General features: G+C 46.5%; 54 protein-coding genes, 1 tRNA gene, 1 other RNA gene and 1 pseudogene (1 of these 57 cut by a window edge). 42 read left to right on the forward strand and 15 right to left on the reverse strand.

The features are described 5' to 3' along the window. The 9 genes from CZ379_RS00710 to CZ379_RS00750 form a co-directional block, all read left to right on the forward strand. On the forward strand, positions 1-1,425 hold the 3' portion of the coding sequence (locus CZ379_RS00710) for an extracellular solute-binding protein (RefSeq protein WP_234404760.1). The gene continues 1,527 nt to the left of window position 1, outside the view; 1,425 of the gene's 2,952 nt are visible here — the last part of the coding sequence; the start codon falls outside the window, past its left edge; its stop codon occupies positions 1,423-1,425. A 115-nt stretch (positions 1,426-1,540) separates the two neighbouring features. Further along, positions 1,541-2,407, forward strand: a complete 867-nt coding sequence (locus CZ379_RS00715; RefSeq protein ID WP_234404805.1) for a carbohydrate ABC transporter permease — start codon at positions 1,541-1,543, stop codon at positions 2,405-2,407. Between the two features lie 2 nt (positions 2,408-2,409). After that, entirely contained in the window at positions 2,410-3,288 is an 879-nt protein-coding gene (locus CZ379_RS00720) for a carbohydrate ABC transporter permease (protein WP_110929845.1), read from the forward strand. 4 nt (positions 3,289-3,292) lie between these two features. Continuing rightward, a complete protein-coding gene (locus CZ379_RS00725) occupies positions 3,293-4,759 on the forward strand; it encodes an NHL repeat-containing protein (RefSeq protein WP_110929846.1) in 1,467 nt (488 codons plus the stop codon). Next, the gene (locus tag CZ379_RS00730) at positions 4,756-5,376 is read left to right on the forward strand and encodes a Yip1 family protein (RefSeq protein WP_110929847.1); all 621 of its coding nucleotides are present in this window, start codon (positions 4,756-4,758) and stop codon (positions 5,374-5,376) included. Before CZ379_RS00725 ends, CZ379_RS00730 begins: the two co-directional genes overlap by 4 nt. 15 nt (positions 5,377-5,391) lie before the next feature. Beyond that, positions 5,392-7,998 carry a DUF5696 domain-containing protein gene (locus tag CZ379_RS00735; RefSeq protein WP_110929848.1) on the forward strand — a complete coding sequence of 869 codons (2,607 nt, stop codon included), beginning with the start codon at positions 5,392-5,394 and terminating at the stop codon, positions 7,996-7,998. After that, the gene (locus tag CZ379_RS00740; RefSeq protein WP_110929849.1) at positions 7,995-8,894 is read left to right on the forward strand and encodes a carbohydrate ABC transporter permease; all 900 of its coding nucleotides are present in this window, start codon (positions 7,995-7,997) and stop codon (positions 8,892-8,894) included. The genes CZ379_RS00735 and CZ379_RS00740 overlap by 4 nt, the downstream gene beginning before the upstream one ends. 26 nt (positions 8,895-8,920) lie before the next feature. After that, complete coding sequence (locus CZ379_RS00745; RefSeq protein ID WP_110929850.1) at positions 8,921-9,931, forward strand: carbohydrate ABC transporter permease; 1,011 nt, start codon at positions 8,921-8,923, stop codon at positions 9,929-9,931. 58 nt (positions 9,932-9,989) lie between these two features. Beyond that, entirely contained in the window at positions 9,990-10,202 is a 213-nt protein-coding gene (locus tag CZ379_RS00750) for a hypothetical protein (RefSeq protein ID WP_110929851.1), read from the forward strand. A gap of 425 nt (positions 10,203-10,627) precedes the next feature. Here the strand turns inward: CZ379_RS00750 and CZ379_RS00755 are convergent, their stop codons facing one another. The 4 genes from CZ379_RS00755 to CZ379_RS00770 form a co-directional block, all read right to left on the reverse strand. Beyond that, positions 10,628-11,362, reverse strand: coding sequence for a DsbA family oxidoreductase (locus CZ379_RS00755; protein ID WP_110929852.1), 735 nt, complete (start codon positions 11,360-11,362; stop codon positions 10,628-10,630). 77 nt (positions 11,363-11,439) lie between these two features. Next, on the reverse strand, positions 11,440-13,239 hold the full coding sequence (gene ade / locus CZ379_RS00760; protein WP_110929853.1) for an adenine deaminase: 1,800 nt from the start codon (positions 13,237-13,239) through the stop codon (positions 11,440-11,442). A 91-nt stretch (positions 13,240-13,330) separates the two neighbouring features. Further along, the gene (clpP, locus tag CZ379_RS00765) at positions 13,331-13,927 is read right to left on the reverse strand and encodes an ATP-dependent Clp endopeptidase proteolytic subunit ClpP (RefSeq protein ID WP_055105503.1); all 597 of its coding nucleotides are present in this window, start codon (positions 13,925-13,927) and stop codon (positions 13,331-13,333) included. 313 nt (positions 13,928-14,240) lie between these two features. Then, positions 14,241-14,315, reverse strand: a tRNA-Arg gene (locus tag CZ379_RS00770). A gap of 883 nt (positions 14,316-15,198) precedes the next feature. On the opposite strand from CZ379_RS00770, the gene CZ379_RS00775 reads away from it, so the two are divergent. From CZ379_RS00775 to eno, 6 genes are all read left to right on the forward strand, one after another. Next, a complete protein-coding gene (locus tag CZ379_RS00775) occupies positions 15,199-16,260 on the forward strand; it encodes a sugar-binding transcriptional regulator (RefSeq protein ID WP_110929854.1) in 1,062 nt (353 codons plus the stop codon). Positions 16,261-16,343: 83 nt separating this feature from the next. Further along, complete coding sequence (gene gap / locus CZ379_RS00780) at positions 16,344-17,354, forward strand: type I glyceraldehyde-3-phosphate dehydrogenase (protein WP_110929855.1); 1,011 nt, start codon at positions 16,344-16,346, stop codon at positions 17,352-17,354. 247 nt (positions 17,355-17,601) lie between these two features. Next, a complete protein-coding gene (locus CZ379_RS00785; RefSeq protein ID WP_110929856.1) occupies positions 17,602-18,783 on the forward strand; it encodes a phosphoglycerate kinase in 1,182 nt (393 codons plus the stop codon). Between the two features lie 31 nt (positions 18,784-18,814). Next, positions 18,815-19,567 (forward strand): triose-phosphate isomerase, encoded by a 753-nt coding sequence (tpiA, locus tag CZ379_RS00790; RefSeq protein ID WP_110929857.1) that lies wholly within the window; start codon positions 18,815-18,817, stop codon positions 19,565-19,567. Further along, positions 19,568-21,115, forward strand: a complete 1,548-nt coding sequence (gpmI, locus tag CZ379_RS00795) for a 2,3-bisphosphoglycerate-independent phosphoglycerate mutase (RefSeq protein WP_110929858.1) — start codon at positions 19,568-19,570, stop codon at positions 21,113-21,115. Positions 21,116-21,207: 92 nt separating this feature from the next. Beyond that, positions 21,208-22,494, forward strand: coding sequence for a phosphopyruvate hydratase (gene eno / locus CZ379_RS00800; RefSeq protein WP_110929859.1), 1,287 nt, complete (start codon positions 21,208-21,210; stop codon positions 22,492-22,494). Between the two features lie 108 nt (positions 22,495-22,602). On the opposite strand, the gene CZ379_RS00805 is transcribed toward eno, so the two are convergent. Then, a complete protein-coding gene (locus tag CZ379_RS00805) occupies positions 22,603-22,896 on the reverse strand; it encodes a hypothetical protein (protein WP_110929860.1) in 294 nt (97 codons plus the stop codon). Positions 22,897-23,112: 216 nt separating this feature from the next. Here CZ379_RS00805 and CZ379_RS00810 point away from each other — a divergent pair, with 216 nt between their 5' ends. The 9 genes from CZ379_RS00810 to smpB all read left to right on the forward strand — a co-directional run bounded on the left by CZ379_RS00810 (position 23,113) and on the right by smpB (position 30,859). Continuing rightward, positions 23,113-23,352, forward strand: a complete 240-nt coding sequence (locus tag CZ379_RS00810) for a TM2 domain-containing protein (protein WP_110929861.1) — start codon at positions 23,113-23,115, stop codon at positions 23,350-23,352. 10 nt (positions 23,353-23,362) lie between these two features. Next, a complete protein-coding gene (locus CZ379_RS00815; protein ID WP_110929862.1) occupies positions 23,363-23,878 on the forward strand; it encodes a stage II sporulation protein M in 516 nt (171 codons plus the stop codon). 34 nt (positions 23,879-23,912) lie between these two features. After that, positions 23,913-24,431, forward strand: coding sequence for a tubby C-terminal domain-like protein (locus CZ379_RS00820; RefSeq protein ID WP_110929863.1), 519 nt, complete (start codon positions 23,913-23,915; stop codon positions 24,429-24,431). 38 nt (positions 24,432-24,469) lie between these two features. After that, entirely contained in the window at positions 24,470-24,799 is a 330-nt protein-coding gene (locus CZ379_RS00825; protein ID WP_110929864.1) for a LytTR family DNA-binding domain-containing protein, read from the forward strand. Positions 24,800-24,825: 26 nt separating this feature from the next. Further along, on the forward strand, positions 24,826-25,743 hold the full coding sequence (locus CZ379_RS00830) for an ABC transporter ATP-binding protein (protein ID WP_199925383.1): 918 nt from the start codon (positions 24,826-24,828) through the stop codon (positions 25,741-25,743). Beyond that, positions 25,740-26,690: an ABC transporter permease subunit gene (locus tag CZ379_RS00835; protein WP_110929866.1), complete on the forward strand. Its 951-nt coding sequence runs from the start codon at positions 25,740-25,742 to the stop codon at positions 26,688-26,690. Before CZ379_RS00830 ends, CZ379_RS00835 begins: the two co-directional genes overlap by 4 nt. A gap of 410 nt (positions 26,691-27,100) precedes the next feature. Next, positions 27,101-27,334: a preprotein translocase subunit SecG gene (gene secG, locus CZ379_RS00845; protein WP_110929868.1), complete on the forward strand. Its 234-nt coding sequence runs from the start codon at positions 27,101-27,103 to the stop codon at positions 27,332-27,334. Between the two features lie 272 nt (positions 27,335-27,606). Then, positions 27,607-30,213 carry a ribonuclease R gene (gene rnr, locus CZ379_RS00850; RefSeq protein WP_110929869.1) on the forward strand — a complete coding sequence of 869 codons (2,607 nt, stop codon included), beginning with the start codon at positions 27,607-27,609 and terminating at the stop codon, positions 30,211-30,213. A gap of 166 nt (positions 30,214-30,379) precedes the next feature. Further along, the gene (gene smpB / locus CZ379_RS00855; RefSeq protein WP_110929870.1) at positions 30,380-30,859 is read left to right on the forward strand and encodes an SsrA-binding protein SmpB; all 480 of its coding nucleotides are present in this window, start codon (positions 30,380-30,382) and stop codon (positions 30,857-30,859) included. A 100-nt stretch (positions 30,860-30,959) separates the two neighbouring features. On the opposite strand, the gene CZ379_RS00860 is transcribed toward smpB, so the two are convergent. Continuing rightward, on the reverse strand, positions 30,960-32,003 hold the full coding sequence (locus CZ379_RS00860; RefSeq protein WP_234404761.1) for a DUF2167 domain-containing protein: 1,044 nt from the start codon (positions 32,001-32,003) through the stop codon (positions 30,960-30,962). A 342-nt stretch (positions 32,004-32,345) separates the two neighbouring features. On the opposite strand from CZ379_RS00860, the gene ssrA reads away from it, so the two are divergent. Beyond that, positions 32,346-32,749, forward strand: a transfer-messenger RNA (tmRNA) gene (gene ssrA, locus CZ379_RS00865). A gap of 184 nt (positions 32,750-32,933) precedes the next feature. On the opposite strand, the gene CZ379_RS00870 is transcribed toward ssrA, so the two are convergent. Genes CZ379_RS00870 through CZ379_RS00880 form a run of 3 tightly spaced genes read right to left on the reverse strand, consistent with a single transcriptional unit; the run spans position 32,934 to position 34,972 of the window. Then, positions 32,934-33,800, reverse strand: coding sequence for a hypothetical protein (locus tag CZ379_RS00870; protein ID WP_110929871.1), 867 nt, complete (start codon positions 33,798-33,800; stop codon positions 32,934-32,936). A 4-nt stretch (positions 33,801-33,804) separates the two neighbouring features. Next, entirely contained in the window at positions 33,805-34,242 is a 438-nt protein-coding gene (locus CZ379_RS27260; protein WP_110929872.1) for a DUF7669 domain-containing protein, read from the reverse strand. Further along, entirely contained in the window at positions 34,217-34,972 is a 756-nt protein-coding gene (locus CZ379_RS00880) for a PDDEXK family nuclease (protein WP_234404762.1), read from the reverse strand. Before CZ379_RS00880 ends, CZ379_RS27260 begins: the two co-directional genes overlap by 26 nt. Before the next feature lie 229 nt (positions 34,973-35,201). On the opposite strand from CZ379_RS00880, the gene CZ379_RS00885 reads away from it, so the two are divergent. The 4 genes from CZ379_RS00885 to CZ379_RS00900 all read left to right on the forward strand — a co-directional run bounded on the left by CZ379_RS00885 (position 35,202) and on the right by CZ379_RS00900 (position 40,559). Continuing rightward, on the forward strand, positions 35,202-35,648 hold the full coding sequence (locus CZ379_RS00885; RefSeq protein ID WP_110929874.1) for a hypothetical protein: 447 nt from the start codon (positions 35,202-35,204) through the stop codon (positions 35,646-35,648). A gap of 390 nt (positions 35,649-36,038) precedes the next feature. Beyond that, positions 36,039-37,292, forward strand: a complete 1,254-nt coding sequence (locus CZ379_RS00890; protein WP_110929875.1) for a mechanosensitive ion channel family protein — start codon at positions 36,039-36,041, stop codon at positions 37,290-37,292. A 311-nt stretch (positions 37,293-37,603) separates the two neighbouring features. After that, positions 37,604-38,764: a cobalamin-independent methionine synthase II family protein gene (locus CZ379_RS00895; RefSeq protein WP_110929876.1), complete on the forward strand. Its 1,161-nt coding sequence runs from the start codon at positions 37,604-37,606 to the stop codon at positions 38,762-38,764. A gap of 874 nt (positions 38,765-39,638) precedes the next feature. Then, the gene (locus CZ379_RS00900; RefSeq protein WP_110929877.1) at positions 39,639-40,559 is read left to right on the forward strand and encodes a VOC family protein; all 921 of its coding nucleotides are present in this window, start codon (positions 39,639-39,641) and stop codon (positions 40,557-40,559) included. 58 nt (positions 40,560-40,617) lie between these two features. Here the strand turns inward: CZ379_RS00900 and CZ379_RS00905 are convergent, their stop codons facing one another. Then, the gene (locus CZ379_RS00905) at positions 40,618-41,361 is read right to left on the reverse strand and encodes a nitroreductase family protein (protein WP_110929878.1); all 744 of its coding nucleotides are present in this window, start codon (positions 41,359-41,361) and stop codon (positions 40,618-40,620) included. A 162-nt stretch (positions 41,362-41,523) separates the two neighbouring features. On the opposite strand from CZ379_RS00905, the gene CZ379_RS00910 reads away from it, so the two are divergent. Next, positions 41,524-42,012: a MarR family transcriptional regulator gene (locus tag CZ379_RS00910; RefSeq protein ID WP_110929879.1), complete on the forward strand. Its 489-nt coding sequence runs from the start codon at positions 41,524-41,526 to the stop codon at positions 42,010-42,012. 302 nt (positions 42,013-42,314) lie between these two features. Here the strand turns inward: CZ379_RS00910 and rnhA are convergent, their stop codons facing one another. After that, positions 42,315-42,962, reverse strand: a complete 648-nt coding sequence (rnhA, locus tag CZ379_RS00915; protein WP_110929880.1) for a ribonuclease H — start codon at positions 42,960-42,962, stop codon at positions 42,315-42,317. A gap of 172 nt (positions 42,963-43,134) precedes the next feature. On the opposite strand from rnhA, the gene CZ379_RS00920 reads away from it, so the two are divergent. Continuing rightward, entirely contained in the window at positions 43,135-43,809 is a 675-nt protein-coding gene (locus CZ379_RS00920; RefSeq protein ID WP_110929881.1) for a uracil-DNA glycosylase, read from the forward strand. 133 nt (positions 43,810-43,942) lie between these two features. After that, entirely contained in the window at positions 43,943-44,944 is a 1,002-nt protein-coding gene (locus tag CZ379_RS00925) for a hypothetical protein (protein WP_110929882.1), read from the forward strand. A 78-nt stretch (positions 44,945-45,022) separates the two neighbouring features. Here CZ379_RS00925 and tatC read toward each other — a convergent pair whose 3' ends face one another. Genes tatC through CZ379_RS00940 form a run of 3 tightly spaced genes read right to left on the reverse strand, consistent with a single transcriptional unit; the run spans position 45,023 to position 47,704 of the window. Further along, positions 45,023-45,748 (reverse strand): twin-arginine translocase subunit TatC, encoded by a 726-nt coding sequence (gene tatC / locus CZ379_RS00930; protein ID WP_110929883.1) that lies wholly within the window; start codon positions 45,746-45,748, stop codon positions 45,023-45,025. 10 nt (positions 45,749-45,758) lie between these two features. Continuing rightward, positions 45,759-46,001 carry a twin-arginine translocase TatA/TatE family subunit gene (gene tatA / locus CZ379_RS00935; RefSeq protein ID WP_110929884.1) on the reverse strand — a complete coding sequence of 81 codons (243 nt, stop codon included), beginning with the start codon at positions 45,999-46,001 and terminating at the stop codon, positions 45,759-45,761. A gap of 26 nt (positions 46,002-46,027) precedes the next feature. Further along, positions 46,028-47,704: a PhoX family protein gene (locus tag CZ379_RS00940; RefSeq protein WP_234404763.1), complete on the reverse strand. Its 1,677-nt coding sequence runs from the start codon at positions 47,702-47,704 to the stop codon at positions 46,028-46,030. A gap of 169 nt (positions 47,705-47,873) precedes the next feature. On the opposite strand from CZ379_RS00940, the gene CZ379_RS00945 reads away from it, so the two are divergent. The 10 genes from CZ379_RS00945 (at position 47,874) to CZ379_RS00990 (ending at position 56,916) form a co-directional block, all read left to right on the forward strand. After that, entirely contained in the window at positions 47,874-48,680 is an 807-nt protein-coding gene (locus CZ379_RS00945) for an SDR family oxidoreductase (protein ID WP_110929885.1), read from the forward strand. 111 nt (positions 48,681-48,791) lie between these two features. Beyond that, the gene (locus CZ379_RS00950; protein ID WP_110929886.1) at positions 48,792-49,730 is read left to right on the forward strand and encodes an aldo/keto reductase family protein; all 939 of its coding nucleotides are present in this window, start codon (positions 48,792-48,794) and stop codon (positions 49,728-49,730) included. A 294-nt stretch (positions 49,731-50,024) separates the two neighbouring features. Continuing rightward, positions 50,025-50,189 carry a hypothetical protein gene (locus tag CZ379_RS25830; protein ID WP_199925386.1) on the forward strand — a complete coding sequence of 55 codons (165 nt, stop codon included), beginning with the start codon at positions 50,025-50,027 and terminating at the stop codon, positions 50,187-50,189. A 109-nt stretch (positions 50,190-50,298) separates the two neighbouring features. Further along, positions 50,299-50,868: a TetR/AcrR family transcriptional regulator gene (locus CZ379_RS00955; RefSeq protein WP_110929887.1), complete on the forward strand. Its 570-nt coding sequence runs from the start codon at positions 50,299-50,301 to the stop codon at positions 50,866-50,868. Between the two features lie 78 nt (positions 50,869-50,946). Next, complete coding sequence (locus CZ379_RS00960) at positions 50,947-51,405, forward strand: hypothetical protein (protein WP_110929888.1); 459 nt, start codon at positions 50,947-50,949, stop codon at positions 51,403-51,405. A 540-nt stretch (positions 51,406-51,945) separates the two neighbouring features. After that, positions 51,946-52,365 carry a DUF1259 domain-containing protein gene (locus CZ379_RS00970; protein ID WP_110929889.1) on the forward strand — a complete coding sequence of 140 codons (420 nt, stop codon included), beginning with the start codon at positions 51,946-51,948 and terminating at the stop codon, positions 52,363-52,365. Positions 52,366-52,417: 52 nt separating this feature from the next. Then, positions 52,418-52,840 carry a DUF1259 domain-containing protein gene (locus tag CZ379_RS00975; RefSeq protein WP_110929890.1) on the forward strand — a complete coding sequence of 141 codons (423 nt, stop codon included), beginning with the start codon at positions 52,418-52,420 and terminating at the stop codon, positions 52,838-52,840. 284 nt (positions 52,841-53,124) lie between these two features. After that, on the forward strand, positions 53,125-53,760 hold the full coding sequence (locus tag CZ379_RS00980) for a TetR/AcrR family transcriptional regulator (RefSeq protein WP_110929891.1): 636 nt from the start codon (positions 53,125-53,127) through the stop codon (positions 53,758-53,760). Between the two features lie 74 nt (positions 53,761-53,834). After that, a complete protein-coding gene (locus CZ379_RS00985; protein WP_110929892.1) occupies positions 53,835-56,153 on the forward strand; it encodes an ABC transporter permease in 2,319 nt (772 codons plus the stop codon). Between the two features lie 4 nt (positions 56,154-56,157). Then, a complete protein-coding gene (locus CZ379_RS00990) occupies positions 56,158-56,916 on the forward strand; it encodes an ABC transporter ATP-binding protein (RefSeq protein WP_110929893.1) in 759 nt (252 codons plus the stop codon). 65 nt (positions 56,917-56,981) lie between these two features. On the opposite strand, the pseudogene CZ379_RS00995 reads toward CZ379_RS00990, so the two are convergent. Further along, positions 56,982-57,146: pseudogene (locus tag CZ379_RS00995) on the reverse strand (VOC family protein); the annotation flags it as partial. Between the last annotated feature and the right edge of the window lie 525 nt (positions 57,147-57,671).

Below are 57,671 nucleotides of genomic sequence, written 5' to 3' on the forward strand. Positions count from 1 at the left end.
GGCTTAGGCACCTGGATGTTGAAGGCCAGGGAGCAGCCACTGCAATTGGATGCCCTATATATTCTGTCGCCGGATGAGAAGTTTCCTGATACGGGCCGCTCCTGGGCCGCTAAGGCTGTCCATGAACTATCTACGTTTTTCAGCTCCTTCTTCATCGATTACAACAAGATTGGCGATGTCACCGTCGGCAAAGATGCGCGTTCGATCACCGTCTGGATGGGAGCAGGGCGTGATCAGGCCAATACGCTAAAGGCGATGATTGATGAATTGTTTACTCCGGAATCCGGGATTCAGGTCAATGTTGAGCTGGTTCCTATGCATACGCTGCTTCAGGCGACTCTAGCGGGTCAAGGGCCGGATATTGCGATGGGTGTCAGCAATGACATTCCTGTCAACTATGCGATGCGCAATGCAGTCAAGGATCTCACGCAATTCGGTGATTTCAAGCAGACAGCAGAGCGATTCCGAGCCAGCGCGATGCTCCCCTATCAGTATGAGCAGGGCGTATATGCCCTGCCGGAGCAGCAGACCTTCAGCATGCTGTTCTATCGCAAGGACATTATGGAGGAATTGAAGCTTGCGGTACCGCAGACATGGGATGAGGTCTACAGCATGCTGTCGGTTCTTAGCAAGGGGCATATGCAATTCGGGCTGCCGCTTACGCTGCAGCCGCAATACGCGGGCCAGAACATTCCGCCCAATCCGGTCTATGGCTCTCTGTTGTTCCAGAATGGCGGTGAATTCTATCGCTATGGCGGGGCGGAATCCGATCTGGATTCCAAGATCGGTATTGAAGCCTTCAAGACTTGGACGGAGTTTTACAGCGATTACAAACTGGATAAGGAGTTCGACTTCGCGAACAGATTCCGTACCGGGGAAATGCCGATCGGCATTGCTGACTACACCATGTATAACCAGCTGTCTGTATTTGCGCCTGAAATCAATGGATTGTGGGAGTTCACGACGATCCCCGGCGTGTTGGGGGAGGACGGGGTCGTTCACCGGGATACACCCGCTAGCGGCACGGGCCTGATCATGCTCAAAGGGATCAGGGATGATGAAGCGGGTTGGGAATTCATGAAATGGTGGACCAGCGAGGAGATCCAGACTCGCTTTGGGCGCGAGATGGAAGGACTTATGGGGGCCGCGGCACGTTATCCGACGGCGAATATGGCCGCGCTGGAGCAGCTTCCTTGGCCGATTCAGGACTACCGGAGCTTGTCGGCCCAGCTGGATTTTGTGCGAGGCGTACCCGAGGTGCCGGGGGGATACTTTACGGGAAGGCATTTGGTGAACGCCTTCTATCAGGCGGTCAATGAGGATACGCCTGCCCGTGAAGCCATTATGGATTATGTGGAATACATTCAGGATGAGATTGCCTTGAAGCGCAAGGAATTCGGGCTGTCTAATTCCCGGGATAGATAATGGGGGGATATCTGTGGCACATTCACCGCAATTGAATCGGCCCGAAGGAGAGCTTCGCCATTCTTCCAAAGAGCCTCAGGCCAGCCTTGGCTTCAGATTCAAACGTGCGCTCGTCATGCATCGCCATTCGTATATTTTAATTGCGCCCTATGCGATTTTATTTACCTTATTCACCGTACTGCCGGTGATCATGTCCATTCTGATCAGCTTTACACACTTTAATATGCTGGAGTTTCCGCGGTTCATCGGCTGGCAAAATTACACCCGCCTATTTCTGGAGGACGACATTTTCTTGATCGCCGTGAAAAATACGCTCCTATTGGCGACAATTACCGGGCCTGTCAGCTACATTGCTTGTTTTCTGTTCGCCTGGCTGATTAACGAGCTGTCTCCCAAGGTGCGGGCGTTTATGACACTGGTGTTCTATGCGCCGTCTATTTCCGGGAACATCTTCTTCATATGGCAAATTATGTTCTCGGGTGATCGCTACGGAATCATTAATGGCTTGTTGATGAAATTAGGCGTTATCATCGAGCCTATTCTATGGCTGAAGACGGAAGCTTACATCATGCCGATTATTATCATCGTACAGTTGTGGCTGAGTCTTGGGACAGGATTTCTTGCTTTTATCGCGGGTTTGCAAACGGTAGACAAGACTTTGTTCGAGGCGGGGGCCGTAGATGGCATCCGCAACCGCTGGCAGGAGCTGTGGTTCATTACCTTGCCTTCCATGCGCCCACAGTTGATGTTCGGTGCGGTCATTCAACTGACAACGGCTTTCGCTGTTTCGGACGTATCGATTCACCTGGCGGGATTCCCTAGCGTGAATTATGCCGGGGAGACCGTGGTTACCCACTTGATCGATTTCGGTACGATCCGGTTTGAGATGGGCTTTGCCTCGGCGATCGCAACCGTCCTATTTATCATGATGCTTGGTACGAATCTGGGCGTGCAGAAATTGCTGCGGAAGGTGGGTGAATAGACATGGAACTGCCAGTCAAGCTCAGGCTGCCGCAACGTAAGAGGCGGATTAACCGTTCTTGGGGCGGAAATATGGCGTTGTTCGGCTTCCTTGCCTTGGTAGGTGCATTTATGGCCCTGCCCTTGGTGTATGCCATTAATAATGCATTTAAGCCGCTTGATGAAATCTTTCTTTTTCCGCCAAGGCTATTTGTGCGGAATCCAACGATGGATAACTTCTCGGATCTCTTTCACTTACTGGGGGATTCATGGGTTCCGTTCAGCAGATATATTTTTAATACCGTGTTCGTGACTGGGATGGGGATCATCGGGCATGTGCTGCTGGCTTCGGCGGCTGCTTATCCGCTCGCCAAACATAAATTTCCCGGCAGAGGCCCCATGTTCCATATTGTCGTCTTATCGCTGATGTTTACGCCTGCGGTTACGGCAATTCCCAACTATATGATCATGTCTTGGTTGGGGCTGGTTAACACGTATTGGGCGATTATTATCCCTGCCTTTGCCTATTCGCTCGGGCTGTATTTGATGAAGCAATTTATGGAGCAAATTCCCGATGCGCTGCTAGAGGCTGCCAAGATCGATGGAGCTAGCGAATACCGGATTTTCTGGTCGATTGTTATGCCTAATGTCAAGCCGGCTTGGATGACATTGATTATTCTGCTGTTTCAGATGTTGTGGGGAGCTGATACAAGCGGGTTCATCTACAGCGAGCAGCTGAAGTCGCTGAATTATGCGGCAAATCAAATTGTGCTGGGCGGTATCGCCCGGGCCGGCGTGGGAGCTGCTGTGGCTTTATTGCTGATGAGCGTGCCGATCACGGTATTCGTTTTTTCGCAAAGCCAGATTCTTGAGACGATGGCTACGTCAGGAATGAAGGAGTAGGCGAATGAAGTCTATACATGTAAAAATAACGACAATCGTGCTGCTGGCCACTGTTCTGCTTGGCATATCTGCGATCCCGGTGTCGGCGTATGCGCCTTATGATAGCTATAACTATAACTACTGGGAGGAGCCTACCCCTTCTCCTGCCGCTTATTTACCGGAGGACATCCTATCTGGCCGCAGTCTAGGTATTGGCGATTTCAAGGAGCCGAGCGATTTGTACGTCGATTCGTCCGGGGCCGTCTACGTGCTGGATAGCGGAAATAATCGGCTTGTGATCCTCGACCATACAGGCGAAGTTTCCCGGGTGATTTCTTCCTTCCAGCATGATGGAGCGGAGGATCATTTCAACAAGCCCGAGGGATTGTATGTTACCGATGATGGATTTATCTATGTGGCCGATACGGAAAATAAACGGATAGTTGTCTTGTCGCCGCAAGGCGAGCTGAAGCAGATTATTCGTGATCCCGAGTCAGATCTATTCGCTTCGAACTTCACCTTTTATCCTACCAAGCTGGCCGTGGACAAAGCCGACCGGGTATATGTCGTTGCCCGGGGCGTCTATGAAGGGATCGTCCAATTTGACGATCAGGGCGGCTTTATTGGTTATATCGGCACCATCAAGGTGAACCCCAGCGCTGCGGATTATATCTGGAAGCTGATTTCGACCCAAGCTCAGCGGGAGCAGATGGCCTTGTTTGTGCCCACCGAATTTTCGAATCTAGATATAGATAGCCAAGGCTTTCTATATGCAACCAATATCGATGTCGACTCCAAGGAACCGATCAAGCGGCTCAGTCCGTCGGGGCATGATGTATTGAAGCGTTACGGGTACTTTGATGTGAAGGGCGATATTAACTTTTTTCGATTAGCAGGCGCAGGTATTGAAAGCGGGCCTTCCAAAATCGTGGATGTTAAGATCCGAGAGGGCGGCAAGTTCAGTATGATTGATTCTTTGCGGGGACGGGTGTTCACCTATGATGCCGAGGGCAATTTACTATACATTTTTGGCGGAAAAGGAAGCCAGGTTGGAACATTCAAATCTGTGGCGGCGATTGAGGAATGGAAGGATCGGTTGTTGGTTCTGGATCGGGGAACTGGTCGAATCACGATATTCCGCCCTACTGAATTTGGGGCCAAGGTGAACCAGGCTGTGGCGTTCCATGCGGCGGGTGAAGAACAGCAAGCTGTAGCGGTTTGGAAAGAGGTGCTGCGGCTTAACAGCAACTATGACACGGCGTATATCGGGATCGGCAAGGCTCTGCTGGTGAATAGGCAGAACAAGGAAGCGATGAATTTCTTCAAGCTGGGGATGGATCACCAGTACTACTCCGTAGCTTTCAAACGATACCGGAAAGAGGTTATGCAAGGCTCCTTTAGCACGGTTATGACCATAGCTTTAGCACTAGCGGTAGCGGGGATAGGCTGGTCGATCTATCGAAAAAGAAAATCAAGGGGGATTCAAGCGTGAAAAAGGAGGATTTCTCTTTTCCCCTGCATGTCATAGTGCATCCGTTTGACGGCTTCTGGGATATGAAATATGAGCAAAGAGGCAAGCTGAGAATGGTTGCCCTGATTCTGATCCTGGTCATCGGAGCGCTCATTTTTCAGAAGCAATATGCGGGATTCCTGGTCAACCGGATTGATCCGCGGACGCTGAACAGCCTGGATGACGTCATCCAAATTCTGTTTGCGTTTTTCCTATGGAGCATTTCCAACTGGGCGGTATGTACTTTAATGGATGGGGAAGGTCGATTCAAGGATATTATGATGGCTACGGCCTATTCGTTGGTACCTCTCATTCTGATCTACTACCCGACTACATTCATTAGTAATTTCCTTACGCAGGAAGAGGCAGCTTTCTATTATTTACTGAACACGATGGCTTTGATATGGTGCGCGGGTCTGCTTATTGCGGGAACGATGACCGTGCATCAATTTACGATGGGCAAAACGCTGGTGACCATGCTGCTGACCCTCATTATGGCGGCCATTGTCATCTTCCTCATGCTGCTGCTGTACTCCTTGTTCCAGCAAATGATTGATTTTGTGTACAGCATTTATACCGAGTTGATCTTCCGGAAGTAGAAGGAGTGAGCCAGAATGAAGAACAAGAAAGTGTTATGGAGCCTAGCCATGGCAATTCTGCTTGGCGTCGTGATCGTCGTCTTGACGCTGACGTATTCCGGAGCCCCTGTCTCTCCGGTGCTGGCGGAGGGTGCACAGGAGCAAGCTGAATTTGAAGAGGGGAGGGAACTCGTTTTCTTGCAGGACAGCGGGGCGCCTGTAGAAGGTATGAAGCTTGTCGCCCAACAAGGCGAATACTCTCTTTACTACAATCCTGAGACCGCTGAGGTGGCGGTAAACGATACGGGGAGCGGTCACAGCTGGTATTCCAACCCGGTGGACGCTTCGGAGGATGCCTTGGCTTCGCCCTATGAGAAGGAGTCTCTGGCTTCCCAGTTCAGCCTGGAATTCCGGGACGAGAAAACCAATTTGCTCAAATTCCGCAGTTATCCGGATAGCGTACAGCGGGGGCAGTTTGCAGCCGAAGGGCTCAAAGATGGACTGAGGGTCATTTATACCTTGGGGGACAATTCCAAAGGAATTGATTTGCTCCCTAAATATATTTCGGCAGACCGCTTGGAGGAGGCCGTGCTGAGCAAGCTGGATGAGGCTACAGCCAAGTATGTCGCATTGCGGTATTACAAGGTGAAGGATCGTCCTGGCCTGCTGGAGAGGCTGGATGATCAGGTAGGCAAGGAGCTGGTGCTCAAGAAGATGCTTACGGCTTTCGAGCAGGCCGGGTACGATGAGAGCCAACTGGCCATCGACAATGAAGCGAACGGTGTAAGCGGAAGCTCCGTGACGGAGAAGCCGCAATTTGTCGTACCTCTGGAATACCGTTTAACTCCGGAGGGGTTGAAGGTCACTATCCCGATGAGCCAAGTAGAGGAAAATCCGAATTACCCGCTGCACAAAATTGAATTCATGGAATATTTCGGAGCGGCGGGAGCCGATGCCGAAGGATATATGTTTGTTCCTGACGGATCGGGGGCACTTATCCATCTCAACAACGGCAAAATCAACGATGACCGGTATTCTCAGGAGCTCTATGGAGGCGATAAAAATCAGAGCAGCCGCAATCGCCTTCAGGTGACGCAAAGCGCAAGGCTGCCTGTATTCGGGTTAAAAGAAGGAACACGCGCTTGGTATGCCATGATCACGGAGGGCGATGGGATTGCTAGTGTGAATGCCGACGTAGGCGGCAAGCTGAACAATTACAACCATGTCTATGCCAGCTTTGTGATTCGCAGTGAAGATGAGCTGTTCATGATGTCCGGGAACAAATTAAGCGAAGTGCGCTTAACGACAAAACCGGGCTACAAGGGCGCAATTGGCGTCGAATATAGCTTTCTGCAGGGGGAGTCTGCCAATTATGCCGGTATGGCCCGGAGTTATCAGCAGAAGCTCGTGAAGGACGGCCGGCTGGGTGCGGCTTCGCGGGAATCTTCTGGGTCAGTTGATGATGATGCGAATCCGAATCTTCCGTTTCATGTAGATGTTTTTGGGGCGATTACGAAGCAGACCGCATTTCTGGGTGTGCCCTACAACGCCATCACAGCTTTGACTACGCTGGAGGAAGCCGGTCAGATGGGCCAGGATATGCAGGAGGCAGGGATCTCTAATATTCAAATGCGTCTGGTTGGCTGGTCGAAGGGCGGAGTGAATCATAAACTAGCATCCGCCGCGACCCAGGGCAGAGTGGGAAGCAACAAGCAACTGGCGAATCTGTCCGCCTGGCTTGAGGAGCAAGGAGGCGCATTATATCCCGATGTTGCCTTCCAGCAGGTACATCATGACACGATGAATTTCTCTCCCTCTCAGGATGCCGCAAGATTTATAACCCGAGAGGTTTCCAGCCAGTCTCCCTATCGGAGCGATCTCAATCGGATGAGTCATAGCCTGTACGGGAGTTATTATTTGTTGTCTCCAGCCAAGCTGAGCCACTACGTTGATGATTTTATCAAGGGTTATCAAAAGTTAGGTGTTCCAGACGTATCCCTTCGTGATTTGGGCGATGTGTTATATGGGGATTATCGTGCGAGCCGTGTTGTCCATCGGCAGCAGGCTAAAGATGTTGTGGAAGCCGAGCTTGCCAAGCTGAATGAAAAGCAGGGGAAGATGCTGATCGTCGGCGGCAATGGATATGCGCTCGCTTATGCGGATTATGTCATTGATGCGCCGAATAGCTCCAGCCGCTTTAATATCGTGGATATAGAGGTGCCGTTCTATCAAATGGTGCTGCATGGATACGTCGGCTATGCCGGTGAAGCCGTGAATTTGTCGCCGGATCAAGATCTGGAGCGAGCGCTACTGAAGATGATTGAATATGGCGCTGCTCCCCATTTTGCCTTCACGAATTCCTCCTCCTCCGAGGTAAAGTTTACGAACTTTGATGCTCTGTACTCCACCTACTATATGGATTGGCTGCAGGAAGCTGCCGATTTGTATGCCAAGGCGAATACGGTGCTGGGGCCGCTGCATAAGGTGCGAATGACGGATCACCGGCTGGTTCAAGAGGGGGTGTATGAGACTGTGTATGAGAATGGGGTTCGTACCTGGGTGAATTATACGGCTCAAGCCGTCTTGGTTGAAGGGCATAAGGTGGAGTCTATGGGCTATGCGATTGGAGGGGGAGCGCGGTGAGGTTTCAGTGGACGTTGACTAGGCGGCGAGCACTGCTGGGCATTGCTTTTATCTCGCCGTGGCTGCTCGGCTTTGTGTTCTTGTTTCTCATCCCGTTGATCCAGTCCGTCTCATTCAGCTTTCACAAGTTGACCATTGTTGAAGGCGGTTATGAGCTGACGGCAGTGGGTTTGAATAATTTCAAGGATGCTCTGCTGGTGAATCCGACTTTTAATCGGATCCTGACGGAATCCGTGATAGATATGATCATTAATGTGCCGCTAATTTTATTCTTCAGCTTGTTTACGGCTACGCTGTTGAATCAGAAGTTCCGGGGGAGGACGGCGGCGCGGGCGATCTTCTTCCTTCCGGTGATTCTGGCTTCCAGTGCTATTACGGCAGCCGAAGCCTCGGGCCTGATTAATTTGATCGGAGATGCCAATGCCATCAATGAGTTGGGCGGCGCGGCCTCCAGTTTTAACGGTGACTACATGATTATGATGCTGCTTGATCTCGGGATTCCAGGCGTGTTCGTTGAATATCTGATGGAGGCCATTCTGCGCATTTACGATATTGTGAGCAGCTCTGGAGTTCAGATTATTATTTTCCTAGCGGCGCTGCAGAGCATACCGGGCTCTATGTACGAGGTTGCCAAAATCGAGGGAGCCACGAGCTATGAGACGTTCTGGAAGATTACCTTTCCCATGGTCAGTCCGCTCATTCTTACTAATGTGATCTATACGATTATCGACTCGTTCTCGAACAGCACGATTACTAGGACTATATATACTACAGCCTTTCAGTCGCTTAATTTTGGACTTAGTGCCGCCATGGCCTGGTTATATACGCTGGTCATCGGCATCATCCTGATCGTGATCGGAGTGAGCGTATCGCGCCGGGTCTTCTACTATGATTAGGACAAAGCTTAAGGGAGGTTAGCAGTATGGAACTGCAAAAGGCGACCGCGCGCACCAAGCGTGCGTGGCTGGGCAATGGGGGACATCGGCTGAGAAGCAAAGCGCAGAACGCCCTGTGGACTTTGTTTCGGTACGGCATCATATCGGGGATTTGCTTTGTCATTATTTATCCGATCATACGGAAGATAGCGGTAGCGATCATGGATAAGCAGGATATATACAACCCGACGATTTTCCTTATTCCGCAAAATTTCACTTTGGATAATATCAAGACAGCGATGAAGGTGCTGAATTATTTCCCTACGCTCGGCAACACGCTTGTATTCGTGACGATCACGATGCTATTTACGACGATATCCTGCGCTTTGGCGGGATATGGGTTTGCCAGGTTTCACTTTCCAGGAAAAAACATTTTGTTCGGCCTGGCGATCCTAACGATTCTGATCCCTGCCAATACGTTGATGGTACCGATGTACCTGCACTTTCGCAGCTTCGATTTTCTTGGCATCATTCATTTGCTGACAGGCAATGAGGGGATTAATCTCATCAATACGTATTGGCCTACCACGATTTCTGCTCTTACAGCCAATGGATTGAAGGCGGGGTTGTTCATCTACATTTTTCGCCAGTTTTTCCGGGGGCTTCCGAAGGAGATTGAAGAATCCGCTTTAATCGATGGAGCGGGGGGCTTTAAGACGTTTTTTCGTATTATGCTGCCGAATGCGGTACCGCCGCTTATTACCGTGCTGCTGTTCTCCTTTGTGTGGCAATACAATGACTCGTTCTATACCTCGTTATATATGAGTGAAATGAATCTGATGCCGACGATGGTTGCCTCGATCGCAGCCAATGCCAATACGGTTGCCCAATCCATGCTCCCGGGCGGGTATGACCCGAATGTGAAGATCGACCCCAACTATATTGCAATGATTGTCGATACCGGAATATTGTTAGTCATTGTTCCGCTGCTCGTGCTGTATTTGTTCGTTCAGCGATATTTCGTGGAGAGTGTGGAGCGAAGCGGTATAGTCGGATGAGATGGGAGAAGGAAACGGTGCTATCGGATAGGACTGAGAAGGAAGCGGGGTGTCGCTAATGCTAAGAAGAATGACGGCACGCCGGCGCAAATTCATGATCGGCCTTGGAATTGGCCTAGGCGGCATGCTCATGGTTGTTGGAATGATTATGGGCGCGTTAGTGATGTTGGGAAATATGGGGGAGGATGGCCATCTAATACTGCAAGTTCCGGCTGATTATAAACATCAGGACATTGCCTTTGTGCTGACGAAACTTCTGAAGGAAGGGTAAGGGAATCAGAGAATATGGAATCATTGAAGAGGTCGAGTCTACGGCTAGTTTGCTGGAGCCGCTAACCCCTGATCATTGGGGGCAGCAGAGCTCCTGTCCTTGGTGTCGATCCAGACGCGGGGCCCTTGGATATCGAGGAGCGTGAGCGCCCTGAATGGCTGGGAATGACGGGTGGTACCGACTTAGCTGTCTTGCTTGGCAATTGTGCGACGACCTTCTTCATATCGGGCTGGAAGTCGTTCACGGGGATCGACCCGGGTGTGCAGGCACGAATTTTTGGCTCGGCCCAGTAGGCATAATTCAATAATCATATAAAAAGCGGAAAAAAGCTCCCCTCTCCGCAGCAGATTTTTACATTCATCTGTTGGCAATAAGGGGAGCATTTCGTTTTGTAGGAAACCTGTTATTCTTGCTATGGCACAATATTAAACGGAACAGGAGCCGTCGGAGCAGGATGGATCTGAGCTTGACCCGGTACCCGAGTTGCCGCTTGTTTTGTTGGTGATGACTTGTAATGGCTGCTGCTGGTCTTCCTGCCATACCTGCTGCAGCACCTCCAGGAATGCCTCGCTCGGCTGTGCGCCGGATACGGCATATTTATTGTTGAACACGAAGAACGGTACTCCGCTGATTCCGAGGCGTGCGCCTTCCTGAAGCTCTTCCGTGACCGTTTGGTCTAAGGAGGCCTCTTCAAGGGCTTTGAGCGCCTCTTGCTCGTTCAGGCCGATCTCAGCGGCTAACCTGGCTAGTGTAGTGTGATCTCCCAGATCGAGCCCTTCGGTGAAATAGGCCTTGAACAGCCTTTCCGCCAGCTCGTTGGCTTTGCCATGCTGCTTGGCGAATTGCGTCAACTGGTGCGCATCATGGGTATTCGTTGGAATGACGCTGTCCATATGGTATGCCAGTCCAACTTCCGCGGCCTGCAAGGTGACTTGGTCGTTCATTTGCTTGGCTTGTTCGTAGGGCATGCCATACTTCTCGGCCAAAATCGTATTCATGTCTTTGCCGGTGTTCTTCTGCGCATCGGGAGCGAGCTCGAAGCTGCGGAAGCCGACCTCAACTTGATCCCGGTGAGCGAATTGCTCCAAAGCTGCTTCGAATTTTCGTTTGCCGATATAGCAGAACGGACAAGCGAAATCTGACCATATATCTACTTTCATGACGTACCTCCTAGGGATTTGGTATTTATAATAATGCCTTCTGGATGCACTGATGCTCTGTCGCTGCTTTACACGATCTACTCTTCGATAAGTTCCACAGGAATCAGCTTGAACTCGGTCACATCGACCAGACCGCGGTTCGAAATCCGGATGTCGGGAATGACGGGCAACGCAATCAGCGAGAAGGTCATGAACGGTGCATTCAGCGGACAGCCAAGCTGCTTCCAGGCAGCAGCCAGTTGCTTCACTTCTTGAGTTACAGTCTCCAACGGCTGATCCGACATTAGGCCAGCGATAACCATCGGTACCGAAGCGAGGATTTGACCATCACAGACCGCGATCATGCCTCCGCCAAGCTTGGCCAGCTCATTGGCAGCGAGGGCCATATCATCTGCATTTGTGCCCATGACAAGCAAATTATGGCTGTCATGAGCTACCGTAGACGCGACGGCTCCTCTTTTCAAATGGAAGCCCTGGGCAAAGGCCAGAGAGATTTGCCCTGTTCCGTGATGGCGCTCAATGCACGCCAGTTGAACGATATCCTGTTCCGGATCGGGCTGAATCATGCCCTTGGCTACGTGCAATGTGGCCGTGGCTTTGGCTGTGCGGGCGCTATTCTCTATCACATGAATTAAGTTTACTTTAGTTTTTGCGTCCTGGCTTCGGCTCGGAAGAAGGAAATCGGCTGCGGTCAGCGGTCTGGCTAAATGAACCGATTGACGAATCTTCTCCGGGTAGACATAGCTTGGGAACTGGGCTAACAGCTTACCTTCATTATAAACTAGCTCTCCGTTCGTAATAACGGCAGAGGGCTCCATTTGACGTAAATCGTCGATAAGCAGCAGGTCAGCGCATTTCCCCGGGGCGATTCCGCCGATATCTCCATCCAGTTTAAAATAGCGAGCCGTGTTGATCGTCCCCATCTGAATGGCAGTGACCGGGTCAACGCCTTCCTCGATAGCTCGGCGGATGACATGATTGAGATGCCCTTTATCGACGAGCGTCTCCGGGTAGACATCGTCGGTAACGAGCATAATGTTATCGGTTCTTACCTGATCCTCGGTAACGACTTTAATGACTTCCTTGACATCATGCCAGGCTGAGCCTTCGCGAATCATCAGGTGCATGCCAAGTCTTAGCTTGGCTAGACCTTGCTCTCGCGTGACGGTCTCATGACAGGAAGTGACTCCTGCGGCGATATAGGCTTGAAGCTGCTGCTCGTCATCGCTTGGGAAATGGCCTGTTACGGCTTTGCCAGCCTGCATGGTAGCTTTGATTTCCCCTGTCATTTTGGGTTCGCCATGAACCACACCGGGAAAGTTCATCACTTCGCCGAGACCGGCAACGCCGTCCCAGCTCATGCCTTCGGCGATATCGGCAACATGAAGCTCGGCACCCGCATCCTCCAAATCAGTTGTGGACGGAACGCAGGAAGGGAATGTGGTGTACACTTTAAGCGGCAAGCCGCGGCCTTCTTCATGCATGAGGCGGACGCCTTCCGTTCCAAATACATTGGCAATTTCATGTGGATCCATAAATATCGCCGTAGTTCCTTTGGCGAGTGCTGCCTTGGAAAATTCGGTCACGGACAGCATCGTGCTCTCTACGTGCATATGGCCATCCAGCAGTCCCGGAGAAATGTATCGTCCCGCGGCATCAATGACTTGCGTATTTTCTCCAATCGTATGGGAAGCTTGGCCTACGTAAGCAATCCGGCCATCCCTAACAGCTACATCCGTGTTTGCCAACAGCTCGCCCGTGTATACGTTAACTAGTGTTCCGTTAGTAATGACCAAATCAGCAGGTTGTGCGCCAATAGCTACCTGACCGAGATTATGGCTGATGTCATATTGTTTGTTCAAATGGTAATTGCTCATTCCATTGTCGCTCCTTTGCTTATAGCACCCTAACTGCAAGAAAGACTGTCCTCCAAGCTATACTTGGAGGACAGTCTTATATAAGTAGTAGTTACACTCCTTCAGGAGTCACTCTCTCGATGACTTTGTCTACGAGGCCGTATTCCATAGCTTCAGCAGCGCTCATGAAGTAATCGCGATCCGTGTCCTTCTCGATCCGCTCCAGCGGCTGGCCAGTACGTTCAGCCAGAATGTGATTCAATTTATCACGCATTTTGAGGATGCGGCGAGCGCGAATCTCGATATCGGTGGCTTGTCCTTCAGCACCGCCAAGCGGCTGATGAATCATGATTTCGCTGTTAGGCAGCGCATAGCGCTTGCCCTTGGTACCGGCATTCAATAGGAATGCGCCCATGGAAGCGGCAAGTCCCACGCAAATTGTCGAGACGTCCGATTTGATAAATTGCATCGTATCATAAATGGCCATGCCTGCCGTAATCGAACCGCCGGGGCTATTAATGTACAAATGAATATCTTTGCCTGGGTCTTCTGCGTCCAGGAACAGCATTTGAGCGATGATGGAGTTGGCAACGACGTCATTCACTCCGCTACCAAGGAAGATAATACGGTCTTTCAGCAGTCTGGAATAAATGTCGTATGCCCGCTCTCCGCGGTTGCTTTGTTCAACGACCATTGGAATATAACTCACCGATAAAACCTCCTTAGATTGGTTCAAGCTATTACATGCATCCCTTGCGTAAAGGTTGGACCGATCGCGAAGTAAGCAGTATAGCTTCCATTGTAATATAAATTTTGGTATCGATTCAATCAATCTCATAATTGACAAAATCGAGAAATATTAACCTCATCATAAACAATTTCAAACAGAAAGTCAAAGATGGTCAAACTGTAGAAAAAACAAAAGCACCCAAGGGTGCCTTTTGAGAAAAGCAAAGAATGTTATGTGAAATAAAAAAAGCCTTCTGTAGAAGGCTTTGTGCGTCAGAGGCTGTAAATTAAGATGGCGCGCCCGCGAGGAATCGAACCTCGATCTCAGGCTCCGGAGGCCTACGTCATATCCATTGGACCACGGGCGCAAATTTAGCGTAACAAAAATGATTATATGGTATTAGAGAATAAAATTCAAGTGGGAATTTTATGTGCGCCTCGGCCCTAAAGGACATTATATTTGTCAAAATCAAACCACTTCATAATTGAAATACAACGCTTCGCTATAAAAGATTGGAGACAGCGCATAGTAGCTGCCATCCTGTCTGACAGAGCTAAGTGGAGTGGTAACAACGGGTGACAGCCCGCCAGTGTTTGCTAAAGATCCAGTAACAGTGGAGCAATTTGTCTCTATTTACCTTGTTCTATTGCTGCTTTATATTGATCCATTCCGTTTATATAAATTACATCCGCTTCCCTAGTTCATGCTATTATCCTCTCCGTCCATATTTTCCGGAATGACATGTAAGCCTGATATGGGGATGGGACTGTTCAAACGCATAACCGTACATGACATAAAACTGCTGTGGAGACGGACAACTAATTTTAAAGTGTGATGGATTTTGTCTCGAAATAAATTTGGCACCCCGAGAGTGTATATATGGATACATGAATCAGCAATAATAGAATGAATTTTTATTTTATTGTCGCAAACAGGGCCTCTAATCCCTATGCTCACATTTCCCCAATACCAATATGCCTCCCCAATGCCTGCTTGTAAATTTGGATGATGGATTTCTATTCCGTTTGAGATTTATGGGAAGATGGATTATACCGCCTTTTTTCGCTGTTTGTAGAAGTTCCTCGAATGTTGTTGTATAAGTGGTGCAAAGATAGAGAATTATAGGGACATATCACTTGCAACAGGAACCAAAATTGGTTAAAATATCAGTGGGACTTAAAAAGTTAACCCGGGACGTTTTAAGACCAGAGGAGAAGGAGAGAAAGACGAAGCTTGCAGGAGTGGAAAGCATGCGGAATATTTTAGAAATGCAAAAGCAGCTTCTTCCAGATCTCATGGAAATTCTCAAGAAAAGGCATACCATACTTCACCAGATCATGTTATCGGATGTGATTGGTCGCAGAACCTTGGCGCTCTCGCTAAACATGACGGAACGTGTACTGCGTGCCGAAACAGATCTCTTGAAGGCTCAAGGCCTGATTGAAATCGAGAATATAGGCATGAGGATTAGCGATTCGGGCAGGAAGCTGCTGGAAGATATGGAGCCGATCGTAAAGGAAATATTCGGCCTCGCTAATTTGGAGGAGAAGATTCGTAAGGCTTTTGGATTGCGTAAAGTCGTGGTCATCCCTGGAGACTGGGAAACCTCTCCGCTAACGAAGCGGGAGCTCGGTCTGGCAGGGGCTAAGGCGCTGCTCGGAGCCATGCGCGGCGGGGACGTCGTAGCGGTCACAGGCGGCACAACGATGGCTGAAATCGCGGAGCAATTGAATCCGCCGGCGAATGCGGCGTTCAAGCAGAACTGGTTCGTGCCAGCGCGCGGAGGGCTCGGAGAGAGCCTGGAGATTCAGGCGAACACGATTGCTTCCGGCATGGCAAAGCGGGTTGGAGCAGGATACCGCCTGCTGCATGTACCTGATTTGCTCGGCAAAGAAGCGTATCAGTCACTGGTAAACGATCCGAACATTCAGGATATCGTGAGCACGATCCGTCAGGCGCGGATTGTTATACACGGTATCGGGGATGCGATGGAAATGGCCCGCCGCCGCAAACTGGATCCCTCGATGATTGAGGAGTTGCAGAAGGAAGGCGCGGTCGCAGAGTCGTTTGGTTATTATTTCGATAAAGAAGGCGTAGTTGTTCACAAAATGCTGACCTTGGGACTCCGTCTGGAAGACATCAGGAAGACGGACACGGTGATCGGAATCGCGGGCGGCAAAAGCAAGGCCAAATCTATATACGCGGTGCTGCAGTTCGGACATGAAGACATACTCGTCACGGACGAAGCCGCGGCAATGGACATCGTGAGCGAACTGGAGCAAAAAGAAAAACAGCAGAACAGCGCAATTTGATCGTTTAACTTATATTTACTCATGACTGTCTTATCAGGATGGTCTTGAATAATAAAAAAAACAAACACTGGGAGGATCTATCAATGAGTGTAAAAGTAGGTATTAACGGTTTTGGACGTATTGGACGTCTTGCTTTCCGTCGTATTCAAGACGTGGAAGGTATCGAAGTAGTAGCAATTAATGACTTGACCGACGCTAAAATGTTGGCTCATTTGTTGAAATATGATACAACTCAAGGCAAATTCGATGGCGAAGTAGAAGTTCATGACGGCTTCTTCAAAGTCAACGGCAAAGAAGTTAAGGTTATGGCTAACCGCAACCCTGAAGAGCTTCCTTGGGGCGAGCTTGGCGTTGATATCGTTCTTGAGTGCACAGGCTTCTTCACAACGAAAGAAAAAGCTGAGCTTCACTTGAAAGGCGGCGCGAAGAAGGTTGTTATCTCCGCTCCAGCTACAGGCGACATGAAAACTGTTGTTTACAACGTTAACCATGAGATCCTTGATGGTTCCGAGACAGTTATCTCCGGTGCTTCCTGTACGACAAACTGCTTGGCTCCAATGGCTAAAGTTCTTCAAGACAAATTTGGTATCATTGAAGGCTTGATGACTACAATTCACGCTTACACAGGCGACCAAAACACACTTGACGCTCCTCACGCGAAAGGCGATTTCCGCCGTGCTCGTGCAGCAGCTGAGAACATCATCCCTAACACGACTGGCGCAGCTAAAGCAATCGGTCTTGTTATTCCTGAATTGCAAGGCAAGCTTGACGGCGCAGCACAACGCGTTCCTGTAGCTACAGGTTCCTTGACTGAGCTGGTAACTGTTCTTGAGAAACAAGTAACTGCTGATGAAGTCAACGCAGCCATGAAAGCTGCTTCCGATCCAGAAACTTACGGATATACTGAAGATGAAATCGTATCTTCCGATATCAAAGGAATCACTTTCGGTTCCTTGTTCGATGCTACACAAACTAAAGTTCTTACAGTTGGCGACAAGCAATTGGTTAAAACTGTGGCTTGGTATGACAACGAAATGTCCTACACTGCACAACTTGTTCGCACACTGGAGTACTTTGCTAAGAAAGCTCAGTAATTCCTTAAATAACATCTATACATCAAAGAGGAGCGACCTGACCGCAGGACTCCTCTTTGGTTCATGATTGAAACCAGAAAACAACGCTTGACGAGTTTCTGGAGATGCTCTTTATGAAGTTATAGAATCGACATTCACACACACAAATATAGAGATAGAAGCACCGCTTAGGAGAGAAATCAATCAAGAGAACCAGGCGTTTAAATGGCGTAAAGCCATAGCCGCAAACCTTAGGAGGAACGTGGAGATGAACAAGAAAAGTGTACGTGATGTGGAAGTAGCCGGCAAACGCGTATTTGTCAGAGTCGATTTTAACGTCCCAGTTCAGGATGGTAAAATCTCCGATGATACTCGTATTCGTGAGACGCTGCCTACCATTAACTATTTGGTTGAAAAAGGCGCTAAAGTTATTCTTGCGAGCCATATGGGCCGTCCGAAAGGTCAAGTGGTCGAGTCCCTTCGTTTGAATCTAGCTGCAGAACGTTTGTCCGAATTGATTGGTAAAAAAGTAGCAAAAGCAGACGAAGCGGTTGGCGAAGCCGTCAAAGCGCAGGTCGATGCTCTGAACAACGGCGATGTTCTTGTACTAGAGAACGTTCGTTTCTACCCGGGTGAAGAGAAGAATGATCCAGAGCTTGCGAAGCAATTCGCGGAGCTGGCTGATCTGTTCGTGAACGATGCGTTTGGCGCGGCTCACCGTGCCCATGCTTCCACGGAAGGTATCGCTCATCATCTGCCAGCGGTATCCGGTTTATTGATGGAGAAGGAGCTTGACGTTCTCGGCAAAGCATTGTCGAATCCTGATCGTCCTTTCACCGCAATTATCGGCGGTTCCAAAGTTAAAGACAAAATCGATGTCATCGACAACTTGCTCAACATTGCTGACAACGTATTGATTGGCGGCGGTCTGACTTATACCTTCTTCAAAGCGCAAGGCCATGAGATCGGCAATTCGTTGCTTGATGACAGCAAGCTTGATGTAGCGCTTGAATTCATCGAGAAGGCGAAAAAGCTTGGCAAGAACTTCGTACTGCCTGTAGACGTCGTTGTAGCTGATGACTTCAGTGCGGATGCCAACAACAAAGTAGTAGACATCGACAGCATGCCTGCTGAGTGGGAAGGTCTTGATATCGGGCCGAAGACTCGTGAGATTTATGCGGACATTATCAAAAAATCGAAATTGGTCGTATGGAACGGACCTATGGGTGTATTTGAAATTGATATTTTCGCAGGTGGAACTCGCGAGGTAGCTGAAGCTTGCGCATCGACAGAAGGCTACACCATTATCGGTGGCGGCGATTCGGCGGCAGCAACGGAGAAATTCAATTTGGCGGATAAAATGGATCACATCTCCACAGGCGGCGGCGCTTCCCTGGAATTCATGGAAGGCAAAGCGCTTCCGGGCGTTGTGGCTCTGAACGACAAGTAATTATTTAGTGATAGATAAAGGAGTGAACCGCATGAGAACACCGATCATTGCAGGGAACTGGAAGATGTTCAAAACCGTTCCTGAAGCAAAAGCTTTCTTCGAGGCGGTAAAAGGCAAAGCGGAAGTAGAAGGCGTAGAGAGCGTAATTTGTGCTCCTTATACGAATCTTCCGGCTTTGGTCGAAGCAGCTAAAGGAACAAAAATCAAAATTGGTGCTCAAAACCTGCATTTTGAAGATGAAGGTGCATTTACCGGTGAAATCAGCGGCGGAATGCTGAAGGATCTGGGCGTGGATTATGTCATTATCGGGCATTCGGAGCGCCGGGCTTACTTCGGAGAGACGGACGAAATCGTGAACAAGAAGGTTCATGCTGCATTCAAGCATGGCTTGACTCCGATTCCTTGTGTTGGCGAGAAGCTGGAAGAGCGTGAAGCTGGCCAAACGAAGGAGGTTGTTAAGGTTCAGACCGAAGCAGCCCTTCAAGGATTGTCTGCGGAGCAGGCAGCACAGGTCGTTATCGCTTATGAACCGATCTGGGCGATTGGAACAGGCAAATCCTCGACGGCACAGGATGCGAACGAAGTGATTTCTTACATCCGCAGTCTGGTCAAAGATTTGTACAATGAAGAAGTTGCCGGCAAAGTCCGTATCCAATACGGCGGCAGCGTAAAACCTGAGAATGTGAAGGAATATATGGGCCAAAGCGATATCGATGGCGCGCTTGTTGGCGGTGCCAGTTTGCAGCCGGTTTCTTATATTCAATTGGTCGAGGGGGCGCAGTAAATGGCAGCTCCAAGACCTGTAGCATTGATCATCATGGACGGTTTCGGGCTTCGGAATACAGCGGAAGGCAACGCGGTTGCGCAGGCTCACAAGCCTAACTATGACCTTTACCTGAAGCAGTACCCGAACACGACGCTAACCGCTTGCGGCGAGGCTGTAGGCCTGCCGGAAGGGCAAATGGGCAACTCCGAGGTCGGCCACTTGAATATCGGTGCAGGACGCATCGTGTATCAGGATTTAACCCGGATTTCCAAGTCGATCCGTGAAGGCGAGTTCTTCGAGAATGAGACCTTGGTTGATGCTGTTCGCAGTGCCAAGGCGAATGGGACGAAGCTTCACTTGTACGGGCTACTCTCCGACGGCGGTGTCCACAGCCATATTGACCATTTGTTCGCTATGCTTGATCTCGCGAAGAAGGAAGAGATGAACGAGGTCTATATTCATGCGTTCCTGGATGGCCGCGACGTGGCTCCGGACAGCGCTAAAGGCTTCATCGAGCGTCTTATCGCGAAGATTGAGGAAGTCGGAGTAGGCAAGATCGCCACGGTGCAAGGCCGCTACTATGCAATGGATCGCGACAAGCGTTGGGATCGCGTTGAGAAATCGTATCGCGCCATGGTATACGGCGAAGGCCCTAAATATACTGATCCGATTACAGCCGTGACGGAATCCTACGAGAAATCGGTATTTGACGAGTTCGTCATGCCGACCGTTATCGTGGATGGACATGATCAGCCGATCGCTCTCGTCGAGTCCGGTGACTCTGTCGTGTTCCTGAACTTCCGTCCTGACCGGGCCATTCAATTGTCGAACGTATTTACGAATAAGGATTTCCAAGGCTTTGACCGGGGGCCGAAGTTCCCGCAAGGTCTGCATTTCGTCTGCTTGACGCTGTTTGCAGAGACGGTAGAAGGTTATGTAGCCTACAAACCAAAGGATCTGGATAACACGTTTGGCGAGGTTCTCGTGCAGCATGGAAAGACACAGCTTCGAATTGCCGAGACAGAGAAATACCCTCACGTTACATTCTTCTTCAGCGGTGGACGGGACGTACAGCTGCCTGGGGAGACACGGGTACTCATTAATTCGCCGAAGGTCGCGACATATGACCTTAAGCCGGAGATGAGCGCTTATGAAGTGGCTGAGGCAGCGGTGAAGGAGATTGAGTCCGATAAGCATGACGCGATCATTCTGAACTTCGCTAACCCGGATATGGTAGGCCATTCCGGTATGCTGGAGCCAACGAAAAAAGCGGTGGAAGTGACCGATGAATGCGTAGGCAAAGTGGTGGATGCTGTTAAAGCAAAAGGCGGTGTCGTCATCATCATCGCCGACCATGGCAATGCTGACATGGTATTCGATGAGAATGGCCGTCCATTTACTGCGCATACGACGAACCCGGTTCCTTTTATCGTGACCGATGAAAATGTTATACTACGTGATAGCGGCATCCTGGCGGATGTGGCACCAACGCTTCTGGACTTGATGGGTCTGCCGAAGCCAGAAGAAATGACAGGCACCTCGATGATCGCCAGCCGCAAAGGCTAAATTGTCCGAGCCTAGCTTCGGGGAAGTGGCTTAAGAGAATGCAAGAGAAGTAGAAGAAGATTTCAAATACGCATATAAAAGGAGACTATACAATGACTATTATTTCTGACGTGTACGCTCGCGAAGTCTTGGACTCCCGCGGTAACCCGACGGTAGAAGTTGAAGTATATCTGGAGTCCGGCGCAATTGGCCGTGCTATCGTTCCTTCCGGCGCTTCCACAGGCGCTCACGAAGCTGTTGAGCTGCGTGACGAAGACAAATCTCGTTACCTCGGTAAAGGGGTATTGAAAGCTGTTGAGAACGTAAACGAAATTATCGCTCCAGAAGTGATCGGCATGGATGCCCTGGATCAACTTGGCATTGACAAGCTGATGATTACTTTGGATGGAACACCTAACAAAGGCAAGCTCGGCGCAAACGCGATCCTGGCTGTGTCTATGGCTGTAGCTCGCGCAGCAGCTGACGCACTAGATCTCCCATTGTATGTTTACCTTGGCGGATTCAACGCAAAGCAGCTTCCAGTTCCAATGATGAACATCGTAAACGGCGGCGCGCATGCAGACAACAACGTAGACGTGCAAGAGTTCATGGTTCTGCCAGTAGGCGCACCTACTTTCAAAGAAGCTCTTCGTGTAGGCGCTGAAATTTTCCATAACCTGAAATCCGTACTTAAAGCTAAAGGCCTGAACACGGCTGTAGGCGACGAAGGCGGCTTCGCTCCTAACTTCTCCTCCAATGAGGATGCTCTGTCTTCCATCATTGAAGCGATCGAGAAAGCTGGCTACAAACCTGGCGAAGATGTTGTTTTGGGCATGGACGTTGCTTCCACAGAGTTCTTCAAAGACGGTAAATACCATCTTGAAGGCGAAGGCAAGTCCTATACTCCAGCTGAATTCGTTGATTTGATGGCTTCTTGGGTGGATAAATACCCAATCGTTACGATCGAAGACGGCTGCTCCGAGGACGACTGGGAAGGTTGGAAATTGCTCACTGAGAAATTGGGCAACAAAATTCAACTCGTGGGCGACGACCTGTTCGTAACAAACACAGAGCGTCTGGAAAAAGGCATCAAAGACGGTATCGGTAACTCCATCCTGATTAAAGTGAACCAAATCGGTACGTTGACAGAAACTTTCGACGCGATTGAAATGGCAAAACGCGCAGGTTACACAGCAGTTATCTCTCACCGTTCCGGCGAGTCCGAGGATAGCACGATCGCTGACATCGCTGTAGCGACAAATGCAGGCCAAATTAAAACGGGCGCACCTTCCCGTACAGACCGCGTTGCGAAGTACAACCAATTGCTTCGCATCGAAGACCAATTGGGCGAATTGGCTCAATACAACGGCTTGAAATCCTTCTACAACCTGAATCAGTAATATCGATAACGTGATATTGCATTCTGAGTGATCTAATTAAAAAGCGATAAGTCATTCCTGAATAGGATTGATTTATCGCTTTTTTTGTTTCTATGGGTTTTAATCAGATCAGAGTATGTTGGCACTACCCCATAAGAAGGTTACAACATCTGCAACTCTACCAGCAGGTATAAAAGTAACTAAATATTCGCCCAAATCAAGGATGATTCCACCTACATCAAACCATGAAAAACTTCCGCCATCAACAGCATTAAAAAGAGCCCGGATCTTCCAAAGAATGCTGTTGTAAAAATTAGTGAACTCCCCTACAATATTGAATTTCCTCCAAGCAAGTTGTGCGATCGACCATGCTACATCTCCTAGACTGGATGTACCTGTAAAGGCATTGTAAAAAAGTGACATAAAAATCCTCCTTTATAATTTGAAGTTATTTACAATTTTATATTACTAGATTTTAAGTGTCTGCAATCAATAATCAATTGAATAGCGGACATATAGCCTTGAATTACCGGGTTTTCCAACTCTAGGTGAAATAAACATACATTATATTGAAATAAAACAAATATTATGTTAAATTTGAAAAAACAATCGTAATATACTAATTATGGAGGCGATTTGGTGAAAAAGACGTGGATTGCTGTTTTATTGTCGTTTTTCCTTCCTGGCTTTGGACACTTTTATTTAGGGAAAGTGAAAAAAGGATTTATATTATTAAGTTCATATTTATTGTCGTCTTTATTACTTACTTTGTTAATCGGGATTATACCACTGATGTTTATATGGATTTATTCTATGCTTGATTCTTATAAATTGGTGGATGCTGTTAATTCAGAAATAAACCAAACTCGTATAACATAGGAGCGAAAATATGAGAGTTATGCTGCGATGGTTTCCTTTATATTGCCTATTTTGTTTAGTCGTCATTTTTTGTGGTTTTATAAATGGACAATCAAGTGAGGCCAATAAACAGATAGGTCAACTTCATCTGAATGATGCCTTGTGGATTTTTATAATTAACTCTTTTCAGATAATTATTTGGTTTGCATTATCTCCTATAGGAATATCTGTTTTATTTACAGTCGTTTTTTTGTACGGAATGGGTCAAGCACCATATGGTATTGAAGCAAATCCGGTAACATACTATATGTCATCATTTAGCCACGGCATATTAGAGATTTTTGTGAGTTATATCGTTTTAGTTTTCACATTTCAACAGTTTAGGTGTTTTTACCAATATTTAAAATATAAAGATATGCGTATTTTAAAAAAACTTTATTTAAATCTCATATTACGGTACATTCCAGCATCCTTAATCCTGATGTTCATTGCTTCTTTTCTAGAAGTATATCTATCAAATAGAATCTTTCTGGCTTTCATCGATTGATTTAAATATATTTCCTTAGAATAAGGAGGAGAATGTGATTTATTACTTTACCCAACCATTTTTAAAACAATCCACCAAGAAGATTCATAAAATAACTACTGAACAACAGGAGGTGGTTGGAGGAATACAACGCTATTACAAAACCCCATTCCAACGTTGTGTTGATTTTATCCTTGATGGATTTTTCTTGAACTTTAAAGTTTATGATAAAGAAGGAAAGCTTATAGTTGAGGCCATTGATAAGCTGACTCTTATAAGAGATAGTTGGGATATTATTGAAGATGGCAGTAGACATCACTTAAATTGTGTTACCAAAATCAAAACTAATCCTCGTTATATTTTTAGTTACCATGGGGAAGAATTTGTTATTCAAAAGGACTTCATGGACAAATACATACGGATTAAAGACGTAAAAACGAATAAAGTAATATCGGAGTATGAGTACTTGACTCTAACACCACCCAGAAAGGTAAGCATCAACATAATAGAGCCTACATTAAGTATCTATGTAATAATATGTCTCAACTTAATACTATCTACTAAGTACGATTAAAGATAACAACATTTTAAATATTTTTATTAGGAGGAGCCATGATTCTAGAGAATGTGGAGGATCGTTTAATCATAAAAAAACGAAACCATATTTTATTATTGGATATTGATGAAATTATGTTTATTGAGCGTTGCAGAAGTCATAGTATTATTAATACACTGTACGAAGAAATACTGATTAATAATACATTAAAGGAAATTATAGGTTTGCTCCCAAAGGAATTTGTTAGGGGACATCGATCCTTTATAGTGAATAAAAGGTTAATTAAAGAGTTAGTATTACTTAATGAAAACGTGTATGAAGCGGTTTATACGGATAATAAGTATGCCTTAATTCATAAAAAATCACTAGAGTTTATATTGGAGTAATTTCAAGGTTGTCAGGAGGAATCATGTTGGAGCCAATTGTGGAAGCTATAAATTTAACCAAAAAAATACAGGGTAAAGATATTATAAAATGTTTAAACTTTAAGATTAATCCTGGTGAAATAATTGGATTTATAGGGCCGAATGGTTCAGGAAAATCAACAACTATGAAAATGATGATGGGTTTAATATCGATTACTGAAGGCGATGTAATAGTAAAAGGGAAAAGTGTTAAAAATAATAGAGAAGCAGCTTTAGTTCACATGAGCGGTATTATTGAATATCCTGAAATGTATTCATTTTTGTCTGGTTTTGACAATTTGGTTCATTTTCAAAGAATACGTGGCAGTAAGAACGTGAATAAAATTAAACAGGTAGTTGAACTGCTTGGCTTATCTAAAGATATTCATCACAAGTTTGGTATTTATTCCTTAGGAATGAAACAACGACTGGGACTCGCCAATGCACTTCTTTACTCCCCTGATGTGATAGTTCTTGATGAGCCTACAAATGGCTTAGACCCGGAAGGAATTCAGGAAACACGAGAATACTTAAAGATGATTGCTAAGGAAAATGGAATATCTATCTTTATTTCCAGTCATTTATTATCTGAAATTGAACTCATGTGTGATCGTATTTTGATTATTAGAGAGGGAGAGATTAGATATGATGGCCCCATAAGCGAATTTTTGAATGAATCAAGAAATTCTAAGGTAAGGGTTGTTATAAAGATAGATAGAAAAGATTATAGTAGTGCACTGGAATTATTTCAAGAAAATGTGGTAGATATGAACGAGAGTCATGGTCTGACAATTAGTATTCCTTATCACGATATCCCTCTTGCTGTAGAGCAGTTGGTTTTAAATCATGTAAAAGTGTACTCACTTACCTCACAGACAGAATCTCTTGAAGAGCGGTTCATAAAATCTTCAGGAGGCATAAAATGAAACTACTCGGGTGTTTAATAGCAAATGAAAGTTTGAAATTGTATAGGCGTAGAATACTATGGATTATGATGGTTTTGCTGCTGTCAATAATTATTTTAACGTTAATAGTGACATTGAGTTCAAAAGAAAGTCCTTCACAGGGCTGGAGGAGCCATATCTCCGGTGAAATACAACAACTTCGTGCTCAACTTTCAGATGATAGTGTACCGCCTGAGTTTAAAAAAAGTAATATTCAAAAAATGATAAATCTATATGAGTATAGACTTGCAAATGATATACCACCTCTATATAATGACACTGCTTTTGGATTTGTTCAGTCTACGGCTGGTTACACAGGCATCATCACATTATTTATCATATTGTTGGCTTCCAGTAGTGTGTCTCAGGAATATCAATGGGGAACGATCAAGTATTTGTTAATGAACCCTGTAAGTAGATGGAAGTTTTTGTTGGCCAAATTTTTTTCTATTATACTGGTAACATTGCTTTTCTATATAACGTTAATATGTATGTCATCTATTATAGGATTAGTAGCGTTCCGACTTAATGATACTTCGACCCGTTATGTTTATTTTTTTAAAGATAGTATAAGGAATGTCTCAATCTGGCTTCATTTCCTTCAATATTTTGGTGCTAAGCTGGTTGGAACAATCATGATCGCTGCTTTTGCTTTCATGTTATCTACTATTTTTAAAAAAAATACTCTTGCCTTAACCCTAAGCATACTCATTCAATTTACAGGAACAATAACGGGAAGCATTCTGTCTTTTCTTGATAAGAGTATTGCGAAATATTTGTTCTTTACAAATACTAACTTATATCAATATGTAGAGGGCATTCCCCCCTCAGGAATGAGTTTTTCATTTTCTGTTTTTATCCTATCGGCTTATTTGATTGTGTTTGGATTTGTTTCAGTGATCATTTTTAGCAAGAGAGATATAACATGAACATTAAAGGAGCCTAATCCATGAATAAAGAGGAAAAGTACCGAGAGTTTACTGTTAAGTATAACCACAATCAAGTCATAGCTTATAAGGATCCAACCTATGTTTTACGGATCGGAGCAAAGAATAACAAAATTTATATTGAAATGAATAGCACTGTTACGTGTAATTTAAGGATGGAATTATATCCAGAACTTTTTGAAAACATAATTAAGCACCTGCGGCCTTTGGATTAGGTATCGAATGTAGGACAGGAGCCGCAGGTGATAAGTTAGCTTGTTTAAGTTGTCATTCCTTGGAGGTTATGATACAATAGTAATGCTGTTTTTAAAGTTTTCTGTTTATAACATAATGGAATCATAATTATATTCAGCTATGGAATTTTGGATGTTCTCACTTAGGAGGTGGATACAATGGATTTGTTTTTGAAAGTGTTGCTCATTATTTTTTCCATCGGTGTAATTGTGGCAGTCCTTCTGCAGGAAGGTAAGAGTGCTGGTCTTACCGGCGCCATCTCCGGAGGAGCGGAACATCTATTTGGTAAGGCGAAGGCACGCGGCATGGAGCTCGTTCTGGAACGGATTACCGTTGGGCTGGCTGCAGGATTCTTTATCCTGGCCATTGCTGTTGCCGTTGCAATTAAATAAGTAAATGTAGAGAGCCTCGTTCTTTGCGAACGAGGTTTTTTTTGTGTACTGATCCTTGATGTCCCAAGTGATTGCCAGCCTAGAAATTTGAGGACAGTTAAGATGCGATTCAGGGGAAAAATGCAGTTCGGGGATTTAAGGAGAAACGGATGCGGACGGTTAAATTCGTGTATACTAGGGTATATACATGAAGAACATTTGTAGTATTTCATGGAAATTAGCATCCCAAAATACATACCGGTTAAGGACGAGCCGGGCCGAGGTGAGCTGTTATGGTAACAGAGTCAGAGTTGCTTGATTTTATGCGGGAGACCGCTTATAAACCGATGACCTATCAAGAGCTTGAAGAGCATTTCCATATTGCGGACGCGAAGGAATTCAAGGAGTTCCTGAAGCTGCTGAACCGCTTGGAGCAGGAAGGAAAAATCATACTGACGCGAACTCACCGTTACGGCATGCCGGAACGGATGGATTTGGTGCGGGGACGGTTGCAGAGTCATGCCAAAGGCTTCGCTTTTCTCATTCCAGAGGATCGCGAGCATCCCGACGTATATATTCATGCGAATGATCTCAAGAGCGCTATGAATGGCGATACCGTGCTTGTGCGCGTCAATTCTAAAAGTGTGGCGGGCGGCAAGCTGGAGGGGGAAGTCGTACGGGTCGTTACTCGCGCTATTACCCAGGTTGTCGGCGTGTTCCAAAATGAAGAGGCCTACGGCTTTGTCATACCGGACGATAAGCGAATTAATCGCGATATATTTATTCCGAAAGAGGCTTTTGGCGGGGCGGCAAACGGACAAAAGGTCGTCGTGCGCATCGTTCAATATCCAGAAGGCAGAGCTGCGGCAGAAGGCGAAATTATCGAGATTCTCGGACATAAGGATGATCCGGGCGTCGATATACTGTCGATTATTCGCAAACATCAATTGCCGGAGGCTTTTCCCGAGGATGTGATGGAAGAGGCGTTGAACACGCCGGAAGAGATCGATCCGGCAGAAATTGCGAAGCAAGGGCGGCGGGACTTGCGGGACAAGGTAATCGTGACGATTGACGGCGAGGATGCCAAGGATCTAGATGATGCGGTCAACGTAGAACGTCTGCCCAACGGCAACATTAAGCTGGGTGTGCATATTGCCGATGTCGGCTACTATGTTCGCGAGAAATCGAAGCTCGATCAGGAGGCGTACAACCGGGGCTGCAGCGTATATTTGGTCGATCGGGTCATTCCGATGCTTCCGCACCGGCTGTCGAACGGCATTTGTTCCTTGAATCCGAAGGTGGATCGCTTTACGCTCTCGTGCGAAATGGAATTCAATGAGCAGATGAAGGTCGTGAAGCATGATATATTTACGAGCGTGATTCGCACGAAGGAGCGGATGACGTATACGAACGTCCGTAAGATTGTGGAGGACGAAGATTCGGAGGTAACGGAGCGATACAGCGACTTGGTGGATATGTTCCGCCTAATGAAGGAGCTGGCGCTTAAGCTTCGAAGCAAACGGATGCGCCGCGGAGCGGTGGATTTTGATTTCGAGGAATCCAAGGTCATTGTAGACGAGAACGGGAAGCCGACGGATATCGTCAAAAGAGAGCGCTCAATCGCGGAGCAGATCATCGAGGAATTCATGCTGGCAGCGAATGAGACGGTGGCGGAGCATTTCCATTGGCTCAAGATTCCGTTTATTTACCGAATCCATGAGAACCCGGATCAAGAAAAGCTGCTGAATTTCATGATGTTCGTTGCAAACTTCGGGTATACGGTCAAGGGCGGCAAGGGAGATCACATTCATCCCCGTGCGCTTCAGAAGCTGCTGGAGGATATTCAAGGCACGAAGGAGCAGACGGTCATCAGCACGATGATGCTGCGCTCCATGAAGCAAGCGAAATATGATGCGGAAAGCACCGGGCACTTTGGACTCGCTGCTGAGTTCTATACGCATTTTACCTCGCCGATCCGTCGTTACCCAGACTTGGTCATTCACCGGGTGATTCGCGAGGTCATTGAGAGTGGCGGGGTGCTTACGGCAGCACGTCAAGACTATTTGAACAGCCGAATGCAAGAAATCGCCCAGCAATCGTCCGAACGGGAACGGGTTGCCGTAGAGGCGGAGCGAGATACGGAGCAGCTGAAGAAGGCCGAGTTCATGCTTGATAAGGTCGGGGAAGAGTTCCCGGGTATTATCAGCAGCGTGACAAGCTTCGGGATGTTCATCGAGCTGGAGAACACGGTGGAGGGATTGATCCGTCTTAGTGCGATGACGGACGATTATTATCACTTCCATGAGCAGCATATGGCGCTGATCGGGGAGCGCACGTCGAAGATTTACCGTATCGGTGATGAGGTCGAGATTCGCGTAGCCAGGGTCAATATGGACGATCATACGATCGATTTCGAGATGGTCGATATGAAGCCGCGGCGCCGGGGAGAAGGCTCTTTCGAAGACGGCTTCGGCGGACGATCTGGCGGCAAGAGTGGGAAACCGTGGCAGGGAGCTGGCGGCAAAGGCGGCAAGAATGGCGGCGGTAAAGCCGGGAAGAAGGCCGGTGCTGGCAAGGCGTTCGGCAAGGCGGGCAAAGCCGCTGGGGGTAAGGGCAAAGGAGTCGCTGGCGGTAAAGGCAAAGCCGCGGCCGGAGGCAAGCGCAGCAAGCGCGGTGCGGGAGCCGCTGCTCTAGATGCTGGGCCAGCGGTGAGCTTTGGCTTTGGCTCCGGCAAGGGGGGCTATGCTGCAGGGCCGGCGGCCACGAGCCGCAATGCGGGCGGCGGCGCGGCAGGTAAGGGCTCACGGCGGAAGAAGACGTCCGCGAGCGGGATTTTCATCGGCGGCGGCACCAGTGGTGCGCCGGACGCCGATGGGAAGCCGCCGCGCAAGAAGCGATAGCTCTTGCGCATGCGGCTGGCCGTGGCCGGAACGGCGCGGCCATTCGCGGCGGCCCCCAGTGGTGGGGCCGCTTGTTGTGAGCGCCCGCGGTNCAGGGAGTTGATACAATTGACTTCTGATATACTAGAGTCAGTGACCTGGCAAAATGGTGATGAGGAGGATGAACGTGGGTAAGAAGAATGATGGCAAGGTGTTGGCACAGAACAAGAAGGCTTCCCATGATTACTTCATCGAGGACACCTTTGAGGCAGGCATCGTGCTGACTGGAACAGAGATCAAGTCGATCCGAGGTGGAAGAGCGAATATTAGCGATGCATTTGCGACAATTCGCAACGGGGAAATCTTCATTCACAATATGCATGTCAGCCCGTTCGAGCAAGGGAATCGGAATAATCCGTCCGATCCGACACGTGCTCGCAAGCTGCTGCTGCATAAGGCGCAAATCAGCAAGCTGCTTGGCTTGTCCAAGCAGGCAGGATACTCGATCGTGCCGCTGAAGATTTATATCCGCAACGGCTATGCCAAGCTGCTGATTGGCCTTGGTAAAGGGAAGAAGCAGTATGACAAACGGGAAGCCGCAGCCAAGCGGGATGCTCAGCGTGACATCCAGCGCGTGCTTCGCGAGAAGCAGAAGGTTGCGCGGTAATCATACTCTACTAACATAGAAGCAAAGCTTCGGAACATAAGCAAAACCTCGGATCACAGCGGCATGATGCTTGCTGAAATCCGAGGTTTTTTGATGCCTCCTAGAGAGAGGTTGGCGGTTTTTTATTTTCATCTTCAAGTTCGAACTTTGATTTGAATCTGGAGTCTTCGTCAGCTTCTTGCTGTGGATCGCTTGGATGGGAGTTGTGGGAGATTTGATCTACTCCGTCCTCTAGGTCAGTCTCTAGGTCGGGATCTTCCTGTTGCTTGTTCTTGCCTTTCCCGCGGAGCTTATTGAACAGCCACACGAGCGGGAGCAATAACACGAACCAGAACTTTTTGATCAGTACGGCAAGCAAGCCGAACAGTCCCGCTTTTTTGGCAACCGCCAGCCCTGCCCCTCCCAGGATGAGTCCTGTTAATCCCATTGAGGACTTTTTATCGACCGCAGGATCAAAATCCTCATAGGTTTTCCCTGGGTTAATCACAAGGTTCGGCAGGATGTCGCGCTCCATTTTCGCACGGTCTGCGGCCAGGTTCTCAGGGTCTGAGGCTAGAATGACGGATAGGTAGCCAGTACGCGTCAATATGCGGACATGATAATTAATGATCTTTTCCCCTTTGTAATTATGAAGGAGTAAAGACCACGTGAGGCTCCGCAAGGATTCGTTATAAGTCGGCTCGATGTCCCATCCTTCCACATAAAGACGGTTGTGCTCTGCAATTTCTTTGTTGACTTCCTCTGTGCCTTTTTTGAAGCTATCCAGAAGCTTGTCGGCATCGATCTCGGTCTTCTCGTCATCCGAGATATGACCGGAGTCTACGTATTCGAAGTAAGTTACCCAGTAAGCATCTTCGTCTATAGGAAAAACAGCCCCGATCTCTAGATCAGAAGGGACTTGTCCATATTGTCTGATATAGGCTTTAACATCGGCCCCATTCAGAAACACGTAATCTTCATTAATATTGACCTGCGCGATGTCCCCCACGGGTAACGGCTGGTCCGAGCCCTGAATCCAGTTCAGGTTGGTTTCATTGACGGCTTCAGCACTGGCGGATAAAGGCGCGGCCAAGGTACTGATGACTAGAATCCAGGCCATCATAAAATGTGTTGCATGACTTTTGAAAAAACAGCTAATTTTCATAACATCCTCCAATATTAGTTTGTCCAACCACTTATATCGGAGAATGGTGTTATATTTTGTAGATTAATGTTTAATATTACCTTGTAAGCTGGTATTAGCGGCTTGAAAACTTGCATTTCGATGTTGAGGTTGCTACAATTATGGTCTAGCTGCCATTAAATCACCAGACATGAAACATGGTGAAAGTGGTATAATGATTGTAGTCAAGTTGAAGCGATATTCGCTGAATTGGCTATACTAAGTGCAAACAGCACTTATGCGCGGAATGATCGGCCTCGATAGCCGACCCATTCGAATCACCGTTTAGGCGGGCGGTATATTGTAGACCGCTTATCTTATTACGGGGGCGTTTTTGGATTCGACGGGGGTAGATCGAGCATAGGTAGCGGGTAGTGGGGACGCGTCCGCTTTATCAACGCTAAAGCCAATTAAACGGCAAACAACAAACAAACTACGCTCTCGCAGCTTAATAACCTGCAGACGTGCTCTCGCTCTGTATCGCCCATGTACCGGGATGAGGGCCCAACTTTAGTGGGATACGCTGTCTAGTCTCCGCCTGCGGCTAGCTGAAGAAGACAACCAGGCTGACCTGAAGGGAATCCGGTGACAGGGAGTTCGAGTATCGCTTACGATGCTAGCCATTGCTTTGCAATGACTTTCAGGTGACATCAAAACTGTCACTACACCCGTAGAAGCTTATGTGGCGTTGCCTTCGGACAGGGGTTCGACTCCCCTCGCCTCCATAGTACCATCAGAAAAGCGACCTCGTGAGGTCGCTTTTTTGTGTTTTCGTATGCGTTGCGGTTGGTAAAACCGCTTGGATGCTGGAATTGTGGTGATGCTAACGATGAATAAGAAATATTTCTGATAGTGTAGGTGGTGGTGCCGCTTCGAGTAAGTGTACAAAATATCTAAGAATACTGCTATTACTTAATTACTTTGATCCGCATGATTAACGTGTCCGTCTAACTTTAACTGTGGTATGGCGAGTTTCCTTTCGATTCGTACAAAGGTTTTTGTCATTTCAGTTAATACAATAGCTTCTTCTTGATTTATTGTTGGGGTTTGAAGGTTCCCATGCCCCGCAAGTGGTTCAGTATTCCTCCGTCGAAATATCTCGTGAATGTAATCGAGTATTGGATTTGGTAATTTGGAATCATGTCTGTACCTCTCAAAAAAGTTGCCTAAACTCTTATTTTGAATAGTTTGCAAATTAACAATGTCTTTAGCTAATGTCTCAAAAATTGAAGCACTTGAGTGTAGAACTGCTGAGTAATCCTTATCGAACAGAGAGCGTTCCATTCGATTTATAAGTAACCTTATATTTGGATGCTCGTTCGAAAAAGGACTTTCTTCAATATCTTCGATGGATGAAATTTGTACATGAGCATGCCCTTCATATCCAATCTTTTCAATAAGAAATGAACAACCATCATCGCATAAAATTTTCATTACCAAATCTGCATCGATCAGATTATTTTCAATGTAATCAGCGAGTGTTTCAATAAGTTGAATTGTGTCAGGGCGACGCATAATAAGCTCAATTTCACCTATATGCCAAGCATACTCTACTTCATTGTATTGACCCAAGTAATCAGCTTCTAAAACATACAACGGTAAATTTAGAACATTTCTCGCTATATTAATAAACCTGTTTTGCCGCAATATTTCTATATCAGAATTGTCGCTTGTTGATATTCTGCGAATTAAACGTGTTAGTTGCAAACGAGCATTATCGGAGATAACTTCATATTGAAGTTTTTCTCTATCTGCTTTTTCCAAACCTAAAAAAGTCATGTTTCTAGCTCTCCTTCCCTATCTGCTTTCCTTCCCAATCCCATTCTCCATCCAGAGACTTATTATACAATCTGTAAACACCTTTTCCTGTTCGATAATATAAGTCTTTCTGTCCAGAAGGATAATGTCTTCGGGAGGTATGGTTCACACAATCACAATAGACTTGGCAATCAACAGTAGAACGGTTTATATCAGGATACTGTTTTACCAACTCGTTATATACATCGGAAAGTCGGAATTCTTTAGATAGATCATTGTTAGTAATCGTTTGGACTGCCTCATGAACTGCATCTTTGATTTTGATCGGCTGGTTCCATCTTGGGGAATTAATGTTAGTTCTGACCTTTGATGAAGAAGCTACACCTAAATCCTCGTAGCTACCAATTTTCTCCGTGCTGGTGATGTATTCTCCTTGTTCAGATTTTATAGACTTTATATTCAATACAAAAAATCTTCATTTGATACTTGGTGCGTAGATGGGATGTAACTTGCCTGATGATAGGAGTAACCTCTTCAGCTATAATAAAGATTTTCTGATTTCGATTAAATTCAATCTGTATATCGTCTTCGCCATCTGGATGAAAAACATCTTTGAAAGCTTGTAATAAATCACAATTTTCAAAACTGCTTCGAGATTTGAAATATTCACAGGAAATATTGTTTAGTTCATCATATGTTAAGCTCGATGCCCATGCCGCGTATTCTAAAGCTTGTGCAACAACCTCACGAGGTGTTTTTCCCTTTTTAAGTTCAACAATTACTAGATCTCCTGATGAATCAATGCCGATTAGATCAGGATACTTTCCAGTATCTCCGATTGATGCTCTTACTTGCCGACCTACCCATATTAACGTGTCGCCATCATCTTCTTCAAAGAGGACATTTGGACTGTTCTCTAACCAGTATTCAAAATCTCTTTCATAATCGATATTGCCAACGATAACTCTCTTCAAAATGCCGGATGTTAGATTATCGGATTTTACCGCAAGTTTATATAATCCCATTAGTTTATTTTCCATCTTTACTTTGATTAATTCTTCATAGATGTGTGCTACCAACATAATGGTACGACAATTTGGGTCATTGTACCTGCTTTTTCTTCTACATATTGAATAAATCTGAATTATGTAACGTCGATTGGAAGTGAATCTTTCAAAATTATTTAATTCCATCGCTGTGCCGCGTTAATCTTGATTCAGCCTAAGTTCAGATATTTTAATTACTTTAACAATCCCTAACAAACTCAGCCAACTGATCCCATTAAGCAAAAACATGCTTATAGGGCTTGATATTTCGAGATAATGGAGACATGATCATTGCGAAAATATAGTTTTTGTGACAGAGTAAAGTTGTGTACATTGGTGAGGTTATTTATATTTTGCTCAAAAGGAGCAATTATGCATGGATTATTATTGGGGATTTTCTTGGAAAGGTTTTTTGGTTGTCTTATTACCTATGATACCTAACATACTTTATTTTGCTATTCCAAATTCAATATCAACAGGAGGGTCTGCAGAAAATCATAAAGTGTTAGATTTAATTGAGCATGGAAGCCAATTTATGTATATGGCTCTTCTTGTGATTGTTATATCAAAACAAACGATACCATTCAAAAGCAATTACATAATTAGTATGGCAATATTTTTGATTGCTTATTATGTGCTATGGATTCTATTATTTGCTGGACATAAAAATATACTTGTATTTTTATGTATGGCAGTTTTTCCGGTTATTTACTTCATATTAGCGGAAATGTGGCTCTATAATTATTTTGCCATAGTACCAACCGTTATTTTTGGTATAGTTCATACTATAATTACATATAAAGATTTTATATCTACAAGATAGCTATATACTGTTTTTTGGATGCCTTCTATATAAAAGATTTAAAATGGAGTCGTAGCTTGTACTGGATGACTAAGGAAGAAGCCGGTTACAGGGTGTTTAAGTATCGCTTTCAATGCTAGACATAAAGCACTGACTTTTGGGTGACATCAAAACTGTCACTACACCCATGCGAAGCTCGTTTATGTGGCGTTGCCTTCGGCCAGGGGATCGACTCCCTTCGCTTCCATAGTACCATCAAAAAAACACCGTTGAAGGTGGTTTTTTTGCTTTTTCTATACTTTTATCATTTGCCTTCCAAATCAACCCCATGATGTCTTATCTTGGACTTTGCTTAGCACTAGAATCTAACTTATAATAATAGGCTAATCTATACTGTGTTAGGAGGAGACAATGGAATTTATTAAAAACCTACTAGACGGATACGGCATGAGCGAACAAACCATTGGATATCTTTCGAATATGATCATGGTCATTTTTATAGCTGTGATCTGTATACTGGCTAATTTCATAGCCAAAAAAATCGTGTTGAAGACGATTATTCATATCGTCCATAACAATAGGTATACATGGGATAATATTATTTTGGAGAAAAAAGTGTTTCATAAGCTGTCGCATCTCGTGCCGGCTATCATCATTTATTATTCTGCGTCCATCTTTCCGCTTTATCAAGCTTGGATTGAAAAGGCTGCACTAACGTACATGATTATTGTAGCCATCGCGGTACTTAATGCACTGCTCAATGCTTTTGATGCGATTTATCGTTCGTTTGAAATCTCTAAGATCAGACCGATTAAGGGATACATTCAGGTGGTGAAAATCGTTCTATTCATCATTGGCGGCATTGTGGTGATCTCGAATCTCATCGGTCAGAATCCCTTGATTATTCTCAGTGGGCTTGGTGCTCTATCGGCTGTTCTGATGCTAATCTTCAAGGATTCCATATTAGGCCTGGTGGCAGGTGTTCAATTATCATCGAATGATATGGTGCGTGTCGGTGACTGGATTGAAATGCCTAAATATAATGCGGATGGCGATGTGATCGACATTACGTTAAACACGGTAAAGGTTAGGAATTTTGATAAGACGATCACAATGATTCCGAGCTATGCGCTCATTTCGGACTCTTTCAAGAATTGGAGAGGCATGCAAGTATCCGGTGGCCGAAGGATTAAGCGATGCTTCTATGTCGATACGAGCAGCATAAGCTTTTGTACCGAGGAAATGATTGAGGAATTCAAGAAGATTCACTTCCTTGCCGAATATGTCACGACAAGATTAGATGAAATTAACGCATACAATCTGGAACACCGGATTAATACGGAAAGCAAAGTGAACGGCAGACAGCTTACGAATGTGGGCGTATTCAGAGAATACATCCATCAATATCTGCGGAATCATCCGAAAATTCACCAGGAGATGACGCTGATTGTCAGACAGTTAGCACCGGGGGATAACGGACTGCCATTGGAAATTTACGCTTTCAGCAATGATACCAACTGGGGAGTGTATGAATCGATTCAGGCGGATATCTTTGACCACATTTTTGCGGTTGCGCCGACATTTGGGCTTCGCGCCTTCCAAAATCCAACGGGCCACGATATCGCCCAACTCAAAGAGAGCACGCAATTTTCGCGGGGGTATTGAGATCGAATCGGAGGTAAGTTGAAGCGGTTTGCAAGGTGAAGGCATAACTAAAATAAATCTGGTATCAGCGATTAGACGATTAGCGGGGCATGAGTTCGGTACTTTACCGGATTCATGTCTTTTTGGTTTGGTGAGAATGATATATCTTGCTATGCGTTTTTGATTTTAAATAAGCTGTATTTTTCAGCCACTGGCACCTCGTTATAGCTTTTAGCTATAACTAGTTATGACTTTTGGGTGTTACGTTATAATACCTCTTCCATGCTACAATCTAAAGCATTACGACATGAGAGATCGGGGAGGTTTTTTGAATGAGCAGTAAGTTCCAAATAGTGGGTAGTCTGTTGCGGCCGTCCGAGCTATTGAAATATAAAACACAAATAGAACATCGTGACGACATCAGCTATCCGTTTTATCAAGATTTTGAGGGCTATGAGCAGTGTGAAACTGAGGCAATTCAGGCTGTAGTTGAAAAACAAGTGGATCAGGACTTGTCAATTATTACGGATGGTGAATATTCCAAATCGATGTGGCATCTAGATTTTGTTTGGGGATTTAAAGGTGTCAATCGCTATATTGCGGATCATGGATACTTTTTCCGTGACATGGATGGAAGTTCGAAATATGAGACACGAAAAGATATTGGTTTGCGAATTACAGGTGAATTGAGCGGAAAGAACCATCATTTCATTGGAATATTCAAAGAATTGCAAGCTCTTGCTGGCGACCGTGAAACGAAGCTATGCGTGCCTTCCCCATCCCATATTTTTGGAGAGTTGTCATGGTCGGATAACATTGGCGGCCAAGATGCGGTTTATAAAGATAGACATGAGCTTAAAAATGGCCTCGTTAAGGCATATAAGGAATTTGTTGAGGAGTTCGCTGCCGCTGGAGGGAAAATCCTGCAATTTGACGATTGCTTATGGGAACTGTTTGCGGATGACAACCCGAATTCTCCATATACCGGTGAAAATATCAATCAAGAGGAAGTACAAGCTCTTGCTACTGAATTTATTGACATTAACAATACATTGATTGATTTTGGTCATAGCTTAGGTTTGAAAATGTGGACGCACAACTGTCGTGGCAACTATGATTCCCGTAATATGGGTGGCGGCTCCTATGTGAAAATTGCTAACCTGTTCTTGAAACAGCTTAAATATGACCGTTTCTTCCTGGAATGGGATGATGAACGTGCGGGTTCGCTTGAGGCGCTTGCCGTGTTCAAGGATAAGCCGGAAACAGAAATTGTACTTGGCTTGCTGTCATCTAAAACGAATACACTTGATGATGAAGAGCGTGTAATCAGAATGCTTGATGAAGCATCGAGTATTATTGACAAGAATAGATTGTTGCTATCTCATCAATGTGGATTTGCTTCTTGTGATGGTGGCAATGAATTAACTGAGGCGGAGCAGTGGGCAAAAATTAATCAAGGACAAAGAATTGCCGAGCAATATTGGAACCAATAAGGATTAGCTTCCTTACTGAAGATCCACAACCAACTGAGGTTGTGGATTTTTGTGTTTTAGGGATATGCCATTTGTATATTTACTCAAAGTGGTGAACACTTAAATGGTACGGCATCGTTGGAGATGCTTCGTATTTTGTACTATGCAGATATGCTAATTGAAAGAGAGGCGATTGCCGGAGACTATATGTCAGCGGCTTCATTTTCAGGGCTTGCGGGCTCGATTGCGTTTATGTAAGCTGGCAGTCTAACTGTGGGTTTGCTGAAGAAGAGAGTGACATATCCACAACGCGAGTACCCATAATAGCGGCAGGGTCAGGCTATAGAGAATGTTCAAAATAAGCAAAATCGTAAATGCATTTGGATTTTTCAACTAAAGTCCTCCCGGTAGAACAACTTTATTAATGCTACATGTGATTATGGGATTACTTGGGGAAAATGATAACCCATGTATATACCTTAAAAATTCTATGAAAAAACCACTAAACCTAACGTTTAGTGGTTTTTTTTGCGCAGAGATAAGGCTGTAGGTCGTCTTTTTACGGCCACATTGGCCTATATTCCTTTTATATAGTATATTTATCCGGAAAACGGCAGGTGATCAGAATGAGCGAACAAATCTGGCTAGTAGTGGTACAGTATCCCCTTAAAAGAGCAAAGGGCAGCCAACGCGACTGCTGGTTAAGAGATAAAGTAATGGGGTTTCTGGAGCTCTCTTAAGTCGACGCCGGCTTGGGCTGTGTTCAGTCTCAAGCATAAAAGGTCATAATTTCTTCGTTAAATTGAATAATTCCTAAACAGTGTTTGAACAGCTTAATTACGGTATATAACAATAATAGGGCGTCAAAATTCCTCCTTAAAGGGGCTGTTGATTTATGTCAATTCGTATAACCGATCAAAAAATCGTTCCGCATTTATGGTACGACAAGGAGGCAAAGGAAGCTGCAGAATTTTACGTATCCTTGTTCCCGGACTCAAAAATGACGAGCGTAACCACATTACATAATACACCATCTGGCGATAGCGATCTGGTCTCTTTTGAGATATGGGGTCAAAAGTTCATGGCGATTAGCGCGGGGCCCTATTTTAAAATCAATCCATCGGTGTCTATCATGGTTAATTTTGACCCATCTCAGGACACAGATGCGGAAGAGAGATTAAATGAGGTTTGGGACAAATTATCTGATGGTGGCACAGCGTTAATGCCGCTTGATAAGTATCCGTTCAGTGAGAGATATGGCTGGATTCAGGACAAGTATGGTTTGACGTGGCAGTTAATTCTTACCGACCCGGAAGGCGAAGTCCGCCCTGCGATCATACCGTCGATGCTGTTTGTCGGTGATATATGCGGTAAAGCGGAAGAGGCGATTCATTTTTACTTGACTATATTTAAGAACTCAAAGCAGGGACATACTGCTCGCTACCCCAAAGGTATGGAGCCCGACAAAGAAGGGACGATCATGTTCGCTGAATTCATGCTTGAAAATCAGTGGTTTACCGCGATGGACAGCGCGCACGAGCATAGATTCAGTTTCAACGAGGCAGTTTCATTCATGGTGTATTGCGACACACAAGATGAAATTGACTACTACTGGGAAAAGCTTTCTGCGGTTCCTGAAGCCGAGCAATGCGGTTGGCTGAAAGATAAATATGGTTTGTCCTGGCAGATCGTGCCGAAAGAGCTGGACGAAATGATGAGCAAGGGTACACCGGAGCAGATGGCTTCCGTAACAAAAGCGTTTCTTAAAATGAAGAAATTTGATCTTGCGGAATTACAGAAAGCCTATAAAAGATAATGTGACTCTGTAGCAATAATTTAGCGGAGGCGAATTGTGGTTTGGTATACCCATGGTGCTATTTCAGATCAAATCCTTTACTTCTCACGTATTCCGTATAGCCGCCCAACGGCAAATCCCTATCCAGCATGGCGATGAATTTCCCGGACCAGCTAGCCTTTTGCTTTCTGTTCGTCCTCGCGCCATAATATTGCTCAATTTCTCGGTCATATCTTTCGACCGTAGCTTTAAGATCATGATCATACCGGTTTTCAAAAAACACAGCGGATCGTGGCAACCGCGGCTTTTGTTCGGGGAATTCATCGGGGACGCCTACCGCAAGACCCACCAAAGGAATGACGAAGTCCGGCAGTCCCAGCCATTGGTCCAGTTCGGGCAGAGCCCCGGTAATCCCGCCGATGATCACGGCTCCGAGCCCCATCGATTCGGCAGCCAAATTGGCGTTTTGCAGGGCAAGCGCGGAACTAAGCACAGCGGTTTGGTAAAAATAAGAGAAGCTCAGGTTGCGGCCCATTTTCTCTTGCTGGTCAGGGCCAGCAGCTAACATTATGCGGTGAAGATCGGTGCAAAAAATGAAAAAGTATCCGCATTCCTCAATCCACGGATTTTCCGAACGGGCTGCGATCTTTTTTAGAAGCTCCTGATCTGTGACGCCGATGATCGAGAACGGCTGCATATGCGCCGAGGTCGGCGCCATTTGTGCCGCATCGATGATAGCTTCGATTTGTTCGCCGGTCAACGGAATATTTTTAAACTTGCGGATGGTGCGATGCTGGCGGATCACTTGAATGACCTCATTCATAAAATTCCCCTCCAAATAAATGGTTTCTGTAGAAGCTGCATGAAGACCATGTTTCAACATATGGTTTCCATGGAAACAATAATAACAAAGGGGATGTTGTTTTGTCAAATGGTTTCCGTGGAAACCATGATATAATGGAAAGAAAAAAGGTAGGCTTGCCTTATGCCAGATATAAGTGATGATTTGCTTCAGCTCAAAAACCGCATCGAAAAATCAATATACCTGATCCTCATCAGCGAAAACGACGAGGATCAGGATCGGCTTTGGCTTATGGAGCGCGTTGCCGACAATCGGCTGAAAAAGCTGCTGCCCCGCCTATCCATCTCAAGCCTGCACGTTTTGGATGTCATCAATACGCATGACGGCATCATAGGGATCGATATCGCCCGCGAAATGGGCTTAACGAAAGGCGCCGTCTCTAAAATTACCCGTAAACTGCTAGAACAGGGCTTGATTCGGAAAGCCCAGCTGCCGGATAACCTCAAAGAAATTTATTTCTTCATGACTCCGCTTGGCGCTGAATTGGCCGAACTGCATCGGCTGTTTCACCAGGAGAAGGATCAGAAAGCGATGGAGCTGTTAGGAAGCTTCGACGCAGCGTCTTTGGAAATCGTGGCAGACTTTCTGGAGAAGCTGGCTAGGCTACGGTAGCTTGCGAAGGTTTTCGTTTTACCAATCTCATTGTTGAATAAATCCTTTACGGCCGAAAGATAAATATGGTTTGTCCTGGCAGATCGTGCCGAGAGATGAACGGGATGATGAGTAAGGGTATAGCGGAGCAGATTGCTTCCGTAACAAAGGCGTTTCTTAAAATAAAGAAATTTGACCTTGCCGAATTACAGAGGCGTATAAAAGACAGTGTGACCCTTGCAGCATTTAGCGGCGTAGACCCACGAATTAATTTCTGGTATCGTATCATAAGCCATCAGGGTATCGCCTAAAATATGAACCGTTCACTTTCTGCCGAAATCTGCTTTGATCTCGCCCCAAGCTTCAGTGTTCCATTTTAATACTTTGTTTTCATAAGTGTTTGAATGGAGCCATTTCAGAGCTCGATCTGCAAGTTCCCAAATTTCTTTTGTAGTAGCATCTCTGACAAGATTAGAGTTGATTTTTTGGTTTTTTAGCCAGCTAAGTGCGGTTTTAGAGTCGGAGTAGACGGTCTTGCTGCTGCCCTTTTTCTTCAAATATGCTAGTCCATGGACAATCGCAATGAATTCTCCAAGATTATTTGTTCCTTTTTGTATTGGGCCATGATAAAAGAGGAGTTCACCCGTTTGTGTATCTACTCCCTTGTATTCCACGATTCCCGGATTTCCACTACAACCAACATCGACGCTTATGCTGTCTATATCAATCTCCTCATTTGGAGCATTCTGAGCGGATAATTTCAGTCTCTCCTGAGCTGGCTTCACTGTGCTTTTTTGCCCCCAATGCATTTGCCACCCATCCTGGAAAGCCTGCTCGGCCTCTTTACTACTGCTAAACGATTTAAACTTTGCATCAACATATTGATTAGTTTGCTTCTGACATTCAGCCCACGTAGTATAAACTCCGGGCTTTTTGCCTACCCAAACCACATAATATTTTTGTTTTGCCATTACGTCCCCTTCTCGACTTCACGTCTTGTAAATTAGATTATTATAAACTAAGCTTCGACAGAAATCTATTCAACTCCTTTTATTTTATACATGCAAAAAGTCTCTTAAAAAGGAAACGTATGATATAATTTGGTTATATTTTCTTAACATGGGCAGGAGGATATAACTTGAAATGGCTATATTGAAGAACGACTGGGCGGCTGATTTAGAGCAGGAGTTTACCAAGCCATATTACTTGAAGCTGCGGGAGTTTCTTATTGATGAGTATCGGACAAGAACTATTTATCCGGATAAATACGACATTTTTAACGCGCTACACTATACATCGCTGGCTGACACCAGAGTGGTCATTTTAGGGCAGGATCCATATCATGGACCGGGACAGGCTCATGGTTTAAGCTTCTCCGTCAAGGAAGGCATCAGCCCCCCTCCATCTTTACAAAATATGTTCAAGGAATTGCAGGATGATTTGGGCTGCTTCATGCCTAATAACGGTCATTTGCTTAAATGGGCGGAGCAAGGGGTATTGCTTCTAAATACAGTGCTTACGGTAAGAGCGCATGAAGCGAATTCGCATAGGAACAGGGGATGGGAGAACTTTACGGATAAAGTCATTGAAACGATCAACCGGAAAAACGAGCCTGTCGTATTCCTGCTTTGGGGGAGCCATGCACAGAAAAAGGCAGAGATCATCACAAACCCACAGCATATGCTAATTCGTTCGCCGCATCCAAGTCCGTTGTCTGCCCATAGAGGCTTTTTTGGCAGCAAACCGTTTTCGCGTGCCAACGAATTTTTGCGAAAGATGGGGCTTCAAGAAATCGATTGGCAAATTCCCAACCTGTAGGAGACGAAATAGGAATAGCGGCTGATTTGTACTGAGATGTGGATAATATAAGAATTTATTCCAGTTAAGTAGTGCTCGGAGGAGAGTGATGTTCCACGACCACCAGCCATTGCTGGATTCAATGAGGTGAAATATGAAAATTCATTATTTTCAGAGGTATCATAGTAAAGAGAATGTGGATACCGCCAATGCAATGCTCCTGTTGTCTAGGCTGTACTCTTTCTCGTCCGCGAAGTTTTTCGCTTTTTTAGAAAAATTGCTTCCGGAGAACGCAACTGTAGAGCTGCTTTTTAATTTGCAAGAGAAGAGTAAGGGCAGCATCCCTGATGCAACGATTACGCAGGCCAGCTTTAAGATCGTTGTGGAGACCAAGTTGTACGGGAATTTTTGGTTAGGGCAGTTGAACAACCATCTGCAGTCATTCAAGAATGAAGACTATAAAGTCCTTCTTACGCTAGATCTAAACCCGATGGATTCAAGGACAAAGGATGAGCTCGACAAGGCAGTTAGTCAGTATAACGCCAGTATGCAAAGCAATGTAATACATAGGCACTTAACGTTCGATGATTTGATAAGCAGTGTGCACGAAGTTCTCGATGATCACAATTATGAGATGCTGGATGTGTTGGACGACTATCGAGAGTACTGTTATACGAGCGGCCTTATTCCGAATGATTGGAAGCGGATGCGTGTTCAGCTTGCCGGTACGACATTAAATATAAACAAAGAACTAAGCCTATATTACGACAATGCTGAACGCGGCTTTTCAGGGCATAGGTTTCTTGGACTATATAGTCAGAAGGCGGTGAGAGCGATTGGTGAAATAGTTGCAGTAGTTACCGCGACACCGAAAGGCAATGATCTGGAAGTCAATGTGGAAAAAGGCGAATTTGATGAGGATATGAAGAGGCGAATTCATGTCGCAATCGAAGATTCTAAAAAATATGGTTATAATCTTACGAGCATAACGCATCGGTTTTTCTTCGTAGATAAGTTTTATGATACTTTGTATGAGAAAGAAACTCCTTATGCTCCTAGGGGAAGCAGAATGTTTGATCTATGCGAGGTGCTGGGGGTATCCGCACTGCCTGCTACTCAACAAGTAGCTGATTTGTTAAGGCATAAGAAGTGGTAGCTGTTGCCCTCCATCAGAAAATCCACAACCGTTTTCGGTTGTGGATTTTTGTGCTCATAGAAAGAGACCGCTGCGGTATTAAGCGGCGGTCTCCAATTTGCTTCGTTTCCGGTAAACTATTTTGGATAAGGTGACACTGACCTCGTATAGGAGGAACAGCGGGATTATGACGAGTACGTCAGACACGATATCGGGCGGCGTGATTAATACGGCGGTCACGGCGAGGGTGAAATAAGACAGCTTGCGGGCTTTGGCGAGCCGCGCAGGATTCAGAATCCCGATCCGGGTGAGGAACATGACCGTGATCGGCATTTCGAACAGCAGTCCGAAAGGTACTGTCATGCTAAGGATAAACGAGAAGTATTTATCCGCCGTATACATCGTGGCAAAGTCGCCTGACATGCTTTCCAAAAATTGAAGCACCATGGGAAAGATGATCCCGTACCCGAAGGAGATGCCCCCCACAAACAAGATGGGCAGCCATGGGATGTAAAGCAGTGATGCCCGTTGCTCCCGCGGCTCCAAGGCCGGTTTGACGAACTGCCAAATTTGGTATGCAGCAACCGGCAGTGTGACTGCAATCGCGACGACGCCTGCCAGTTTTAAATAGACCCACAAGACGTCGGATGGAGCGAGAATCGCCAGCTTTTGATCCAAATTCCGCACAAGCCAGCGATAAATCTCCTTCACATAAACGAAGGCGCCGCCGAGGGCCACGATAAACGCGATAAGCGTAAAAATGATTCTACGGCGCAATTCGCCCAAGTGGCCGACGAAGCTGGTTTCTGAGCTTTCGACCTTCATGGCGATCTCCTTATCCTTTTTTGGAATCGACAGCCGTCAGGCGTGTCCCCTGCTCCGAGGCGGGCGAAGCTTCCTTCCCGCCGGCATGGTCTTCCTTGTCGTCGTCGATCATCTGCCGCGTTGCGCTTTTGAACTCGCTAAGCGTGCGCCCGAAGGCGCGTCCGAGCTCGGGCAGCTTGGAGGGGCCGAAAATGATCAAAGCGATGATCAGAATGACGATGAGTCCGCCGATACCGATATTTCCGAATGGCATAAATAAGTCTCCTCTCGATTCGATGATTAGCCGAGCTTGAATCCGCGAATGGCTACGACGGCTTCGCGAGGGATTTTGTCTCCTTTACGATGCGGCCACATACTGGTCGGTTTGCTTGCGTCCGTGGTGTTCTCGCCCGGGTGCTGGATGGACAGGAACAGCGTGCGCTCATCCGGGGTAAAGAACGGGCCGGTCATTTCACATTCTTTCGGCCCGGAAGCGAATTGCAGGGCATCGCCTTGGCTTGGTCCGGACGTAGGGATAACGAACAAGCCGTTGTTCTTAAACGAGGTATATACGCCTTTGTTCAAGCTGCTGGAGGAAATATCAGTCACGACCCACAGATGGCCGTTCGAATCAAAGGCCAGGTTGTCCGGCGAGCTGAAGCCGGATTGGCGCCCGCCTGCGGCAAAGATTTCAAAGTCGAACGAGGTGGAGCCCAGATCGTTGTCCGTTTCAAAAATACGGGTAATGTGCCCGTGAATGTTGCCGTGGTTGTCGTTGTTCGTGTGACAAATGAAGACCGTGTTATCGAACGGTGAAATTTCCACATCCTCCGGACGATCCGTCGGGGTACCGCCTACGAGCAGTGCGGCTTCATGACAGTTCGTTACGACATCGCCTTGCGTCTGGAATTTTTGCAGCAGTTCTTCTTTGGTGCCCTTCACGCCGGAAGGAGCTTTAAATTTGTCATTGTTAAGCACCTTCTTTACAGCATCGATCGATACTTCGGCCCATTGTCCGCCCTTCAGGTTGGCAACATACAGCGTGCCCTCGGAGAGCAGGTCGGAATTGCGGCGTCCCTTTGCGGCATCGTATTTCCCTTTGGATACGAACTTGTAGACGCAAGCGTCTTTCTTGTCGTCCCCCATGTACACCACGACGCGACCGTCCTTCGCAATGCCCATAGCGGTATTCTCATGGTTGAAGCGCCCGAGCGCAGTATGCTTCCGCAGGAATTTGCTGTCGAAAGGATCAATTTCAACGACCCAGCCATAATGCGTATCGTTCAAGCTGGCATATGCCGCTGTTTCGCCAAAGTTCTCTTCGCAGGACATGACCGTATTCCATAGCGTAACGCCGCCGGAGCAGTTGGCAAATGTTCCGGTAACGGCAGAGACATTGCCGACCGCTTTGGAATTTTTGGCAGGGCCAGTCAGCTCGAATTTTGTGAAGCCGTTAATGCGGCGGGCATATTTGGACTTGGTGTCCAGCTTCCAAGTACCGCTATTGTCCTGGTACACTTCGGTAACGGACATCCCTTGATAGTAAAGCTCATTATGGATTTGTGTCGGTGTCATCTTGTCGCCAATTGGACCATGCAGAAAAATGTTCGTATATTCATGGTTGGTAACCAGCAGACCGCGCGTATCGGATCCTTCAAGCGGGAAAAAAGCGTTATAGTCTGCGCCTTGTCCGAATTTTTCTCCTGCTTGGTTGATCACATCGTCATATGCGGCTACAACGTCGTACGAGAAGCCGTTCGGCAGAATGAGTTGGTCTGCGTCGGAGGGCTCGATCGGCTCAAAAAATCCGGTGACTCTGTTGGTATTGAAACCAAAGAGATGATCCGCTGTTTTTGAAGCGGCAGAAGCCTTGCCTTCCAGAGATCCAAGTCCTGCTGATGCAGCAGCAAGAGCAGCTGCGCCCGTTCCCAGGTAAGATAAGAATTTACGGCGATTCATTTGCTGTTTTTCTATCATGACTCCGGCACACTCCCCATTTAACATTTTAGTCAACATGACTAGAATAGTAGATCGATGTAAGCGGGATGTTAGTGAAGATACATTTAATTGTAAAATATTATTTTTAATATAATGAATTATTAGTTAAAGGGTAATACATTTAATGAGCGCTCTAAATAAGGAGGGAATGAGCAAAGTGGCAGTAGAGGACGGCGAGGTATTTGGAAAGACGGTATTGGTGACTGGAGGAGGATCAGGCATAGGTCGAGCTGCCTCAGAGCTTCTGGCGGAGTATGGCGCTCAGGTCAGCGTAGCTGATATCAATATGGATGGGGCGAGGGAGACGGCCAATCTAATTCTGGGAGCGGGCCGCGAGGCCTTGGCGGTTCCCTGCGACTTGACGGAGCCCGGCGCGGTTCAGGAAGCGGTACAGTTCACTGTTGAACGTTGGGGGAAACTCGACGGCGTTTTTGCCAATGGAGGTATCGTGGGTGATCTGGCGTCGATTGAGGAGATGGATCCCGATAATTGGGATCAGGTCATGGACACGAATTTAAGGGGCGTCTTCCTTACGGTCAAGTATTCCATTCCATATTTGAAGCAGCAGGGAGGGAGTATCGTGATTACAAGCTCGGTGAGCGGGAATCGCGTGGTCTCACAAATAGGGATGTCTGCGTATAGCACTTCAAAGGGAGCGCTGAATGCCTTTGCGAAAATGGCGTCGCTTGAGTTGGCTGGCTATGGCATTCGTGTGAATACCATCTGTCCCGGCGGCGTAAAGACGAACATTCAGGCAAGCATGGAGGAAAAGCCAGGACTTGAAGCGGTGGAGATTCCGGTTCACTATCCGCATGGCGACATGCCGTTGGAGCACCGTCCGGCCAATCCAGAGCAAGTGGCGGAGCTAGTTGCGTTCCTGCTTAGTGATCGGTCGTCTCATATCACGGGCACAGACATCTATATCGACGGTGGGGAATCTTTGCTGCGGGGTTAACCGATCTAGGCGAATGAAATCGGCGCAAGGTTTCAAATTACAGCCGATTTGATATAGAATTAGAAGAGAGGTTGAAAGGGTTTACAACACTTGTGGAGGAGGCTTTTCAAAATGAGATACAGAAGATTAGGCGGAAGTGGGCTCAAAGTCAGCGAAATCAGCTTGGGCAGCTGGCTTACATATGGGGGTTACGTGGAACGCGAGAACGCGGTAAACTCGATTAAAACCGCCTACGATCTGGGGATTAACTTTTTTGATACAGCCAATGCTTATGAGAAGGGAGCCGCAGAAGAACTGGTAGGGAAAGCGCTGAAGGCTTATCCGCGCGAATCCTATGTTCTTGCTACGAAAGCGTTTTGGCCCATGGGCGAAGGGCCGAACGACCGCGGATTGTCGCGCAAGCATATTATCGAACAGGTCAACGCCAGCTTGAAACGCCTTGGCCACGATTACGTGGATATTTTCTATTGCCATCGCCACGATCCAGAGACGCCGCTGCACGAAACGCTGCGCGCCATCGACGATCTGATTCGCCAAGGCAAAGTGTTATATGCTGGCGTCAGCGAATGGCAAGCTTCCCAAATCGCGGAGGCGCTTGGCGTTGCCGACCGCTATCTGCTGGATCGTATCGTCGTCAACCAGCCGGTGTACAATATGTTCGACCGCTATATCGAGAAGGAAGTCATCCCGCTCTGCGAGCGTTCCGGTATCGGTCAGGTCGTCTTCTCTCCGCTGGCGCAAGGCTTGTTGACCGGCAAATATACATCCGCCACCGACATTCCGCAGGACAGCCGGGCGGCCAAGCTCGAGCGGATGCGCAATAGAATTACAGAAGAGAAGATTGCCAAAGTGCAGCAGCTTGAGGCGGTCGCAGCCGAGCTGGGAATAACCGTGGGCAACCTTGCCTTGGCTTGGATTTTGAGCAAGGAAAACATAGCGAGCGCGCTGGTTGGCGCCAGCCGTCCGGAGCAGGTCACGGAAAATGCTAAGGCGTCAGGCATTGATCTCAGTGAAGACGTCTTGAATCATATTGAGGAGATATTGAAATAAGCGAGACATCGGATGGCAATACGCAGGCATGGCATCATCTATTTCCGTAAGACAAAGGCCGCACTCAAAAGCGTTAAGCTTGGAGGCGGCTTTTTTGTTAGTATATAAGCAAGTATAAAGGGTTTTTGGTTTTAAAGGGAGACACTCCCTTATGCCGAATAAATACATAGCATTTTAGCTAAAGGGGCGGGAGACATGTCAAAGAAACAGATTCCAGTCCAAACCATCATCCAGATTGAGGATGGTGGATTTATCATTATTCAATGAATATATAACATGATAGGAGGATGCAGGATGAGATGTGGCGAAAAATGTTTCCTTGTAACCTATGAAATCGACGGGGAACAACAAGTTGCTTCGGTCACGGCTAGAACCCCAGTGGAAGCGAGAAAAAAGCTTCGCCGTACCTATGGAGATAAGGCGAATATTCTTACGGTTAGACGGGGCGATGCAAAATAAACTAAGAATGGCATGAGTATAGGCATTCATGCATCTTGCAGCTAGCATGGGACTATGCTATATTTCATTTAATTGGTCAACCAACTAAATTAGGAAACGGGGTGATTGCATGGTACAGCAAAAACGGGATAAAGTCGTGGAAGCTGCATACAAGGTGATGGCAGAAAAGGGATATGAAAAAGCATCCATTAAGGATATTGCCAACGAGGCCGGGATTACGCCGGGGCTGATTCATTATTATTTTCGAAATAAGGAAGAAATTTTGACAGATCTGCTATTGGCTTCTTCTCAGCAATATACGCAGGATATGCAGCGGCTTCAAACCAGCGTACCGCCCGCACATCTCGCGAAAGCAGCTCTAAACGAGCCCAAAGAGCGTGTTGAACGGCAGGCTGATTGGTATAAACTCCGCTTCGAGCTATTTGCCCTGGGTCTCCGCAATCCGCAAATTTCAGATCGTGTAAATGCCTTGCTGGACAATGCCCGTATCGGCATTGAAGAGATTCTGCACAAGGTGGTAGGCAGCGCTGGTGAAGAAGTCGATTCAGTCGCGGCCATCATGCTGGCTTGCTTTGATGGACTAGCTTTGCAAAAGCTGTTAAATCCGGAGTTTGATATCGATGGCGCCTACTTGGAGCTTGAGAAAATGATACGAACTAGATACAACATAACTGAATAAGAGACTGCATTTCTTTTTTTTAATAGTTTTGGTTGGTTGACCAACTAATAGTCTGTATCAAAAAAGGAGATGGTTACTATGTTCATGATTATTTTGCAAGCCATTGAAAATGTTGCACTGGCTCTAATTGTTGGCGGAGCCATCGTCATGGCCGCTGGGGTTCGCCCATTGTTGTCTGACAAGTTGGCCTTAGGCTCTGATTCGGGAATGGCCCCGACGTTTGAGGAGATATCCATTAACGCCTGGAACAGGTATAATCGTTTGGCGTTTGCAGCGGCTGTATTATTGTTAGTTGTTGATATGATAAGGTTACTCGGCCAGCTGTCATCCGTCTATTGGCACATGGGTTTAACCTTATTAATGCTGGTCGCTCTCATTGGCAAACTTGCCGTCGATAAGCAGTTGAAGCTGCGCCTAAACACTTACGCGGCGGCTGCGGTCAACAGCAAGGAACAAAATAAGGATCATCGTAAGGTCGAACGGCTAACGAAATTGATCCTTGTCATTGCTGTGCTATTAGTCATTTTACCTGTGTAGCAAAAGTTACGTAAAAACCAAAAGCGCGCGCTTATGAAAGGGGAAGCAAACCGAATTTCTACCGCCATTTGTGACGTACAATGCAATGAAAGCAACGGATAAAGAGCTTCTGCAGGAAGCGAGGCGTTATGCGAAGATCGTTCGGATGCCCTCTGAACTGCTAATCAGCTGAAACTGAAGTCAATTGAAGGAGAAGAGTATTGATATACCTGTTGAAGTTGTCCTCGAGGGCTGGACGTAGCTGGTGTTGTGGTTGAAGCAGGGGAAGGAGCGGCGCAGTGGAAAGCCGAAGCAGATCATTTCAACCGCCTTGCGCCACCAGTTATCTGAAAGGCTTGTCAAAGGTAAAATAGTGGCCAAAGTAAAATGAAGAGCTCGGCAAGAGCACTAACGTGAAGAGTCCATAAAGTTCAATCCGTACGACACTATCTTTCAATAGATTAGTGTCCTTTTTTATTGTATTAAAATGAGTGATTCGCCTAATACATTTTTTCTTTCTGGTCATAAGATGGTTTAGAAAATGATTAAAGGAGGATTTACATGGCGGGGCGAGTAAGGGTAAGTCCACAATTCAAAAGGTTGTGTGATCAATTTGCAAGAATTCTGGGGGGCGAGTCTGAAATTGAAGAGGGGCCGGTCTGTTTTGTCACGCGGATGACAGATTTAAATGAGACGATCCTGGGAAGAAGAACGCGATCCCCGTTGGTTCAAATGCAAATGTTCTCGTTTGAATCGCTGGATAAGTCGGGGCGCGCGCTTTGTTTGGGGGAGACGGCCGTACATCAGAACCAGGTTAACCGATTAATCTCCAATCTCCGTAAACGTGGAATAAAAGTAACTGCCCTTCATAATCACTGGCTCAAAGAAAACCCGCGCTTAATGTATATACATTGGGAAGCCATTTCGAATCCTGTTGTGTTTGCCAGAAACACAAAAGAATCCATTGCATTCTTGGGTTGACGCAGTTGGGCTATGAGATTTTTTAATTACGAAATTGAAAGGATGAACTCATTTGGCGGCACAAGTGAAAGCTAGTCCTCGCTTTAGAAGATTATGTGATCGATTTTCAAGCATTTTAGGTGGAACGGAGCACGAGATAACCAAAGGCCCGGTTTGTTTTGTATCCAGAAATAGGAGAATAAACGCTACAATTTTGGGTAGAAGAACCACCTCACCTTTAATCCGTTATCAGCTGTTCTCGTTTGAATCGCTGGACAGTTCAGGCCGTGCGCTGTGTCTAGGGGAAACGGCCCTTTTCCAGAATCAAGTCAATCAATTGCTGACTAATCTTCGCAAGAACGGCATTAAAGTAACGGCAGTCCATAATCACTGGCTGTTTGAGCAGCCGCGTCTGATGTATATCCACTGGGAATCGATCGATGATCCCATCGCATTCGCAAGGAAGGTCAAACGTTCTATTGCTTTCTTAGGTTAAGATTATTGGAGGGGTAACCGTATCATTTGAAGGTGGATTGTTAAGTCCGGCCGCATGGAGGCCGGGCTCTTTTTATGCCCAAAGCGGTGCTTGGCGTCTTGTGACGGTGGTCAACCACATTTGACGGACAAAGGCGGAGCAGCGCTTAAGCACGGATGCGGCGGATGCAGTTAACAGCAAGGAGAAGCATACGGGCCACCTCTTGACATCTCAAAATGACATGCTACGATGTAATAGACAGACAGTCGGTCGGCGGAAAGGGGTAAGGTGAGGGAGGCATACCAATGAGAATTATAAAAAATGCAGAGGAGCGCAAAAACGAAATACTGGACGCGGCGGATGAGCTTTTTGGTCAAAAGGGCTTTGATGGTACAAGCACAAACGATATTCTCGAGAAGGTCGGAATTGCGCGGGGAACTTTGTATCATCACTTCAGGTCAAAGGAAGATATTATGGACGCGTTGATTGAGCGGCATAGCGCCCGTCTTCTAGGCACAGCACAGAATATTGCCGCAGACAAGAGCATCCCTGTTGTAGAGCGTATTATCCGTGTTGTAATGGCTCTGAATATAAGTGGCGGTAGCAGCAAGGAAATTATGGAGCATATCCACAGGCCGCAGAACGCGCTGATGCATCAAAAAATACAAAAGGTCATTATCAATGGCGTTCCGCCGATATTAACGGAAATTATCCGCGAGGGTATTGAGCAGGGAATGTTCAATACACCGTTTCCTTATGAATGCATGGAAATGGTTGTAATTTATGCAAATACTGTGTTTGATGACGACATGGTTGCATTGACGGAGAAGGAACGCCTGTCGCGAGTGCTTGCCTTTATTTGCAATGTAGAGAGGCTGCTTGGCGCAGAAAGTGGGAGCTTGGGGGATGTTTTGAACATGTTCGGGATGAACCATGAGTAACGGTTATGCGTGACTGCGTGACTTCTTTAGTTCTGTATAACTTGAGTTAGAAAGCTTGAGCACAGGGGTGACTTATGTATTTCAGATTAATCCGCAATGATATTTCAAACAGCAAACTAATAACGCTGACAACCACGATATTTGTGGCAGCGGCCGCTATGCTTGTCTCGCTTGCAGCGATACTCGTTGTCAATCTGTCGGGTGCGATAGATACGCTGATGACGCGGGCGGAGACTCCTCATTTTATGCAGATGCATACGGGTGAACTTGATCCTGTCCGGCTAACGGAATTTGCAGATCAGAACAGCAATGTAGAGGAATTTCAAGTATTGGAGTTTCTCAATATGGACGGTGCGCGGATTGTATTAGGCGATCACTCGCTTGCAGACAGTGTCCAGGATAATGGATTCAGCGTCCAGAGTGATAAATTTGACTATCTGCTTGATCTGAACGGGAACATCATAGACGTGTCTGACGGCGAGCTGTATGTACCTGTCAACTATATGAAAGATAACATCGCAAAGATCGGCGACAGGGCAGTCATCAGTGGCAAGGAATTTATCGTTGCGGGGTTTCTGCGCGATTCGCAGATGAATTCCATGCTCTCTTCTTCTAAGCGATTTCTGATTAGCGCCAAGGACTACGCAGATTTAAAAAGCCTCGGCAGTACGGAATATCTGATTGAATTCAGGTTGAAGGATTTATCGGCATTAGGGGCTTTCGAGACGGCCTATGCTACGGCAGGACTGGAAGCGAACGGGCCAACGATTACATATCCGCTTTTCAAAATGATCAATGCGATTTCCGATGGGATGCTGGTCGGGGTCATCCTGTTGGTGAGTGTGCTTGTCGTGGCCATCGCCTTGATGTGCATACGCTTTACACTTCTTGCGAAAATTGAGGACGATTACCGCGAAATCGGAGTGATGAAGACATTAGGACTGCGTATTTCCGATATCAAGAAGATTTATCTTGCCAAATATGCGGTCATTGCGGCGGCGGGGTGCATGCTGGGTTTTGGATTGTCCTTCGTTTTCCAGAACCTGCTTCTTGAAAATATCCGGCTTTATATGGGGGAAAGCAGCCATTCTTCTTGGGCGCCACTCTTTGGAATCATCGGTATCCTGACTGTTTTTCTCGCGATTATGGCTTATGTGAACGGAGTGCTGAGACGCTTTCGGAAGATTTCTGCTGCGGAAGCCATTCGCTTCGGCACCTCACAGGAAAAGGCGACAGTTACAAAGCATATGCTCCTGAGCACAAACCGGCTGCTCAACACGAATGTTTTTCTAGGAGTCAAGGATGTGCTCGCCAGAAAAAAACTGTACGCCACCATGCTGATCGTACTGATCATTTCCGTATTTATCATGATTGTGCCGCAGAATTTGTACAACACGATATCCACCAAAAGCTTCATTCAATATATGGGGGTTGGAAGCTATGATCTACGCGTTGATCTCCAGCAGACTGACCGTATCTCTGAAAAGGCCGCTGAAATATTAAAGGCAATGAACAACGACAAGGCCATCTCCGAGCATGCCGTGCTTATAACTAAAACGTTCAAAGCAAAAGCAGAGACCGGCGCGGATAAAAATTTAAAAGTTGAACTCGGCGACCATTCGATATTCCCAATCACCTACTCCCAGGGTAGAGCACCTGCCGCAGCAGATGAAATTGCACTGTCAATTTTGAATGCGGAGGAGCTAGGCAAAAAGGTCGGCGATGTAATAACACTGATGATCGAGGGGAAGGAAAGAAATCTCACGGTCAGCGGCATCTATTCCGACATTACCAACGGAGGAAAAACGGCAAAGGCTGTTTTCAATGACCATTCGGCGGACGTGATGTGGTATGTCATCAGTGCAGAGCTTGTAGATCCGGCCCAAGTCAACAGCAAGGTCGCGGACTATGCGGGCAGGTTTCCTTATGCCAAAGTCGCGGACATGGACGCCTATATTGCACAGACGTTTGGCTCGACCATAAGCTCCGTCGGAAAGGCCTCCTATGCGGCCATTGCGGTGGCCCTCATGATCATGGTACTGGTTACACTGCTGTTTATGAAACTGCTTGTCGCCAAAGACAGATACTCTATCGCCGTCATGAAAGCCTTCGGTTTTACAGGCTCAGATATTCAGGTGCAGTATGTCTCGCGTGCGGCATTCGTTCTAATTGCCGGAATTGTGCTTGGCACACTTCTGGCCAACACGCTCGGGGAGATGCTTGCCGGTGTGGTGATCTCCTCCTTTGGAGCCTCAACGTTTCGTTTTACGGTTGAACCGCTTGCAGCCTATCTGCTAAATCCGCTGATCATGACCGGTTCGGTGCTGATCGCAACCATCCTTGGCACCGTGGGGGCGGGACGAATCACAATTTCCGAACATATAAAGGAGTAGGCCTATGAAGAAAATGATGATTGGTGAACATATTGTAAAATCCTTCGGTGAGGGCGATGAACAACACAATGTGCTGGGCGACGTGACCGTGGAAATAGACGAAGGCGAGTTCGTGGCGGTTATGGGGCCTTCGGGCTCGGGGAAATCCACGCTGATGTTTGCACTGAGCGGTACGGATCGCGTGGATAGGGGCAAGGTCTTTTTTGACGGCAGGGATTTATCGGAGTTCGGGGAGAATGAGCTTGCGGATATGCGCAGAACTCAAATGGGCTTTGTATTCCAACAGCCGACGATGCTGAAACATCTGAACATCCTCGACAACATCATTCTTCCGTCCATGCGGGGCAGCAGAAAGAATGCCGCAGAAATTACGGCAAAGGCAAGAGCGCTTATGCAAAGAGTAGGCATTGCGGAGCTTGAGAAGCGCGACATTACACAGGTGTCTGGAGGCCAGCTGCAACGGGCGGGAATATGCCGCGCGCTGATGAACAGCCCGAAAATTATTTTCGGCGACGAGCCTACGGGCGCGCTCAACTCCAAATCGGCGGAGGAGATTATGGACATATTTGCTGAAATCAACGCGGAGGGTACCGCGATTATGCTTGTAACTCACGACGCTAATGTTGCGGCGCGGACGGAACGTATTATGTTTATGCGTGATGGAAGCATCGTCAGTGAATTGAAGCTTCCGAAGTTTAACGGAACGGATATCGATGGAAGAGTCGGACAAGTAACAGCGAAAATGAGAGAAATAGGAATATAGCTACAAAAGTAAGATGGGAAGCCCAATTCACAGCCAAACGATCTGGCAGTGGATTGGGCAAAATGCTATTTTGCGTTCTGATCAGGCTGATGGATACCAAATATATTTCCTTCCGTGTCCATGTAATACCCTTGCCACGCCATACCAGGTAATGCATGCTTCGCTAACGCAACCTTGCCTCCAAGGTTAAGAATCTTTGCTTCAATAGAGTCGTAGTCTTCCACTCCCAATCTCCTCCTATGGTTTGACTTCCATATCTCTTTCTTTATTTATGCTTTCCTTTCCTATCTAATTTATAATTCAACCTTCGTAGAGAAAAAAAGCTTGAACCTAATTGTATCGTTGATTTGAAGGTGAGGAGATAAGCAGCTTGACGAAACTTTGTTGGGCAATGAAGCCGTACTCGTTAATGCGGGCGCACGTAGACCAATGGATTAAGTTCTTTCCGTTTGAGCAGGGTGTAACGGGAGTGCTTGTATATGATTTTTCGTGTACAATTCCCCCTGTGCAGGACTGAGGGGCTGCTGAGCAGCATCTGCTCGATCTTATGAACGAAAGAAATCGTCACAAAACAGGTAATAACGGTTCGGTGATACGCGGCTGCTTAATAGAGCTAACTGAAAGCCTTCGACATGCCTACATCGTCAATTCCATCAACGGAATCCAAATTCACCCGAATCTATTAAGTCTTCTTTACAGTGAAAGTGGAGTTTATACTAAATCTATAAAAAATGCTGCATGGAAGAAATAATGCG

It is taken from the genome of Paenibacillus bouchesdurhonensis, assembly GCF_900155685.1.
GTDB lineage: Bacteria > Bacillota > Bacilli > Paenibacillales > Paenibacillaceae > Fontibacillus > Fontibacillus bouchesdurhonensis.

Excerpts from the sequence above, each read along its gene's own strand:
- CZ379_RS00985 (WP_110929892.1), top strand. The coding sequence starts at position 53,835 with ATGTATTTCAGATTAATCCGCAATGATATTTCAAACAGCAAACTAATA.
- CZ379_RS00940 (WP_234404763.1), bottom strand. The coding sequence starts at position 47,704 with ATGATAGAAAAACAGCAAATGAATCGCCGTAAATTCTTATCTTACCTG.
- ade (WP_110929853.1), bottom strand. The coding sequence starts at position 13,239 with ATGAGCAATTACCATTTGAACAAACAATATGACATCAGCCATAATCTC.
- CZ379_RS25830 (WP_199925386.1), top strand. The coding sequence starts at position 50,025 with ATGAGATGTGGCGAAAAATGTTTCCTTGTAACCTATGAAATCGACGGG.
- CZ379_RS00775 (WP_110929854.1), top strand. The coding sequence starts at position 15,199 with ATGCGGAATATTTTAGAAATGCAAAAGCAGCTTCTTCCAGATCTCATG.
- CZ379_RS00925 (WP_110929882.1), top strand. The coding sequence starts at position 43,943 with ATGAAAATTCATTATTTTCAGAGGTATCATAGTAAAGAGAATGTGGAT.
- eno (WP_110929859.1), top strand. The coding sequence starts at position 21,208 with ATGACTATTATTTCTGACGTGTACGCTCGCGAAGTCTTGGACTCCCGC.
- CZ379_RS00950 (WP_110929886.1), top strand. The coding sequence starts at position 48,792 with ATGAGATACAGAAGATTAGGCGGAAGTGGGCTCAAAGTCAGCGAAATC.
- rnhA (WP_110929880.1), bottom strand. The coding sequence starts at position 42,962 with ATGGCAAAACAAAAATATTATGTGGTTTGGGTAGGCAAAAAGCCCGGA.
- CZ379_RS00805 (WP_110929860.1), bottom strand. The coding sequence starts at position 22,896 with ATGTCACTTTTTTACAATGCCTTTACAGGTACATCCAGTCTAGGAGAT.
- CZ379_RS00885 (WP_110929874.1), top strand. The coding sequence starts at position 35,202 with ATGGATTATTATTGGGGATTTTCTTGGAAAGGTTTTTTGGTTGTCTTA.
- CZ379_RS00895 (WP_110929876.1), top strand. The coding sequence starts at position 37,604 with ATGAGCAGTAAGTTCCAAATAGTGGGTAGTCTGTTGCGGCCGTCCGAG.
- CZ379_RS00980 (WP_110929891.1), top strand. The coding sequence starts at position 53,125 with ATGAGAATTATAAAAAATGCAGAGGAGCGCAAAAACGAAATACTGGAC.
- CZ379_RS00990 (WP_110929893.1), top strand. The coding sequence starts at position 56,158 with ATGAAGAAAATGATGATTGGTGAACATATTGTAAAATCCTTCGGTGAG.
- CZ379_RS00905 (WP_110929878.1), bottom strand. The coding sequence starts at position 41,361 with ATGAATGAGGTCATTCAAGTGATCCGCCAGCATCGCACCATCCGCAAG.
- CZ379_RS00825 (WP_110929864.1), top strand. The coding sequence starts at position 24,470 with ATGATTCTAGAGAATGTGGAGGATCGTTTAATCATAAAAAAACGAAAC.
- CZ379_RS00970 (WP_110929889.1), top strand. The coding sequence starts at position 51,946 with ATGGCGGGGCGAGTAAGGGTAAGTCCACAATTCAAAAGGTTGTGTGAT.
- gap (WP_110929855.1), top strand. The coding sequence starts at position 16,344 with ATGAGTGTAAAAGTAGGTATTAACGGTTTTGGACGTATTGGACGTCTT.
- CZ379_RS00735 (WP_110929848.1), top strand. The coding sequence starts at position 5,392 with ATGAAGAACAAGAAAGTGTTATGGAGCCTAGCCATGGCAATTCTGCTT.
- rnr (WP_110929869.1), top strand. The coding sequence starts at position 27,607 with ATGGTAACAGAGTCAGAGTTGCTTGATTTTATGCGGGAGACCGCTTAT.
- CZ379_RS00910 (WP_110929879.1), top strand. The coding sequence starts at position 41,524 with ATGCCAGATATAAGTGATGATTTGCTTCAGCTCAAAAACCGCATCGAA.
- CZ379_RS00835 (WP_110929866.1), top strand. The coding sequence starts at position 25,740 with ATGAAACTACTCGGGTGTTTAATAGCAAATGAAAGTTTGAAATTGTAT.
- CZ379_RS00870 (WP_110929871.1), bottom strand. The coding sequence starts at position 33,800 with ATGACTTTTTTAGGTTTGGAAAAAGCAGATAGAGAAAAACTTCAATAT.
- CZ379_RS00750 (WP_110929851.1), top strand. The coding sequence starts at position 9,990 with ATGCTAAGAAGAATGACGGCACGCCGGCGCAAATTCATGATCGGCCTT.
- tpiA (WP_110929857.1), top strand. The coding sequence starts at position 18,815 with ATGAGAACACCGATCATTGCAGGGAACTGGAAGATGTTCAAAACCGTT.
- tatA (WP_110929884.1), bottom strand. The coding sequence starts at position 46,001 with ATGCCATTCGGAAATATCGGTATCGGCGGACTCATCGTCATTCTGATC.
- CZ379_RS00880 (WP_234404762.1), bottom strand. The coding sequence starts at position 34,972 with ATGGAATTAAATAATTTTGAAAGATTCACTTCCAATCGACGTTACATA.
- secG (WP_110929868.1), top strand. The coding sequence starts at position 27,101 with ATGGATTTGTTTTTGAAAGTGTTGCTCATTATTTTTTCCATCGGTGTA.
- tatC (WP_110929883.1), bottom strand. The coding sequence starts at position 45,748 with ATGAAGGTCGAAAGCTCAGAAACCAGCTTCGTCGGCCACTTGGGCGAA.
- CZ379_RS00715 (WP_234404805.1), top strand. The coding sequence starts at position 1,541 with ATGCATCGCCATTCGTATATTTTAATTGCGCCCTATGCGATTTTATTT.
- CZ379_RS00920 (WP_110929881.1), top strand. The coding sequence starts at position 43,135 with ATGGCTATATTGAAGAACGACTGGGCGGCTGATTTAGAGCAGGAGTTT.
- CZ379_RS00960 (WP_110929888.1), top strand. The coding sequence starts at position 50,947 with ATGTTCATGATTATTTTGCAAGCCATTGAAAATGTTGCACTGGCTCTA.
- CZ379_RS00785 (WP_110929856.1), top strand. The coding sequence starts at position 17,602 with ATGAACAAGAAAAGTGTACGTGATGTGGAAGTAGCCGGCAAACGCGTA.
- CZ379_RS00745 (WP_110929850.1), top strand. The coding sequence starts at position 8,921 with ATGGAACTGCAAAAGGCGACCGCGCGCACCAAGCGTGCGTGGCTGGGC.
- CZ379_RS00720 (WP_110929845.1), top strand. The coding sequence starts at position 2,410 with ATGGAACTGCCAGTCAAGCTCAGGCTGCCGCAACGTAAGAGGCGGATT.
- CZ379_RS00860 (WP_234404761.1), bottom strand. The coding sequence starts at position 32,003 with ATGAAAATTAGCTGTTTTTTCAAAAGTCATGCAACACATTTTATGATG.
- CZ379_RS00755 (WP_110929852.1), bottom strand. The coding sequence starts at position 11,362 with ATGAAAGTAGATATATGGTCAGATTTCGCTTGTCCGTTCTGCTATATC.
- CZ379_RS00815 (WP_110929862.1), top strand. The coding sequence starts at position 23,363 with ATGAGAGTTATGCTGCGATGGTTTCCTTTATATTGCCTATTTTGTTTA.
- CZ379_RS00890 (WP_110929875.1), top strand. The coding sequence starts at position 36,039 with ATGGAATTTATTAAAAACCTACTAGACGGATACGGCATGAGCGAACAA.
- CZ379_RS00900 (WP_110929877.1), top strand. The coding sequence starts at position 39,639 with ATGTCAATTCGTATAACCGATCAAAAAATCGTTCCGCATTTATGGTAC.
- CZ379_RS00945 (WP_110929885.1), top strand. The coding sequence starts at position 47,874 with ATGAGCAAAGTGGCAGTAGAGGACGGCGAGGTATTTGGAAAGACGGTA.
- CZ379_RS00955 (WP_110929887.1), top strand. The coding sequence starts at position 50,299 with ATGGTACAGCAAAAACGGGATAAAGTCGTGGAAGCTGCATACAAGGTG.
- gpmI (WP_110929858.1), top strand. The coding sequence starts at position 19,568 with ATGGCAGCTCCAAGACCTGTAGCATTGATCATCATGGACGGTTTCGGG.
- CZ379_RS00725 (WP_110929846.1), top strand. The coding sequence starts at position 3,293 with ATGAAGTCTATACATGTAAAAATAACGACAATCGTGCTGCTGGCCACT.